The sequence below is a fragment of the Aminobacter carboxidus genome (assembly GCF_014863355.1).
Taxonomy (GTDB): Bacteria; Pseudomonadota; Alphaproteobacteria; order Rhizobiales; family Rhizobiaceae; genus Aminobacter; species Aminobacter carboxidus.
Window position 1 is genome coordinate 108,885 of record NZ_JACZEP010000006.1, and the last position, 57,671, is coordinate 166,555.

General features: G+C 64.7%; 48 protein-coding genes and 1 tRNA gene (2 of these 49 cut by a window edge). 27 read left to right on the forward strand and 22 right to left on the reverse strand.

Going from position 1 to position 57,671, the window contains the following annotated elements; all coding sequences use genetic code 11:
- Positions 1–178, reverse strand: partial view of an iron-containing redox enzyme family protein gene (locus IHE39_RS19145; protein WP_184769878.1) — the beginning only. Its footprint begins 551 nt before the window's first position; only the first 178 of its 729 coding nucleotides appear in the window; it begins with the start codon at positions 176–178; the stop codon falls past the left edge of the window.
- 222 nt (positions 179–400) lie between these two features.
- On the opposite strand from IHE39_RS19145, the gene IHE39_RS19150 reads away from it, so the two are divergent.
- The 3 genes from IHE39_RS19150 to IHE39_RS19160 are packed head-to-tail and all read left to right on the forward strand — an operon-like array spanning position 401 to position 3,140.
- A complete protein-coding gene (locus tag IHE39_RS19150; protein ID WP_184769877.1) occupies positions 401–973 on the forward strand; it encodes a sigma-70 family RNA polymerase sigma factor in 573 nt (190 codons plus the stop codon).
- Entirely contained in the window at positions 970–1,632 is a 663-nt protein-coding gene (locus tag IHE39_RS19155; protein WP_192567604.1) for an anti-sigma factor, read from the forward strand. Before IHE39_RS19150 ends, IHE39_RS19155 begins: the two co-directional genes overlap by 4 nt.
- Complete coding sequence (locus IHE39_RS19160) at positions 1,629–3,140, forward strand: S8 family serine peptidase (RefSeq protein WP_192567605.1); 1,512 nt, start codon at positions 1,629–1,631, stop codon at positions 3,138–3,140. Before IHE39_RS19155 ends, IHE39_RS19160 begins: the two co-directional genes overlap by 4 nt.
- A gap of 54 nt (positions 3,141–3,194) precedes the next feature.
- On the opposite strand, the gene IHE39_RS19165 is transcribed toward IHE39_RS19160, so the two are convergent.
- The 7 genes from IHE39_RS19165 to IHE39_RS19195 form a co-directional block, all read right to left on the reverse strand.
- Entirely contained in the window at positions 3,195–4,109 is a 915-nt protein-coding gene (locus IHE39_RS19165; RefSeq protein ID WP_192567606.1) for an ornithine cyclodeaminase family protein, read from the reverse strand.
- Positions 4,106–4,861: a sulfite exporter TauE/SafE family protein gene (locus IHE39_RS19170; RefSeq protein ID WP_246485566.1), complete on the reverse strand. Its 756-nt coding sequence runs from the start codon at positions 4,859–4,861 to the stop codon at positions 4,106–4,108. The genes IHE39_RS19165 and IHE39_RS19170 overlap by 4 nt, the downstream gene beginning before the upstream one ends.
- 1 nt (position 4,862) lies before the next feature.
- A complete protein-coding gene (locus tag IHE39_RS19175) occupies positions 4,863–6,317 on the reverse strand; it encodes an aldehyde dehydrogenase family protein (RefSeq protein ID WP_192567608.1) in 1,455 nt (484 codons plus the stop codon).
- A 31-nt stretch (positions 6,318–6,348) separates the two neighbouring features.
- On the reverse strand, positions 6,349–6,642 hold the full coding sequence (locus IHE39_RS19180) for a 2Fe-2S iron-sulfur cluster-binding protein (protein WP_184769871.1): 294 nt from the start codon (positions 6,640–6,642) through the stop codon (positions 6,349–6,351).
- Positions 6,643–6,696: 54 nt separating this feature from the next.
- A complete protein-coding gene (locus IHE39_RS19185) occupies positions 6,697–6,996 on the reverse strand; it encodes a ferredoxin (RefSeq protein ID WP_184769870.1) in 300 nt (99 codons plus the stop codon).
- A gap of 110 nt (positions 6,997–7,106) precedes the next feature.
- Positions 7,107–7,415: a 2Fe-2S iron-sulfur cluster-binding protein gene (locus IHE39_RS19190; RefSeq protein ID WP_184769869.1), complete on the reverse strand. Its 309-nt coding sequence runs from the start codon at positions 7,413–7,415 to the stop codon at positions 7,107–7,109.
- A gap of 9 nt (positions 7,416–7,424) precedes the next feature.
- Positions 7,425–8,183: an iron-containing redox enzyme family protein gene (locus tag IHE39_RS19195; RefSeq protein WP_184769868.1), complete on the reverse strand. Its 759-nt coding sequence runs from the start codon at positions 8,181–8,183 to the stop codon at positions 7,425–7,427.
- 168 nt (positions 8,184–8,351) lie between these two features.
- On the opposite strand from IHE39_RS19195, the gene IHE39_RS19200 reads away from it, so the two are divergent.
- Together IHE39_RS19200 and IHE39_RS19205 are read left to right on the forward strand one after the other, a co-directional pair.
- Complete coding sequence (locus IHE39_RS19200; protein WP_192567609.1) at positions 8,352–9,824, forward strand: gamma-glutamyltransferase family protein; 1,473 nt, start codon at positions 8,352–8,354, stop codon at positions 9,822–9,824.
- A gap of 46 nt (positions 9,825–9,870) precedes the next feature.
- Positions 9,871–10,635: an SDR family NAD(P)-dependent oxidoreductase gene (locus tag IHE39_RS19205; RefSeq protein ID WP_192567610.1), complete on the forward strand. Its 765-nt coding sequence runs from the start codon at positions 9,871–9,873 to the stop codon at positions 10,633–10,635.
- A gap of 116 nt (positions 10,636–10,751) precedes the next feature.
- Here IHE39_RS19205 and IHE39_RS19210 read toward each other — a convergent pair whose 3' ends face one another.
- Positions 10,752–12,011, reverse strand: coding sequence for an FAD-dependent oxidoreductase (locus tag IHE39_RS19210; protein WP_192567611.1), 1,260 nt, complete (start codon positions 12,009–12,011; stop codon positions 10,752–10,754).
- Between the two features lie 102 nt (positions 12,012–12,113).
- Here IHE39_RS19210 and IHE39_RS19215 point away from each other — a divergent pair, with 102 nt between their 5' ends.
- From IHE39_RS19215 to IHE39_RS19245, 7 genes are all read left to right on the forward strand, one after another.
- Positions 12,114–12,281, forward strand: a complete 168-nt coding sequence (locus IHE39_RS19215; protein ID WP_192567612.1) for a hypothetical protein — start codon at positions 12,114–12,116, stop codon at positions 12,279–12,281.
- The gene (locus IHE39_RS19220) at positions 12,278–13,648 is read left to right on the forward strand and encodes an amidase family protein (RefSeq protein ID WP_192567613.1); all 1,371 of its coding nucleotides are present in this window, start codon (positions 12,278–12,280) and stop codon (positions 13,646–13,648) included. Before IHE39_RS19215 ends, IHE39_RS19220 begins: the two co-directional genes overlap by 4 nt.
- A 716-nt stretch (positions 13,649–14,364) precedes the next feature.
- Positions 14,365–15,801 (forward strand): ABC transporter substrate-binding protein, encoded by a 1,437-nt coding sequence (locus IHE39_RS19225; RefSeq protein WP_192567759.1) that lies wholly within the window; start codon positions 14,365–14,367, stop codon positions 15,799–15,801.
- Positions 15,802–15,900: 99 nt separating this feature from the next.
- A complete protein-coding gene (locus IHE39_RS19230; RefSeq protein WP_192567614.1) occupies positions 15,901–16,821 on the forward strand; it encodes an ABC transporter permease in 921 nt (306 codons plus the stop codon).
- Between the two features lie 66 nt (positions 16,822–16,887).
- Positions 16,888–17,838 carry an ABC transporter permease gene (locus tag IHE39_RS19235; RefSeq protein WP_343070114.1) on the forward strand — a complete coding sequence of 317 codons (951 nt, stop codon included), beginning with the start codon at positions 16,888–16,890 and terminating at the stop codon, positions 17,836–17,838.
- Positions 17,835–18,866, forward strand: a complete 1,032-nt coding sequence (locus IHE39_RS19240) for an ABC transporter ATP-binding protein (protein ID WP_184769861.1) — start codon at positions 17,835–17,837, stop codon at positions 18,864–18,866. The genes IHE39_RS19235 and IHE39_RS19240 overlap by 4 nt, the downstream gene beginning before the upstream one ends.
- Before the next feature lie 9 nt (positions 18,867–18,875).
- Positions 18,876–19,877, forward strand: coding sequence for an ABC transporter ATP-binding protein (locus IHE39_RS19245; protein ID WP_184769860.1), 1,002 nt, complete (start codon positions 18,876–18,878; stop codon positions 19,875–19,877).
- Positions 19,878–19,926: 49 nt separating this feature from the next.
- Here IHE39_RS19245 and IHE39_RS19250 read toward each other — a convergent pair whose 3' ends face one another.
- Complete coding sequence (locus tag IHE39_RS19250) at positions 19,927–20,487, reverse strand: MarR family transcriptional regulator (RefSeq protein WP_192567615.1); 561 nt, start codon at positions 20,485–20,487, stop codon at positions 19,927–19,929.
- A gap of 224 nt (positions 20,488–20,711) precedes the next feature.
- Here IHE39_RS19250 and IHE39_RS19255 point away from each other — a divergent pair, with 224 nt between their 5' ends.
- Together IHE39_RS19255 and maiA are read left to right on the forward strand one after the other, a co-directional pair.
- Positions 20,712–21,080 (forward strand): hypothetical protein, encoded by a 369-nt coding sequence (locus IHE39_RS19255; RefSeq protein WP_184769858.1) that lies wholly within the window; start codon positions 20,712–20,714, stop codon positions 21,078–21,080.
- A gap of 11 nt (positions 21,081–21,091) precedes the next feature.
- A complete protein-coding gene (gene maiA / locus IHE39_RS19260; protein ID WP_192567616.1) occupies positions 21,092–21,733 on the forward strand; it encodes a maleylacetoacetate isomerase in 642 nt (213 codons plus the stop codon).
- A gap of 22 nt (positions 21,734–21,755) precedes the next feature.
- Here maiA and IHE39_RS19265 read toward each other — a convergent pair whose 3' ends face one another.
- The 5 genes from IHE39_RS19265 to IHE39_RS19285 form a co-directional block, all read right to left on the reverse strand.
- Positions 21,756–22,394 (reverse strand): class I SAM-dependent methyltransferase, encoded by a 639-nt coding sequence (locus tag IHE39_RS19265; RefSeq protein WP_184769856.1) that lies wholly within the window; start codon positions 22,392–22,394, stop codon positions 21,756–21,758.
- A gap of 339 nt (positions 22,395–22,733) precedes the next feature.
- On the reverse strand, positions 22,734–23,504 hold the full coding sequence (locus tag IHE39_RS19270) for an NADPH-dependent F420 reductase (RefSeq protein ID WP_184769855.1): 771 nt from the start codon (positions 23,502–23,504) through the stop codon (positions 22,734–22,736).
- A gap of 295 nt (positions 23,505–23,799) precedes the next feature.
- Positions 23,800–23,985 carry a hypothetical protein gene (locus IHE39_RS19275; RefSeq protein WP_184769854.1) on the reverse strand — a complete coding sequence of 62 codons (186 nt, stop codon included), beginning with the start codon at positions 23,983–23,985 and terminating at the stop codon, positions 23,800–23,802.
- Positions 23,986–24,036: 51 nt separating this feature from the next.
- Positions 24,037–25,284, reverse strand: coding sequence for a flavin-dependent oxidoreductase (locus tag IHE39_RS19280; protein ID WP_192567617.1), 1,248 nt, complete (start codon positions 25,282–25,284; stop codon positions 24,037–24,039).
- A gap of 74 nt (positions 25,285–25,358) precedes the next feature.
- Positions 25,359–26,255 carry a LysR substrate-binding domain-containing protein gene (locus IHE39_RS19285; protein WP_067955049.1) on the reverse strand — a complete coding sequence of 299 codons (897 nt, stop codon included), beginning with the start codon at positions 26,253–26,255 and terminating at the stop codon, positions 25,359–25,361.
- A gap of 151 nt (positions 26,256–26,406) precedes the next feature.
- Here IHE39_RS19285 and IHE39_RS19290 point away from each other — a divergent pair, with 151 nt between their 5' ends.
- Entirely contained in the window at positions 26,407–27,378 is a 972-nt protein-coding gene (locus tag IHE39_RS19290; protein ID WP_246485576.1) for a bile acid:sodium symporter family protein, read from the forward strand.
- 12 nt (positions 27,379–27,390) lie between these two features.
- Here IHE39_RS19290 and IHE39_RS19295 read toward each other — a convergent pair whose 3' ends face one another.
- The 4 genes from IHE39_RS19295 to IHE39_RS19310 all read right to left on the reverse strand — a co-directional run bounded on the left by IHE39_RS19295 (position 27,391) and on the right by IHE39_RS19310 (position 34,292).
- Positions 27,391–28,521: a glycoside hydrolase family 3 protein gene (locus tag IHE39_RS19295; RefSeq protein WP_184769851.1), complete on the reverse strand. Its 1,131-nt coding sequence runs from the start codon at positions 28,519–28,521 to the stop codon at positions 27,391–27,393.
- 169 nt (positions 28,522–28,690) lie between these two features.
- Positions 28,691–31,774 carry an efflux RND transporter permease subunit gene (locus IHE39_RS19300; RefSeq protein ID WP_192567619.1) on the reverse strand — a complete coding sequence of 1,028 codons (3,084 nt, stop codon included), beginning with the start codon at positions 31,772–31,774 and terminating at the stop codon, positions 28,691–28,693.
- Complete coding sequence (locus IHE39_RS19305; protein WP_192567620.1) at positions 31,771–32,937, reverse strand: efflux RND transporter periplasmic adaptor subunit; 1,167 nt, start codon at positions 32,935–32,937, stop codon at positions 31,771–31,773. Before IHE39_RS19305 ends, IHE39_RS19300 begins: the two co-directional genes overlap by 4 nt.
- Before the next feature lie 374 nt (positions 32,938–33,311).
- Complete coding sequence (locus tag IHE39_RS19310) at positions 33,312–34,292, reverse strand: hypothetical protein (RefSeq protein ID WP_192567621.1); 981 nt, start codon at positions 34,290–34,292, stop codon at positions 33,312–33,314.
- A gap of 215 nt (positions 34,293–34,507) precedes the next feature.
- Between IHE39_RS19310 and IHE39_RS19315 the strand changes: the two genes are divergently transcribed.
- From IHE39_RS19315 to urtE, 8 genes are all read left to right on the forward strand, one after another.
- Complete coding sequence (locus IHE39_RS19315; protein ID WP_343070110.1) at positions 34,508–35,359, forward strand: hypothetical protein; 852 nt, start codon at positions 34,508–34,510, stop codon at positions 35,357–35,359.
- 233 nt (positions 35,360–35,592) lie between these two features.
- Positions 35,593–45,330 (forward strand): autotransporter-associated beta strand repeat-containing protein, encoded by a 9,738-nt coding sequence (locus IHE39_RS19320; protein WP_192567623.1) that lies wholly within the window; start codon positions 35,593–35,595, stop codon positions 45,328–45,330.
- A 268-nt stretch (positions 45,331–45,598) separates the two neighbouring features.
- Positions 45,599–46,378: a class I SAM-dependent methyltransferase gene (locus IHE39_RS19325; RefSeq protein WP_192567624.1), complete on the forward strand. Its 780-nt coding sequence runs from the start codon at positions 45,599–45,601 to the stop codon at positions 46,376–46,378.
- A 453-nt stretch (positions 46,379–46,831) separates the two neighbouring features.
- Positions 46,832–48,145 carry an urea ABC transporter substrate-binding protein gene (gene urtA, locus IHE39_RS19330; RefSeq protein WP_192567625.1) on the forward strand — a complete coding sequence of 438 codons (1,314 nt, stop codon included), beginning with the start codon at positions 46,832–46,834 and terminating at the stop codon, positions 48,143–48,145.
- Between the two features lie 79 nt (positions 48,146–48,224).
- Positions 48,225–49,841, forward strand: coding sequence for an urea ABC transporter permease subunit UrtB (urtB, locus tag IHE39_RS19335; protein ID WP_192567626.1), 1,617 nt, complete (start codon positions 48,225–48,227; stop codon positions 49,839–49,841).
- The gene (urtC, locus tag IHE39_RS19340; protein WP_192567627.1) at positions 49,838–51,061 is read left to right on the forward strand and encodes an urea ABC transporter permease subunit UrtC; all 1,224 of its coding nucleotides are present in this window, start codon (positions 49,838–49,840) and stop codon (positions 51,059–51,061) included. The genes urtB and urtC overlap by 4 nt, the downstream gene beginning before the upstream one ends.
- A 4-nt stretch (positions 51,062–51,065) precedes the next feature.
- Positions 51,066–51,812 carry an urea ABC transporter ATP-binding protein UrtD gene (gene urtD / locus IHE39_RS19345; RefSeq protein ID WP_192567628.1) on the forward strand — a complete coding sequence of 249 codons (747 nt, stop codon included), beginning with the start codon at positions 51,066–51,068 and terminating at the stop codon, positions 51,810–51,812.
- Positions 51,813–51,989: 177 nt separating this feature from the next.
- Positions 51,990–52,685 carry an urea ABC transporter ATP-binding subunit UrtE gene (gene urtE, locus IHE39_RS19350; RefSeq protein WP_192567629.1) on the forward strand — a complete coding sequence of 232 codons (696 nt, stop codon included), beginning with the start codon at positions 51,990–51,992 and terminating at the stop codon, positions 52,683–52,685.
- A gap of 180 nt (positions 52,686–52,865) precedes the next feature.
- Here the strand turns inward: urtE and IHE39_RS19355 are convergent.
- Positions 52,866–52,942: transfer RNA gene (locus tag IHE39_RS19355), tRNA-Arg, on the reverse strand.
- Between the two features lie 153 nt (positions 52,943–53,095).
- Here IHE39_RS19355 and IHE39_RS19360 point away from each other — a divergent pair.
- Both IHE39_RS19360 and IHE39_RS19365 read left to right on the forward strand, forming a co-directional pair.
- The gene (locus IHE39_RS19360) at positions 53,096–53,683 is read left to right on the forward strand and encodes an IMPACT family protein (RefSeq protein WP_192567630.1); all 588 of its coding nucleotides are present in this window, start codon (positions 53,096–53,098) and stop codon (positions 53,681–53,683) included.
- A 210-nt stretch (positions 53,684–53,893) separates the two neighbouring features.
- Positions 53,894–54,295: a (R)-mandelonitrile lyase gene (locus IHE39_RS19365; RefSeq protein WP_192567631.1), complete on the forward strand. Its 402-nt coding sequence runs from the start codon at positions 53,894–53,896 to the stop codon at positions 54,293–54,295.
- A gap of 18 nt (positions 54,296–54,313) precedes the next feature.
- On the opposite strand, the gene IHE39_RS19370 is transcribed toward IHE39_RS19365, so the two are convergent.
- Positions 54,314–55,282, reverse strand: a complete 969-nt coding sequence (locus IHE39_RS19370) for a D-alanyl-D-alanine carboxypeptidase family protein (RefSeq protein WP_343070111.1) — start codon at positions 55,280–55,282, stop codon at positions 54,314–54,316.
- 294 nt (positions 55,283–55,576) lie between these two features.
- Between IHE39_RS19370 and IHE39_RS19375 the strand changes: the two genes are divergently transcribed.
- A complete protein-coding gene (locus tag IHE39_RS19375; protein WP_192567632.1) occupies positions 55,577–56,668 on the forward strand; it encodes a hypothetical protein in 1,092 nt (363 codons plus the stop codon).
- 66 nt (positions 56,669–56,734) lie between these two features.
- Complete coding sequence (locus tag IHE39_RS19380; protein ID WP_192567633.1) at positions 56,735–57,361, forward strand: nucleoside triphosphate hydrolase; 627 nt, start codon at positions 56,735–56,737, stop codon at positions 57,359–57,361.
- 173 nt (positions 57,362–57,534) lie between these two features.
- Here IHE39_RS19380 and IHE39_RS19385 read toward each other — a convergent pair whose 3' ends face one another.
- Positions 57,535–57,671, reverse strand: the final stretch of a protein-coding gene (locus tag IHE39_RS19385) for a glutathione S-transferase N-terminal domain-containing protein (RefSeq protein ID WP_184770312.1). Its footprint extends 568 nt past the window's final position; only the last 137 of its 705 coding nucleotides appear in the window; the start codon falls outside the window, past its right edge — the gene reads right to left on this strand; it ends in the stop codon at positions 57,535–57,537.

Genomic DNA, 57,671 nt, shown 5'->3' on the forward strand with positions numbered 1-57,671 from the left:
GGTAATCCGCGAACGGCCCGACATAGTGGTAGTGGTTCTCGGCCCAGCGGGCGAGATGGTCGCGGCTCAGCTTGCCGCTCGCCCAGCCAACGCTGAACGGCGACTTGTTGGCGCTCTTGCCCTTGATGGCGTTTTCCAGCGCCGTGCGGAACTCGTCCGGATTCATTGCAACGGTCATTCACTGCTCCCTTGAGAAATCGTCTGAAAGTCATTTTGGAATACTGTATACCAAAATGACTTGAGCGCAAGGGCCGGTAAAGGATACCTCCCGATAGCGAGCGCTGCCGGACTGGCCATGCCGCGGAAGTTCGGCTAGCTTTCTTTCATCCGAAACATTCCGGTGAACCTTTTTGCGGCCAACAACGACCAAGCAGACAGGAGCCCGGCGGTAGCACCGGCCATGAACATCGCATCAGACCCCATGTCCGATCGTGATCTCGTGAGCCGCGTCGCGAACGGCGACCGCGCCGCTTTGCGGCTCCTGTTCACGCGGCACCACGCACGGGTCTACCGTTTCGTGGCGCGCCAGACGGGGTCGGAAGCGATGGCGGATGACGTAGCCAATGAGGTGTTTCTCGAATTGTGGCGCCAGGCGCCGAAATTCGAAGGCCGCTCGGAAGTCTCGACCTGGCTGCTTGGCATAGCGCGCTTCAAGGCGCTGTCGTCGCTGCGCAAGCGCAAGGAAGAGTGGCTCGACGACGACGATGCGGCAGCCGTGCCCGACGACAACGACACGCCCGAAGTGGCGACGATGAAGACCGACAAGGGTGCTGCCCTGCGTCGCTTCGTCGATGCGCTCGCCGAGGAGCATCGCACGGTCATCGACCTCGCCTACTACCATGGCAAGTCGGTCACCGAGATCGGCGAGGTGCTCGACATTCCGGTCGCCACCGTGAAGACGCGGATGTTTTATGCCCGCAAGAAACTCGGCGAAGCCTTGAAGGCCGCCGGATACGACAGGGGCTGGCCATGAGCGCTGCCGAAAAGATGTCGCGCCGCGACGAGATCGAGACGCTGCTGCCGTTCTATCTGAACGGCACGCTCGAAGGGTCCGAGCTGGCAACCGTCGAAGACTGGCTCGCCAGCGATCCGGCAGCACCTGCTGCCCTTGAAGCCGCCGAGGCCGAGTTCTCCGGCACGATGGCCTCCAACGAGGCAATCCGTCCGCCCGCCGATGCGCTGAGCCGCTTTTCCAAGCTGCTCGACGCCGAAGCCGGGCCAGTGCGCGAACCGCAGGCTCAATCGCTGCTGTCGCGGGTCTGGGAACGGTTCATGGGCCTGCCGGTGGGCGTCGCCTGGGGAGCGGCGGCGGCATTGCTGGCACTGGTGATGGTGCAGTCGGTGCTCGAGCCCGGCGGCCGTGGCAACGACGTCCAGGTCGCTGGAACCGGCGAGGATCAGAGCAAGCTGCCTTTCGCGCTGGTCACCTTCAAGCCGGATGCCAGGATGGCCGACATTGCCAGCCTGCTCGGCGACAATGGCGCTTCGATCATCGACGGCCCGACGGCGAGCGGCGTCTTCCGCATCGCCATCCCGGCCGAAACCGTCGCCGATTACGACCGCATCGTCGGCGCCATCGCGGCAGCGTCCTTTGCCGACACTGTGACGGCAGGAAGGAAACCCCAGGGATGACGACCTCAGGGCGATTTGCACAGCTTGTGCTGGCGGCGACATTGTTTGCCGCCACACCTGTTTTCGCCCAGACCAACGATCCCAGCCTGACGCCGCAGCAGCTTGACTGCCTCAACCAGACGACTACGGCCGGCAACGCCAATTGCCTGCAGCCGGGCGGCCCGGCACCTGGCGCCGCTCCGGGAGGCGCGTCGGGCGGCAGCGGCCTGCCCGCGCCCGTCAGCCTGCCCGAACTGCTCGTCGACCTGTTCCCTAATCCCGGCGACTTTCCCGGCGTCGCTTCGGGTGGCCAGCCGGCAACGCCGGTGCCGACGCCAAACCCACTGCGCGATCCCGCCGGCGGCAATGCCGCCCCCTCCGGCACGGGCGCACAGGCCGGGGCACCGCCACCACAACCGCCTGCAGCCGATATCGCACCGCCAGGCAGCGCCATCACCGCGCCGCCGCGTGCCATCTCGGGCGCCTTCGTTCCCGACGAGGTACTGGTGACAGTCGATGGTGGTGCTGCCGACGCGCAGGCCCTTGCCGCCGCCTATGGCCTCGAAATCCGCTCCCAGCGGCAGTCGGTACTGCTCGGCACCAGCCTCGTACGCTTCGGCATTCCCGACGGCCGTCCGGTCGGCGTGGTGCTGGCGCAACTGGCCGGCGACGGCCGCACCAGCGAGCGCGAGCCCAACCACATCTACGAGCTGCAGCAGGCTGCGGCAGCATCCAGCTTCGCCTTCCAGCGCATCTCGCTCGACGAGGCGGCAGCGAATGGCGAAAACGTCAATGTCGCGGTCATCGATACGGCCATCGACGAAACCCATCCGGCGCTCAAGGGCGTGATCGTTGAGAGCTTCGACGCCATGCCAGGCGTTGCCGTCACCGCCCGCGACCACGCCACCTCGGTCGCCGGGCTGATATCAGGCACCGGCGCGTTCAAGGGCATGGCGCCGGGTTCGAAGATCTTCCACGCCCGCGCCTTCGAAGGCGGCAAGTCGAACATGGAGATCATCCTCAACGCGCTCGACTGGGCCGCCGAGCAGAACGTCCAGATCGTCAATATGAGTTTCGTCGGGCCAAAGAATGCGCTGCTGGAGCAGGCCAGCCGCGGAGCCCGTGCGCGCGGCATGATCCTCGTCGCTGCCGCCGGCAACAACGGCCCCGGCGCGCCCTATGGCTATCCGGCCGCCTACAAGGGCGTTATCGCGGTCACCGCCACCGACGCCAAGGACGCGATCATGAAGCAGGCCAATCGCGGCCCCTATGTCTACATCTCGGCGCCCGGCGTCGACCTGATGGCCCCTGTTGGTGGCGGCACCGACCTCGTCACCGGCACGTCGTTTGCCGCGGCCGTCGTCAGCGGTGCGATCGCCAACCTGCTGCACGCCGAACCGGAGCGCAGTGCCGATTCGATCGAAAAGGCGCTTGCCGCCACCGCCACCGACCTCGGCGACAAGGGTCGCGACACCGACTTCGGCTTCGGGCTGATCAACACCAAGGCGGCGGAAGCAGCCAAGGAGTAGGCGCAGCGCCAGAACCTGCTGCCCCCTTTCAGTCACCAGCGGCTTGCCCGGCGGTCAAACACCTGCAATTCGCCGATAGGCCAATCCCGCCAGCGCAATATCCTGCAAGCCGACGCCAACCGACTTGTAGATGGTGATCTCGTCATCGGCGCTGCGGCCGCTCGCCTTGCCGGCGAGGATTTCGCCGAGCTCGACGATCTTTTCCGCCGGCAGTGCTTCAGGGTCGGCGAGCACGAGGTCGCCGGCTTCGCGCAGGCTCTGGTCGCGCCACTCGACGGCGACGAGCGAAGCACGCGCCATGGCACGGTCATCGAGTTCGCGGGTGTTGGGCAGGCTTGAGCCGACCGCAGCAATGAAGCAGCCCGGCTTGAGCAACTCGCCCGAAAACAGCGCGGACGGCGAGCGCGAAGCGGTGACGACGATATCGGCTTCTGTAGCGGCTTCCGTCGCCGTGGCCATGCGCGTGGGGATGCCGCAGGTGGCTTCAAGCTCGGCGGCCAGCGCCGGATCTGGCGAACGGCTGACCAGCAGCACGCGTTTGAGCGGAAAGGCTTCGGCCAGTTGCATCGCATGCGCCCGCCCGAGCGGGCCGGAGCCGAAGACGGCGAGCGTCGAGGAACTCGGCCGGGCAAGGTGCTTGGCCGCGATGACCGAGCAGCCGGCGGTCCTGAGACTTGTAATCGCTCCCGCATCAAAGGTGGCGAGCGCGCGGCCGTCGACCGAAGAAAACAGCAGGATGACGAACGAGAACTGGCCCTTGATCGTGCTGTAGACCTTGGCGCCCAAAACCTGCTGGCCGGGGATGACCGCGCCCAGCGTCGACAGCTTGACCCCGCCGGCCTCGCTGCGAATGCGCGCCTGCATCGCTGCCTCTTGCCTGCCGAAAGACAGGAAGGCATCAGCCAGCACGGCACGAGCGTCGGCGACGCTGACGGCGGCTTCGACCATGGCATCGGTGATATGGATCATGGCACCAGCGTCCGGGCGAGAATGCCGAGCGCGCCGAGGCCCGACATGGTGAGCAGAAGGACGCGCACGCCGTGTGGCGAGAAGTGCCTGACAAATCGTCCGGAGACAAAGAAGCCGCCCAGCATCAGCGGGAAGAGCAGGATGCCGAGCCACAGCTGCGGCAAGGAGAAGCGGTCGACATAAGCGAGCATCAGCAGTGACAGGATGGCGCCGGCAAAGAAGACGCAGCTGACCGTCGCGCGCATCTGGCGTGGCGGCACATATTGCATGACGATAGCGAAGGGCGGCGCGCCCGATGAGGTGATGGTGCCCATCAGCCCGGAGGCCAGGCCGGCCAGCGCCATGTTGGGATGCGATGCCTCGACCTTCCAGCCGGCGAAGCTGAGGCCGACACCGACGAGGATCAACAGCGCAAAGACGATGGCAAAGGCATTGGTCGGCAAGGCCGCGAGCGTCGCCCCGGCCAGCAGCGTGCCGCCGGCGCGGCCGGCCATCAACGTGGTGACCGAGGCCCAGTCGACGGCGTCGAAATCGCGCTGCAAGCCCAGAAGGGCGAGCCCGGCGCCAAGCACCAGCAGCGGCCCCGGCGCCATCTCGGGAAAGAACAACACCGCCAGCGGCGCCGAAACCATGGCGAAGCCGAGCCCGCCTATGCCCTGGAGCAGTGCAGCGACAAACACCATCGCGCCCATGCCGACCAGATGACCCGGCACGAAGGTGCCGGGCATCGACGACAACAGCGTCTCAAGCATGTCATGCCCCAAGATAGATGCTCTTGATGCGGCTGTAGAAATCCATGACGTTGGCGCCGCCCTGCTCCTTCGCCGCCTGGTTGCTCGAATGCTTGAAGCCGCCAAAGGGCGCGTTGAGCGACACACCCGTGGTCGGGCTGTTGACCTTGACGATGCCGTGCTGGGTTTCTCGGGCGAAGCGCAAAACCGACGCCAGGTCACCGGTGACGAGCGAAACGGCAAGGCCGTATTCGGTGTCGTCGGCGAGCCTTATCGCCTCGTCGAGGCTGTCGATCGGGCGGATGGCGACCACCGGCCCGAAGATTTCCTCGCGCCACAGGCGGCTGTTTTCGGGCAGGTCGGAAACAACCGCCGGGCGGACGAAACAGCCATGCGCCAGCGCCGGATCGGTCTCAGGCAGCGCATCGCCGCCGACGACCCGGCCGCCTTCGTCGCGGGCGATGCCGACATAGGAGCGCACCTTGTCATATTGCGCGCGCGTGGCAAGCGGCCCCATCTGCACGCCCTCGGCAGTGCCGGGGCCGACCTTGATGGCGGCGGCGGATTTCTCCAGCCGCGCCACCAATTCGGCATAAAGCGGGCGAGCCACCAGCACGCGGCTGGTGCCGGTGCAGGCTTGGCCGGTGAGGCCGAAGGCGCCGCGCTCGATGGTGGCAACCGCCTTGTCGATGCTGGCATCGGCGAGCACGACGGTGGCGTTCTTGCCGCCCATTTCGAGCTGGACGCGGGTGTCGGTGGAAAGCGACGCCGCGATCTGCTTGCCGACGGCATAGGAGCCGGTGAAGGTCAGCGCGTCGACGCCGGCCTGGGCAGTGATCGCCTGGCCGACCTTGGCGCCCTTGCCCTGGACGAGCGCGACAAGCTTCGGCGGCAGGCCGGCATCAAGCAGCACCTCGACCAGGCGTTGGCCCATCAAGGGCGTGATTTCGGAGGGCTTGAAGACGACGCCGTTGCCGGCGGCAAGCGCGGGCCCGAGCTTTCGCGCGGCCATCGACAGCGGGAAATTCCACGGCGTGATGACGGCGACAACGCCGACCGGCTGGCGCAGCGACAGCACCAGCTGGGCGGCCTCGCTCGGATACGTCTCGCCGTTGAGGCGTAGTGCTTCGCCGGCATAAAGGCGGAAGTTGGCAGCGATGCGTCTGGCTTCGTTGCGCGCTTCGTTGAGCGTCTTGCCTTCCTCGCGGGTCAGCTCCGCCGCGATCGCGTCGGCGCGCTGCGACATCAGGTCGGCGGCACGAAACAGCACGTCGGCGCGCACCTCGGGCGACTGCGCCGCCCAGGCCGGCCAGGCGGACGCAACCGACGCCACTGCCGCGGCGACATCGGCGGCATCGGAGTCGGGGAACAGCCCGATCAGGTCGCGCTCGTCGGCGGGATTGCGGTCCTCGAAGGTGGCGCCGCCGCGCGCCGGCTGCCATTCGCCGGCGATGTAGTTGAGATGTCGCTCTGTCATCGGTCCGTTCTGCTTGTTGGAGGCCCCCGCCTCAGCGTGCCTTGGGAACCCACGAGACGCTGATGTCACCGAGCACGAAGGTCTGGCAGGCCATGCGGAAGCCGGCGGCAAGATCGTCAGGCGTCAGGTGGTTGCGTTCCTTGGGCTTGACCGCATCGGTGTTTTCGATCCCGGTCTCTATCCGGCACTTGCAGGTGCCGCACAGCCCACCGCCACATTTGAACGGGATGCCGCCCTTCTCCCGCAGCGACACGCGCAGCAGATTGCTGTTGTCGGGCGCGGTCGCCTGCTTGCCATCATTGGTGATGAAGGTGATCGTGATCATCGGCGCATTCGGGGCGTGGGAGCTGCTGGAAGGATTGGCGGCCAGACGAGGCCGTCAGACGCGCTTGAGCTGGATGTCCATGCTGCCGTAGGTGGTCAGCGTCTTGAGCTCGTGACGGGCGTCCTCGACCGAATCGAACTTCTCAAACAGCTTGCAAGGCACGTTGTTTTCGATCTGCGGCGGCTCGTCCTCGACGATGCGGATGCGGGTCTGCGTCTGGTCGGTGAGCTTCGCGATGGTGAAGCTCGCGCGCTTGCGGCCGTAGAAGATGTAGTCGTAGGTCTCGACCGGCTGCACGCCGGGGCTCATCTCGGTCCGGAACTCGCCCGGCTTGGTCGTCAGAACCACATACATTTGTCCACCTCATGCTGATTGCTGTTCGCAGCGCCGGGCCGCGCATGAGCGCCGCCGGCCGCCATGTTCCGATTTGCCGCGCCGGAGCGGCGCGGCGGGACGCCTGGCCGCTAGGCCTGCTCCGTCACCTTTTCCTGGCGAAGCTCGATGTCGTTCTTGATCCACAGCTGGCAGACGAGGCGGAAGCCCTCATCGATCTTGTCACCGAGCTGCTTCTTTTCTTTCCAGTTGGGCGGCGGCAGATGCTCCGCGCCGGCCAGGATGCGGCTGGCGCAGGTGCCGCATTTTCCCATGCCGCATTTGTAGGCCAGGTGCGGATAGGGAAACTGCTTGATGCCGGCCCGGACGACGAGGTTGGTGTCCTCCTTGACCTCGCCGCTATAGGCTTCGCCCTTGCTGTGGATCACGACTGTCGGCATGCGCGTAACTCAGACGCCGCCGATGCCGGCGAGCTCCGGCTCCATCGGCGCCACCCGCCCAAGCTTCACGTCGCCGGCGACATAGTCGTTGTAGAGTGCCGTGGTGTAGAGCAGGCGCATCTGCGCTCCGACCTCGCAGATCTTGAGGCAGCGCTGCTGCATCTCGACGGTGCGCGCATGTTCCAGCACGATCTGGTAGCCGCGCTCGCCATGGATTTCGTCGGAAACGATATGCAGGTCGAAGAACTCGACCTCCTCGTCGGTGAAGCCGTAGCTGTCGCGCAATGTCGGCGTCTGCTTGCGGTAGATCGACGGCACCTGGGATTCGAGCCCGACGACGAGGCCGGCGACGGCGACGATCGGGTCCTCGCGCATCGCCACCGCATAGCACCAGCTCTGCAGGCCGCGCGTTGTCGGCGACATGTTCTCCTGATCGGTCATGCGCGCTCTGGACGTGCCGCATGCCTCGCCGAAGCGGATCAGCAGGTCGGTGTGGCGGTCGCCGCCAATCTCTTCCTCATACATGTTGGCGAGCAGGAAATCCTTGGCCTCGACATACTGCTCGGGCATGCGGGCGTAGATGTAGCCGAGGTAATCGGCGAACGGCCCGACATAATGATAGTGGTTCTCGGCCCAGCGCGAGAGATGGTCGCGGCTGAGCTTGCCGCTCGCCCAGGCCAGGCTGAAGGGCGACTTGTTGGCGCTCTTGCCCTTGATGGCATCTTCCAGCGCGGTGCGAAATTCGTCCGGGTTCATCGCAACAGTCATTCGGTATCCCCTGTCGATTCTCAAACTTAATTTAGAATACTGTATACCAAATTGACATCAGCGCAAGCCGCATTCTAGTGTTGCGACTGAAGCCGACAGCTCCGCTGCGCATACAGTATGTTGCGTCGGCGATGATCAGGCGCCAAAGTCAGGGCTCGGGAGACAGCAATGGACAGCTCCAAAACAGATGCCGGCATCGGCGTCCGCAGCACGACCGCAATGGTGGCGACCGGCCATCCGCTGGCGGCACGCGCGGCCCGCGACATGCTGGCGGCGGGCGGTTCCGCCATCGACGCGGCGATTACGGCCGACGCCATTCTCGGCGTCGTCGAGCCAATGGCGACGGGGATCGGCGGCGACCTGCTGGCGATGCTGGTCGAGCCGGATGGCCACGCCATCAGCTACAACGGCACCGGGCGCTCGCCGGCCGCACTCTCTACCGAGGTGATCGGGAAGCTGCCGCACCAGCGCATCCCCGAACGGCACGCCTTGTCGGTCACCGTGCCCGGCGCTGTGCGCGGCTGGTTCGACCTGCACGCCCGCTACGGCCGCCTGCCGTTTCAGCAATTGCTGGCTCCGGCCATCGCCCTCGCCACTGACGGCTTTGCCGTCCTGCCTATAACCGCCCGTGAATGGGCGGTGTTCGAGCCGGTGATCAAGCGCGACCCGGCCTGCGCCAAGCTCTACCGCGCCGGCAAAACGCCATTGCAGGGCGAGCGCTTTGCCAATCCCGAGCTTGCGGCGATGCTGCGGGCCATCGCAGCCGACGGGCCCGACGCCTTCTATCACGGCGCCCCGGCCCAGCAGGCGGCAGCGGCGAACCAGGCCCAGGGTGGCGTGCTTTCGGCGCAGGACTTTGCGGCCCATCGCGGCGATTTCGTGCTGCCGATCGAACGAAAATTCCGCGACTTGACCGTGCTCGAATGCCCGCCCAACACGCATGGTGTCGCCGTGCTCGATGCACTGGAGGAACTCGATGCGCTGGCGCTCGATCGCGACGATCCGGCGACCACGCTGGTCATGGTCGAAGCCGTCGGCCGCGCCATGGCGCAAGCCAAAAGGACCGTCGCCGATCCCGCCGGCAACACGGTCTGCACCGTGGTCGTCGACAGTGACGGCCTCGCCGTGACGCTGATGAGCAGCATCTTCAAGCGCTTCGGCTCCGGTATCGCCGTGCCCGGCTGCGGCTTCGTGCTGCAGAACCGTGGCAGCGGATTTTCCGAGCCCGGCCACGTCAATGGACCGGCACCAGCCAAGCGGCCCTATCACACTGTCGTGCCGGCTGCGGCGCTGAAGGACGGCCGCTTCCATGCCGGATTCGGTGTCGTCGGCGGCGCGATGCAGCCGCAAGGCCATGTCCAGCTTCTGGTCCGCCTCGCCGCCTGGGGCGAAAGACTGCAGGCGGCCATCGACGCGCCACGCTGGCGCCTGGAGGGCGACAACGCGCTGGCGATCGAGCCCGGCACGCCGGATGCAATCGTCAGGACGTTGCGTGATGCCGGCTACACCGATCCGGAAGGTGCTGGCGAACTGGCCGGCCGCAGCGACTTCGGCGGCGCGCAATTCGTTGTGCGCGACGACGACGGCAGCCTGCTCGGCGGCTCGGACAGGCGCAAGGACGGCCTGGCCCTAGGCGCCTGAACCCGTCACCTGCAAACATCGATCTCAATCACTCGGGGACAAGAACTTGACCAACTCATTCGATCGCATCGTGCTCATCACCGGCGCTGGCAGCGGCATCGGCGCCGAAACGGCGCGCCGGCTGGCCACACCTGGAACGGCGCTCGTGCTGCACACGCGCAAGAACGCCGACGGGTTGAAGGCCGTCGCCGAGACCTGCCAGGCATCGGGGGCAGCGATCGAGATCGTGCTCGGCGACCTCGCTGATCCTGCCGTGCCCGCCGCAATGGTCGCCGCCGCGCGCGCCCGGTTCGGCCGGGTCGACCAGATCGTCTCCAACGCCGCCCAGGCGACACGCTCGACGCTCGGCGAGGTCAGGCCGGAAGATCTCGCCCAGGCGTTCGAGACGATGCCGACGGCGCTGCTGCGCCTTGTCGATGCAGCACTTGCCGACCTTGTCGCATCGAGTTGCGGACGCGTGGTGGTGGTGAGTTCCTTCGTCGCTCACATCTTCGGCACCGCCGACATCCACTTTCCGGCAACGTCGGCGGCCAAGGGGGCGCTCGAGGCACTGGCAAAGTCGATGGCGGTTCAGCTCGCGCCAAAGGGGGTAACGGTCAATTGCGTCGTTCCGGGTTTCACCCGCAAGGACCCGACCGGTCATTTCGCCGCGACGACCTCGGCGCTGGAAAAGGCCGTCGCCGTCACGCCCACGGGGCGGCTGACCGAGCCGGCTGACGTGGCAGCGGCGATCCTGTTTTTGCTGTCGCGCGACGCCAGGCAGATCACCGGCCAGTCGCTGCATGTCGACGGCGGCCTGACGCTGCCGTGACGGGCATGTGCCGCCTCGAGCCTGCTCCATTCCGATTGCATCGAAATGGAGCTTTAGCTTTCTTGCTGGAGCATGATCTTGTCCGAAAAGCGGTTCCCACTTTTCGGGATCATGCTCTAGCCGCCGAACCGTGCCGGAGCGAAGGCGGCAATCGGCACCGGCGGCCGCTCGCCCTGGATCAGGCCGGCGACGACGGCACCTGTCATCGGGCCGTTGGCGAAACCGATATGGCCATGGCCAAAGGCAAAGATCAGGCGCGGATGGCGGGCGGCACGGCCGATCACCGGCAGGCCATCGGGCGTCGACGGCCGGCTGCCGAACCAGGGTTTTTCCTCTACCGGCGTGGTGAAGCGCAGCGTCTGGCGCGCATCGGGCTCGACCGCCTCGATCTGCGCGGTGTTGGCCGGATCGTCCGGCCGTGCCAGCTCGACACCGGAGAGCAGGCGCACCTTGCCGTTCATTGGCGACAGCACGTAGCCACCGGCGGCGTCATAAACCGGGCGGCGCAGTTCGACGCCGTCGGCAAGGGTGAAATGACGATGGTAGCCACGCTCGGCGGCAAGCGGAAAGCGATAGCCGAGCGGCCTCGCCAGTGCTGCCGAATGGGCGCCGGCGGCGAGCACGACATGGCGGCCTTCGATCCTGCGGCCAGCCACCATGAACGCCATGGTCTCGCCGGCATCAAGGATGACGTCGGCCTTGCCGGTGATGAAGTCCGCGCCCCGACCTTTGGCGGCAAGACGATAGAGCTCGACCAGTTCGCCCGGGCTTTCGACCGAACCGGTGTCGGGAAAGAAGATGCCGTTGGTGAAGCGGTGGGCGAGGTGCGGCTCGAGCTGGCGGACCTCGTCTTCGCCGAGGCAATCGATGCGGACGCCGTTTTCCGCCAGTACCTCGCGTTCCAGCGCACTGCCGGCGAAGGTTTGCTGGCTACGGTAGAGCCTAAGCCAGCCATTGCGCTTGATCAGTTGCCGGCCGCCGACAAGATCGGCCATGGCGACATGACGATCGAAAGCCTCGGCGACCATCGGGTTGAGTGCCGCCGCCGCGCGGCGCCAGGCGCCCTCCTCGGCAGCGATCACGAAACGTGTCAGCCAGGGCAGCATGAAGGGCAGCGAACTCAGACACGCTCGCACCGCAATGTCGCGGCCGAGCGCATAACGCGGCAGGCGCGAACGGACGCCGGGTGCCGCCATCGGAAAGATCGAACCGCGGCTGAGCACACCGGCATTGCCGTAGGAGGCTCGGGCCTCGGCGACATCAGGGTCGATGACAGCGACGGAAAGGCCACGCGACTGTGCTTCGAGCGCGACCGACAATCCGACGATGCCGCCGCCGACAACGACCACGTCGAACGGCCTTTCATTCTGCTTCACGCTGCCCACCCGATGCCCCGGTCGGTTCCAGTTCCAACTGGTGCCAACAATGCATAACAGACGTATACTGATCAATTCCATTCTCTCAATCCCGGACAAAACATGCGCGACATAACCCCGCCTGCTCCCGACCTTCGCGAGATAGCGCTGCCGCCCGAGGCAAGCGCTGCCGAAGCCGCCGATTTCGCGCGCGGCATTTCGGTGCTCGAACGGCTGGCCAGACGCGTCGCTGAATTGGCCCGCACGCAGGACCGGGAGGACAAGCTGTGAGCAGGCTGGAACAGCTTCCCATCGCTGCACTCGCCAGCGCCGTGACCAAACGCGAGATCGCAGCCGTCGAGGTGACTGGCTATTTCCTCGACCGAATCGCACGTTTCGATCGCGAGCTTTCGGGCTACATCCATGTCGCCGACGAGGCGGCGCTGGCGCAGGCGCGGCGCCTCGACGCGCGCCTCGCGGCCGGCGAGACCGTCGGCCCGCTGGCCGGCGTGCCGCTCTCGGTCAAGGACATCGTCGCGGTTGCCGGCATGCCCAACACCGGCGCCTCGCATTCGCGGCTCGACCGCAGGCCGGCACAGGATGCGCCGGTGGTGCGCCGGCTCAGCGATGCCGGCGCGATCATCATCGGCAAGGCCAACTGCCACGAACTGGCCTTCGGCGGACCATCCTTCGACCTGCCGTTTCCGCCGGCGCGCAATCCCTGGAACCCTGAGATGTTCCCCGGCGGCTCGTCGAGCGGGTCGGGTGTCACTGTCGCCGGCGGGCTGTGCCTGGGCTCGGTGGCAACCGACACCGCCGGCTCGATCCGCCTGCCGGCGACAATGTGCGGCATGGTCGGATTAAAGCCGGGCTTCGGAATGGTTCCTGTAGAAGGGATCGATGCGCTTGCGCAGTCGATGGACCATTGCGGGCCGATCGCGGCGCGGGTTGACGACTGCCACAGGCTCTATGCCGCGATGTCGGTGAGCGAAAGCCGGCCGATGCCTGTCGGCGACAGGCCGTCATTTGCCGGCATGCGCCTCGGCATCTCCGCCTGCCAATGGGGGCTGGGCGCCAGCCTGCGGCCCGAAATGGCAATGGCGATGCAGAACGCCCTCGACCTTTTCGACCACAATGGCGGCGAGATCGTCAAACTCGAACTGCCGCCGCTCGAAACCTTCCACGCCCCCGGGGCAGTGGTGATGATGGCAGAGATCGCGGCGCATTACGGCGCCGAGGTGCGTGGCAACTTCTCCGCTTTCGGCGAAATGTTTCGCGGCCGCGCGCTGGTCGGCGAAAGTCTTGCCGCCGCCGACATCGTCGCGGCGCGGACGCTGCGCGACGTGCTGCGCAGACTGGTCGACGCCAGCCTCGCCACTGTCGACGCGATCCTTTTGCCCGGCGCGCTGGCGCCGGCTGGGCCGCTCAAGACAGTCGACAAATTTTATTTCCTCGAAGAGCCGATCCCCAACATCCTGGCCAACCTGACCGGCCACCCGGCTCTGGCCTTTCCCTTCGGCAAGGCCGGCAATGGCATGCCGCTGGGGTTGCAGATTCTGGGCGCAAGGGGGGGCGAAAATCGTCTCTTCGACATCGCTGCCAGGTTCGAGCGGCTCGACGGCAATCCCGTTGGGCTGCCGCCGCGCTATTTCAGCTGATGCAAGCGCCGCCGGCGTGGCGGCGTACCCCTAGAACGGCCACCGCCCTTTCAGCCGAACCCACCGCACGCGCAACACAGCACGAGCGGGGTGGTAGTTGAACCTCGCTGCCAGCGAGAAACGCGATAACAGAACGCACAAGCATATCCCGGCCTTTAGCGACGACTTTCCAGCAATTGCATGCGGCTTCGGAGCTCGACCAAACAGGATAACGTCGCTGGCTGCACCAACGGGCTGGCGCAATTTGCACTCTTGTCGTTGAACTCCGGCACGGCCGTAGCTGTTGCAACGATGTATTTTCCGCAGATGCGATCACCGGTAAAGGCCAGGGATTGCCGGCATCCAACTTGCAACGGTCATTTTTGGTATACTATATGCAAGAAATTGCCGAAATAGATGGTCGAGCCAACTGCCCGTGTGATATTCGTGAACGAAATTTCAGCAATCACGTTCTAAATTTTGTGCATTTTCAATAATTTATGTGGCTGTTCGGCGAATTTCCGAAGCGCGGCCCGGCATCGCCAGCAAAGTTGATCAACAATCGCTTGACAGTCGATTGCATACAATCCACTCTTCTGGCCGAGGGATGTGGCGGCCCGCATTATCAACGCAGCACAAGACTGCGCGCATCAGGTCGATTTTGTTGTCTTTGGCGAATGGGTGGACCAATGAACTTACTGACGAAACTGGCAAGCAGCGCCGCTGTTGCGGCGATCATGGCACTTTCCCCGCTGTCGGCGCAGGCCGCCGACATCACCATCGCGATCGGATCGGAGCCTTCGACGCTCGATCCGCAAATACGCGATGACGGCGGTGAGCGCGCGATCAACGACAATGTCTATGAGACGCTGATGGCGCGCACGCCGGACGGCGAGCTGGTCGCCGGCCTGGCGGCGGCAGCGCCGACCCAGGTCGACGCCAGGACCTGGGAGTTCAAGCTCAGGCCCGACATCAAGTTCCACAATGGCGAGGCGTTCAATGCCGATGCCGTCGTCAACAGCGTCAAGCGTGTCATCGATCCGGCGCTGAAGTCGGAGCAGGCCGCCTATTTCGGCACCATCACCGGCGCCGAAAAGGTTGACGACCTCACCGTGCGCATCCTCACCTCAGGTCCGGATCCAATCCTGCCGTCGCGCATGTACTGGATGAAGATGATCCCCGCGACCTATGCGGCCGACGCCAAGTTCGCCGAGGCACCTGTCGGCACCGGTCCCTACAAGTTCACCAGTTGGAGCCGCGGCCAGGACATCGTGCTGGAAAAGAACGCCGATTATTGGGGCGATGCCGCGTCGATCGACAAGGTGACCTACCGCTTCGTCGGTGAATCCGGTACGCGCCTTTCCGGCCTGATGGCGGGCGAACTCGATGTCATCACCAACCTGTTGCCGGAGTTTGCCCAGCAGGCGCCGAAATTCGCCGCCGTCAGCGGCCTCGAAACGACGCTGATGATCGTTTCGACTGACAACGAGGTGACCAAGGATCCGCGTGTCCGCGAGGCGATGAACATTTCGGTCGACCGCAAGGCGCTGGCCGAGAGCCTGTTCGGTGGCTATGCGACGCCGGCCAAGGGCCAGGTCGTCAACCCCAAGGCCTTCGGCTACAACAAGGCGCTGCCCGACTACGCGTTCGACGTCGACAAGGCCAGGGCGCTGATCAAGGAAGCCGGTGCCGAGGGCAAGACCATCAAGCTCGTCGGCGAGGCCGGCCGCTGGCTCAAGGACCGCGAGCTGATCGAGGCCGTCGGTGCTTACTGGAAGGACGCAGGCCTCAACGTCGACATCAAGATCGAGGACTTCGGCGAGTACCTGAACCAGCTGTTCGACAAGAACACGCGGCCGGATGCAATCTTCCTGTCGAACTCCAATGAACTGCTCGACGTCGACCGTGAAATGACGGCCGTGCTGCAGAGCAAGGCAAGTTCCGCGTCCAACAGCGACCAGGAAATGTCGGACCAGATCAGCGCCGCCAGGACCGAGACCGACATCGAGAAGCGCCAGGCCATGTACGATGCCATCACCAAAAAGTCGTACGACCTGTCCTATCTTGTGCCGCTGCTCAACCAGCAGGATATTTACGGCTTCTCCAAGCGCCTCGAATGGCAGCCGCGCGTCGACTCCAAGCTCCTGGTCAAGGAGATGAAGGTCACGGAGTAACCGAGACAATTGCGGGTTCGAACAAAAACATAAGCGAACCCCAACAGTTCTGGAGCCGGCTCGACAAGGGGTGGCCGGCTCCAGCCAATGGAGAGGTATATGGGTGGTTTTCTGCTCCGCCGGATCGCACAAGGTCTCCTTGTCGTCATCGGCGTGACCGTGATCGTTTTCATCGCCACACGCATGGTCGGCGATCCAGTCAAGGTCATGCTGCCGCTTTCGGCCACCGACGAGCAGCGCGCGGCTTTTGCCCAGCAGATCGGCCTCGACCGCCCCATCGGCACGCAGTTCGTCGATTTTGTCGGCGACATGGCCCGGCTCGATTTCGGCGAAAGCCTGTGGCAGCGCCGGCCGGCTCTCGACGTCGTGCTCGAACGCCTGCCCAACACGCTGAAGCTGATCGGCGCCGGCCTCGGCATGGCAATCCTGCTGTCGTTGCCGCTCGGCGCCATTGCGGCCCTGCGACCGGGAGGATGGGTCGATCGAACGACTGTCTTTGTCGGCCTGTTCGGGCTGTCGTTACCGCAGTTCTGGTTCGGCCTCCTGATGATCGTGTTCTTCGCCGTGACGCTCGGCTGGTTGCCGACATCGGGCATGGGCGGCGCGCGCTACTACATCTTGCCGGCGATCACGCTTGCCCTGCCGTCGCTGGCACGGCTGGTGATGCTGGTGCGCTCGTCGATGATCGACGAGCTCAACCAGCAATATGTCCGCACCGCCCGCGCCAAGGGCCTGCACTTCAAGCGCGTCGTGATGGTGCATGCCATGCGCAACACGCTGGTGCCGTTCGTGACGCTGGCCGGCTGGGAGCTGATCAGTGCGCTCGCCGGCTACACGGTGGTGGTCGAGACGGTGTTCGCCTGGCCCGGCCTTGGCCTGACGGCGATGCAGGCGATCCAGAAGAGCGACCTGTTTCTGCTGCAGGCGATCGTCTTCACCGTGGCCGTGCTGATCGTGGTCATCAATGTCGGCCTCGATGTCATCTACAAATTCATCGACCCACGGATAAGGTTGGCTTGAATGGCTATCCCCATGCCTGTGACGACGCCGGTGGCGACCACCCGCAAGGCCACGCAACGCCCTTCTATGATGGCCAAGCTAGACGAGCTCGGCCGCGAACTGTGGCAGGACAAGCTTGGCACGCTCGGCTTCACCGTCATCGTGGCGCTGGTTCTGATGGCGATCTTCGCGCCACTGATCGCGCCTTACGATCCCGCCGCACAGTCGGTCATGTCGCGGCTCAAGCCGCCGGCCTGGCTGCCCAAGGGCTCGTGGGAACACCTGTTTGGCACCGACCATCTCGGCCGCGACGTGCTTTCGCGCGTCATCTATGGCGCCCGCGCCTCGCTGATCGTCGGTGTCCTGGTGGTGTTCTTCGCCGGCACGTTCGGCGTCGTGCTTGGCCTGTGGTCGGGTTTCAAGGGTGGCCGCACCGACGCCATCATCATGCGCATCGTCGACGTGCAGGTCGCCTTCCCCGGCCTGCTGCTGATCCTGCTTGTCATCTCGGTGATCGGCCCGAGCATGACGACGATGGTCATCGTGCTCGCCGTCACCAACTGGATGGTCTATGCCCGTGTCGTGCGCGGCATCGTGCTCTCGGTCAGGCAGACGCCTTATGTCGAGGCGGCCGAAATGATCGGCTGCAAGACCTCGCGCGTCATCTTCCGCCACATCCTGCCCAACCTGACGTCGCCGCTTCTGACGCTCGGTATCCTCGAATTCACTAACATCGTGCTCGCCGAAGCGGCGCTTTCCTTCCTCGGGCTCGGTGTGCAGCCGCCGGCAACCAGTTGGGGCCTCGATGTCGCCAATGGCCGCGACTACATCTTCGTCGCCTGGTGGCTGATCACCTTCCCCGGCCTGTCGATCGCCACAACCGTGCTCGCGGTCAACCTGTTCGCCTCCTGGGTGCGCGTCACTACCGACCCGCAGGAACGCGAGAAACGCTTCGCCTACCAGCGCGCCAAGGCCGCTGCGCGCAGCAAGCGTCGCCAGCCCACCTCAGCAGCCCGCAGCCATGGAGGACGGACATGAACATCAGCGCCATGAGCAACAATGAACCGCTGCTCGAGATCGACAGGCTGAAGGTCGAGTTCGACACTCGGCGCGGCCTGGTCCAGGGCCTGCGCGGCGTGTCGCTGTCGATCGGCCGCGGCGAAACCCTCGGCGTCGTCGGCGAATCCGGTTCGGGCAAGAGCGTCACCGCGCAAGCGGTGATGGGGCTGATCGACATGCCCGGCCGCATCGCCTCCGGCGACATCCGCTGGAAGGGTCGCTCGCTGCTGGGCGCGGAGGGCGAGCGCTACGCCCGCGACATCAGGGGCAAGGAAGTGGCGATGGTCTTCCAGGACCCGATGACCTCGCTCAACCCGGTGCTCAGGATCGGCACCCAGATCGGCGAGGTGCTCGAACGCCATCTCGGCATGACGCGCAAGCAAGCGCGCACGCGGTCCGAGGAACTGCTCGCCGCCGTCGGCATCAGTGCGCCCGGCCGTCGGCTCGACCAGCATCCGCACGAGTTTTCGGGCGGCATGCGCCAACGCGTCATGATCGCCATGGCGATCGCCTGCGAACCGCAACTGCTGATCGCCGACGAACCGACGACCGCGCTCGACGTCACCATCCAGGCACAGATCCTCGAACTGCTTGCCGAATTGCAGCAATCGCTCGGCCTGTCGATCGTGCTGATCACGCACGACCTTGGCGTCGTCGCCGGTCTCTGCCACCGGGTGGCGGTGATGTATGCCGGGCAGATCATCGAAACTGGCCTCGCCGAGGACGTGTTCGAGCGCCCGGCGCATCCCTACACCCAAGGCCTGTTGCGCTCGACGCCGCGGCTCGACGAGGTTTCCGACCGCCTGATCTCAATCGACGGCACGCCGCCCAACCTGGTGACCCCGCCGGACGGCTGTTCGTTCCAGCAGCGCTGCCCGCTGTCGGGCGAGGCCTGCAAGAAGGCACCGCAACTCGCCCATATCCGGCCTGATGCCGAAGCCGCCTGCTGGCAGCCTTCGACGCCGGCATGGGCGACACCGCTGATGTCGCCTTCGATTTCGCACTAGGAACCACCGATGCTCAATCCCGTATCAGCCCCGGCGCCGCATGCCCCGCTGCTCAGCGTTCAGGGCTTAGGTGTCACCTACGAGACCGGCGCCCAGGGCTTCTGGGGGCGGCCGAAATCCTTCGACGCGCTGCAGGACATTTCCTTCGACCTGAAGGCGGGCGAGACGCTCGGGCTTGTCGGCGAATCCGGTTCCGGCAAGACCACCACCGGCCGCGCCGTGCTTCGCCGCATCAAGACCTCGGCCGGCAAGATCGTCTTCAAGGGCAACGACATCACCCGGACCGATGGCGAAGCCCTGCGCAAGCTGCGCCGCAACATGCAGCTGGTGTTTCAGGATCCCTATTCCAGCCTCAACCCGCGTATGCGGGTGATCGACATCGTCGCCGAGCCGCTGTTAGTGCATGGCCTGATCCGCCATGTCGACGAGGCGCGCGACCGCATCACCGAACTGCTGCGCGTCGTTGGCCTGCCAGCCGACGCGCATGACCGTTTCCCGCACGCCTTTTCCGGGGGGCAGCGTCAGCGCATCGGCATCGCCCGGGCGCTGGCGTTGCAGCCCGAATTCATTGTCGCCGACGAGCCGGTGTCGGCGCTCGACGTGTCGGTGCGGGCGCAGGTGGTCAACCTGATGCAGGACCTGCAGAAGGAGCTCGGCCTCGGCTACCTGTTTATCGCCCATGACCTGTCGGTTGTGCGCCACATCTCGCACCGGGTGGCGATCCTCTATGCCGGGCGCATGGTCGAGATCGCCGACCGCGACGATCTCTACGACCATCCGATCCACCCCTACACCGAGGCGCTGTTGTCGGCCGTGCCGGTGCCCGACCCACGCACGCAGCGCCAGCGCAAGCGCATCGTCTATGGCGGTGAGGTGCCCGATCTCGTCAATCCACCGCCCGGCTGCCGCTTCTCGACGCGCTGCCCGCTGGTGACCGACCAGTGCCGCAAGGACGCCCCGAAGCTCAGCGAGCGTTCGCCGCGCCACCTCGTCGCCTGCTGGAACAGGTAGCCAGCGCAGCCAACGCCTCGCTGCCGCAAGGTCGGTTCTCCGATGGCGGTCAGTCGCCGAACTTGGACGTGGCAAGCGCCGCGCGGCCATATTTGTTGTTGGCCTCGAGCAGCTTGATCAGCGTCGCCAGGAAGGCCGCGCGCTCTCGCTCGCCGAGCGTATCGAGCAATCGCTCCTGCGCCCGGCTCATCGCCGGATGCATGGCTGCCACCAGCTTTTCGCCTTCCGGTGACAGCCGCGCCAGCACCATGCGCTTGTCCTCGATGCTGCGGGTGCGCTCGACCAGCCCGCGCTGGGCGAGGCGCGTCAGCACGTCGGCGACATTGGTGCGGTCGATGCCGAGCGCCTGGGCAAGCGATATCTGGTCGGAATCGGGATTGCCCGACAAGATGGTCAGCAACCCGTACTGCACCGGGGTGATGCCGAAGCCTTCGCATTCCTCGAAGAACAAGGCGTAGTGGACCTGGTGCAGCCGGCGGATAAGATAGCCTGGCCGCTTCCACAGCGGCAGCCGCTCGATGAGTTGCTGCAGCTCGGGATTAGGCTCACGCAGTGCAGCAGCTGCAGCCCTCTTGTTCTGCGTTCCTTCAGTCTTTGCCGACTTGGCCACGCTCACATCCCCGCTTCTACCTAGCCCTTGTCTAGCCCTTGTCTAGTCCTTGCAGGACACTTGGGAAAGAGCGGTACCGCCTCATATTTTCGTTTGCTCAAACCGGCCGATCGAAAGGCAGACGACCACCGCCAAGCCCTTGCCTGGCAAGGTGTCACGCCTTGCGAATGCAATAAAAGGCGGTATACTGATGATTATTGGGAACACGGGAAAAGGAGAGCTCCATGGCCCAGGAACCGCTGGCGACGAAAGGCAACTTCCTCCACATCTACGACTTCCGCGTCGAAGCCGGGCGCGAGGAGGAATTCGTGCGCCTGTTCGAGGAATTCGACTATTCCGACGGCAACCCGATGCACAAATCCTGGGCCCAGGTGAAGGACGGCGTGCTGTGCCGCGACACCGAGGATCCGCAGCGCTTCTTCCTCATTGCCGAATGGTCCGACATCGTCGAGCACGCCAAGATCCGCAAGGTGCTGGCCGAAGAACTCAAGCCGGCTTTCGTCGGCCTGATCGAGGGCCGCAAGTTCGTGCCCAAATATGTCGAGGTCGTCTCGTCGACACCCGACGAGATCCTCAACGCCGCGGCACACTGACTGCTACAGCGATGCGCACGCTCTACACCTTCTTCAGGTCGTCGACCTCGTACCGGCTGCGCATCGCGCTGGCGCTCAAGGGGCTCGACTGGCAGCCCCGCTTCATCAGCCTGCCCAGGATGGATCATCGGACTGCCGACTACATGGCGCTCAACCCGCAAGGGCTGGTGCCGGCGCTGGTCGAGGACGGCAAGATCTTCGCCCAGAGCCTCGCCGTGCTCGAATATCTCGACGAGACCCATCCCGAGCCGCCGCTGCTGCCCGGCGATGCCGCCGGTCGCGCCTATATCAGGGGTCTCGCCCAGATCATCGGCTGCGACATCCACCCGCTCAACAATGTGCGTGTGCTGAAATACCTGAAATCGCGCTGGCGGCTTTCCGACGACGACAGCAACGAATGGTACCGCCACTGGATCGAGGAAGGGTTCCGCTCGTTCGAGGCGACACTTATGGCTGCCGGCAGACATGGCCGCTATTGCCTCGGCGACACCATCACCATCGCCGACATCTGCCTGGTGCCGCAGATGGCCAATGCCCGCCGCTTCGACTGCGATCTTTCCGCCTATCCGCTCTCGGTCGAGATTTCAGGCGCCGCTGCCGCCCTGCCCGCCTTTGAGGCAGCACATCCGAGCCTGCAGGCGGACGCGTTCTGAGTTTCCGGCGCGGCTGCCTTGGTCAGCGCTTGCGCGCGACGATGTATGGCCTGTTGTCGTTGCCCTTCGTCGCATGATTTTCCCTCGCGACGACCTCGAAGCCGGCGGACGAGATGAGCTTGACCAACTCCGCCGTGCTGAAGGCGCCGGCGTGGGGCGCAAGGCCGGTGGCACGCATCACCGGCAGCAACGCGAGCCGGATCAGCGGGTTCATGTCGCCGAGACACGGCGTCTTGGAGACGAACAGGCCGTCACTGGCGAGCAACGTGTGGATGCGCCGCAAAGTGCCGGGCAGGTCGCGCACCAGATGCAAATAGTTGAAGCCGAGAACGACCTCGAACTGTCCTGTGCCGAGTTCGGGCGTGTCCGCCGTCGCGGTCAGGAAATCGAGCCCCTTTATCGGGCACACCAGGCGCTTTTCCTCGGCGATCGCGATCATCGCCGGCGAGAAATCGGTCGCCAGATAGGTTTTCACGTCGCCGGCAAGCAGCATCGCCGTCGATCCGGTGCCACATCCAAGCTCCAACACCTGGTCGCCGGCCCGCAGAAGCGAACGGGTCCGATCCAGCGTGCGCGCATATCCATCCCGGTCGGCGACCGCCGATTTCGCATATCGGCGTGAGGACCGGTCCCAAAAACGGGTGTCGCTGGCAACGCTCATGCAGAATGCTCCTCCACCGCGACGGTAATGCTCTGACTAAACCGACAGCCTTGCGGCAACATTGCAGAAATGACTCGAACAACCTTTCGGCGTCTGGGCGCGAGCCGGTCGCTCCTGCGATTGGCGCAGATCATCGGTTGACGACATCGAAGCGACCACTGTCCGGCTCCGCGACTTCCTCGAGGCGGTAAGCGGTAAAATGCCGGCCACATTTCTGCGCGCGACTTTGCGCACTGTGCCAAATAGCGTGCAACATCTCGCTGAAGAGATCCGCCATGCGAGCCCGGTGTCGGCTATCTCGAGTTGCGCCAATCAAACAAAGACCCGACGTCGAGAGGGCTAGATGTCGCCTAGTGGGTTGAGGGCGCGGTTCACGGCGATCTGCTCCGCGTGGACTTCGCGATAGGTCGGATTGTCAGCAAAGAGCCTGCGGTGATTGTCCCACCATTCGTTGTCACGGATTCTCGGAGCCTTTCCCTTGACCGCCGCCGCGAGGGCGTGGCGGGTCTTGTCGGCATCGAAATCGCAGCAATATGCAGGCGTCAGCGGCTGCTGGCGCCAGGACTCCGCCAACGACCCGCCATCGACGGGATCAAAGCCGATTTCATTTATCAGTCTCATGACGATCTGCTTGCCACGCCCATCATCGCCAGCGACTGGAATTGCGAGACGTCCGCGTTCCCCTTCCGGCCTGCCGAGTTCGGCGAGGGAGTAAAACAAGATGCTGTTGAACGCCTTGAAGATCGGGCGCCCAAGCTGCAGCGAGACCCACACACTTTCCGGCATCCCGGCATCGATCTCAGCGATGTTTGGGTCGCGTATTCCGGGAAAATAATTGCTGACATCAATAATGACCACGTCGCCCGCAGCCCGCTCGAGCAAATCTTTCGGAAGCGTCGCCGCAGCCGGGAAAGGCATGGCAAGCAGCACGACGTCCGCGCCTTCGACCGCGCCATGGGTATCGGTCGACTGAACGCCGATTTCGGTCGCAAACGCCAGCGCCGCCTCTGCGCCACGCGAATTGGCCACGCTAACGTCATGGCCTTTCTCGCTCCATTTGCGCGCCAAGGTGCCACCCATCTCGCCAATGCCAATAACACCGATCTTCATTATCCTGCCTTTCGTGGGCGTCCGAATATGGGCCTTGTCCGGCTTTGGTTGGGATGGGATCTCGGTCGGATGAGCGTTTCGAGACCGGCAACGCCAGGTCTCAGCCGCGGAAGGCTTCTTGCCGCAGAACCAGGCCTATATGGACCCAGCGTTTCTTGCGGATCGGGTAGCCAAGCGATTTGAACAGCTTGTGGGTTTCATCGTCCTCACCATCTGGAAGGACAAGATATGCAGGCAAATACCTGCATGTCAATGTGCTTTTTTTGTGAGATCCGTTCCGCCCGTCAACTTCCGCTCACAGCGCAAGGCGGACTTTGGAGGATGCTAACGGGTTGCCGCTTAGCGCGCGCGTGGTGGTGACGTAGAGCGAAGCCAGGAACTCCCTCAAGGGAGCCTCACAAGGTAGCGATCGCGGGCAGACGAGCAGCGATTCAGGAGTTTGCTCGATCCTGTCGGCAAATTTCCAGTCGAGCTTCGCCATGTCCGAACCAGGTTAGTCGGCTACCGGGGTTTGAGCGTTGACCCAGCCCGCTCACGCCCGCCGTCGCTCGGTCACGGTTGCCTTGTCGTAGCCGGCGACCTTCTTGTAGCTGTTCGACAGCGCCGCCAGTTCGTCCTGGGTGATGACGTCGTCGAGTCGCGTGAAGGGCAAGTCGCCGGTGCGCTCATAGACTTCCTTGAGGATGACGTCGGGCGGGGTGGTGCGGTTGGTGCGTACCACGGTCGCCGTCGCCTCCAGCCGCTTGTCCTCATAGGCCTTGAGCACAGCCGCGACATCGCCCCCCGATGCAAAGCAGTCGGCAAGCGCACGTGCATCAAGGATCGCCTGGCCGGCGCCATTGGAGCCGCGCGGATACATCGGATGGGCGGCATCGCCGAGCAGCGTCAGCCGCCCAAAGCTCCAGCGGCCGAGCGGATCCTTGTCGACCATCGGATATTCGAGGATCGCCTCGGCACCACGGATCAGGCCGGGCACGTCGAGAAAATCGAAGCGCCAGTCGGCGAAGGCGCCGATGAAATCGTCGAGTTGGCCGCGGCGGTTCCAGTCCTGCTGGTGATAGTCGGGCGTCTCGATCTCGGCGACCCAGTTGATCAGCTGGCGGCCATCGGCATCGAGCTTGTTGCGAATCGGGTAGATGACCATCTTGCCATGCGTCAGCCAGCCGGCGCGGACATAGCTCGCGCCGCCGAGAAATGGCTGCCACCAGCTCGTGCCGCGCCACATGTTGACGCCGGAATAGATCGGGCCGCCATCGTCGGGCACGAGCTTGCGACGCACGACGGAGTGGATGCCGTCGCAGCCGACGATGGCCGCGCCATGCTGGACGGGCCGGTCCTCGCCGGTGCGGCCATCGACGAAGCGGGCGGTGGCTGCGGTATCGGACTGCTCGACATCAATGCATTTCCAGCCGGTGACGACGCATTTGGGGCCGGCGCGGTCGACCAGTGCGCGATACAGGATCTGCTGCAGGTCGCCGCGATGTATCTGGAACTGCGGGTAATCATAGCCGGCAAAGGTGCCGACCGGCTCCTTGTAGATCAACTGGCCGAAGCGGTTGAAGAAGCAGGATTCGCGCGCCGTGACCGCGACATCGGCAAGGGCCGCCTGCAGGCCAAGCTCGGTCAGCTCGCGGCTGGCATGTGGCAGGATCGAGATGCCGACGCCGATCGGTCTGATCTCCTGCGCGCTTTCATAGACGCGGAAGGGAACGCCCGCCTTGTGCAGCATCAGCGCCAGTGTCAGCCCGCCAATGCCTGCGCCGATGATCATCACGTCCATGTGGCTCTCCGATCAATTTAAGCAGTATACTGACTATATTAACCCGAAAGGCGTGTCCGTCGCCAATGCGGCGACTAGACGGCCTCGCGAAACGGCAGTTCGAATTCCTGGCGCGCGTTGCGGTCGAGGATTTCCTTGGCAAGTGCCGCCGCAACGCCCGTCGGCTCGTTGGCGGCACTGGTCAGGATGAACTCGACCTCCTCGAGCTGCGGCAGTTGCGGGCTTGTCGGCAGCACCATCAGCCCTGATGAGACCATGCTGCGTGGCTGGACCATGATGCCGAGCCCGGCGCGCGCCGCTGCCTGCAGTCCGCTCAGGCTGCCGCTGGTGCAGACGATGCGCCAGGGAATGCCCTTGCGGTCGAGCGCCTCGATCGCCGCGACGCGGGTGATGCCGGGGCGCGAGAACAGGATCAGTGGCAGCGGCTTGCCGGCTTCGACGACTGAGGGGTCGCGCGCCGCCCAGACCAGCCGCTCGGTACGCACGGCAACACCGCTGCGCGCCTCGCGCTGCTGGTTGAGCCCGACGCGGCGCTTGGCGATGACGAGGTCGAGCGCGCCTTCGTCGAGCAGATCGAACAAGGTGCTCGACAGCGCCACCGTCAATTCGAGCTCGACCGAAGGGTGGCGCTCGGTGAACTTGTGCAACACGTCGGCCAGCCGCGTGGTGACGAAATCCTCCGAGGCGCCGAAGCGGATGCGGCCACTCAGCCGCGCGCCCTGCAGGTAGCTGCGGGCGCGTTCATTGGCGTCGAGGATCGAGCGGGCGAAACCGAGCATCGCCTCGCCGTCGGGCGTCAGCATCACCGAATGGGTGTCGCGAACCAGAAGGCGCCGGCCGACGCTGACCTCGAGCCGGCGGATGTGCTGGCTCACCGTCGACTGGCCGAGCCGGAGATGCACTGCGGCTCCGGTGAAGCTGCGCGAGCCGGCGACGGCTACGAAGGTCTGGAGGAGTATCGGATCGAACATGATCCCTCCCTGTGTTCACGAAACGCAATGAGCATCATTTTTGTATGCGCCATTCACAATGCAACCGGCATTTGGCATACTGTATACAAATTTAGCTCGCTGCCAAGGGATCACGCGTTTGTTCGCACGTTTTCGTCCAGACACCTTCATCATGCTGATGATCGCCTGCATCGCGCTGGCTTCGCTGCTGCCGGCGCGCGGCAGTTTCGCCGGTCATTTCGGTACGGCGACCAACATTGCGATCGCGCTGTTGTTCTTCCTCCACGGCGCGCGGCTGTCGCGGGCGACCGTGCTGGCCGGCATGACCCACTGGCGCCTGCACCTGCTGGTGTTTTCGACCACCTTCGCGCTGTTTCCGGTAGTCGGGCTGCTGCTCGGCTTCCTGGTGCCGACGGTGCTGCCGGCAGCACTTTATGCCGGCGTGCTGTTCTTGTGTGTGCTGCCGTCGACGGTTCAGTCGTCCATCGCCTTCACCGCGCTAGCCGGCGGCAACGTGCCGGCCGCCGTGTGCTCGGCATCGGCCTCCAACATCATCGGCATGTTCCTGACCCCGCTGCTGGTCGGGCTGCTGTTTGCCAAGACCGGCGGCGGTGGAGTGTCGCTGTCGGCGATCGAAGGCATCATGCTGCAGCTTTTGGCCCCCTTCATCGCCGGCCAGATCGTCCAGCCCTGGCTGGGATCATGGCTTGGTCGGCACAAATGGCTGGTCACCATTGTCGACCGCGGCTCGATCCTGATGGTGATCTATCTCGCCTTCTCCAAGGCGATGGTCGCCGGCCTGTGGCAGCAATTGCCGCTGCAGTCGCTGGTGGTGTTGCTGCTGATCGCCGCCGTCCTTTTGTCGACAGTTCTGGCGATCACCATCTTCGCCAGCCGTTTTTTCGGCTTTTCCAGACAAGACGAGATCACCGTCGCCTTCTGCGGCTCGCACAAGAGCCTGGCCTCGGGCGTGCCGATGGCCAATGTCATCTTCGCCGGCCAGGAGATCGGCGCCATAGTGCTGCCGCTGATGCTCTATCACCAACTGCAGCTGATGGTCTGCGCCTGGATGGCACGGCGCTACGCCGAACGCACCGCCGTTGAACGCGCAACCGTCGCCGAGGCCCAAAGCGCGGCACAGTAGCCGCGCCGAAACCTAGATCTTGGTGGCGCCGCCGTGATTGGCGGGCAGCGAACGCGCCCTGAGCGGGGCGACCGAGGCGTGGCGCTGGAAGGTTTCCTCTTGTAGCACTTCGACCTTGTAGTTGGGCAGGTCCGAAAGCAGGCCGGCGACGCGGGTGAACGACCGTTCGAGTTCGCGCTCCTTGATCTGCCCGGCCTTCAGGCCGGCCGACATGAAGTCGATCATGCGCAAGATGACCTCGGTATCGGCCCAGTAGGCGCACATGCACAGCAGGTCGCAGCCGGCGTTGATGATGCGGATCGTCGTTTCCGGCTTGTCGAGGCGGTCGGAGATCGCCTTCATGCCGAGATCATCACTGACGACGATGCCCTCATAGCCCAACTCTTTGCGCAGGATGTCCTGCAGGATCACCTTCGACATTGTCGCCGGGATGCCCGGGTCGATCTGCGAGATGACGATGTGCGCCGTCATGATCATGCGCGTCTGCGCATCATTGAAATGGCGGAACGCCTCGAGTTCGCGGTTGCGAAAGGTTTTGGGGTCGACGTCGATGACCGGCAGCGAATAGTGCGAATCGACAGCCGTGTCGCCATGGCCGGGGAAATGCTTGGGGCAGCCGAGCACGCCTTCGGCCTGCATCGCGTCGAGGAACTCGCGCGCCGCCGGCACCACGTCCTGCGGCGTCGTGCCGAAGGAGCGCTGGCCGATGACGGGGTTGGCCGGGTTGGAATTGACGTCGACAACGGGCGCGAAATTGACGTTGAAGCCGAGCGAACGCAACTCGATGCCCATCGCCTTGCCGACATCGGCAGCTTGCTTGGGCCATTCGCGCGCATAGGCGAAAGGCGTGATCGGCGCCGGCGGCCGCAACACACCACCGCCCTCATGGTCGATCGAGATGATCACCTCGTCGCGCTCGATGTATTCGCGCACGTCGGCGAGCAGCCTGCTATGGTTGTCGAGCCAGTCTTCATAAGGCGCGTCGGGCAGGAAGTTGGCACGGAACAGCACAACGCCGGCAGGCTTGAGCAGCGACAGCAGTCGCTTGTCCTTGTCACCCAGCACATGGCCCGGCTGCAGGCCAATCAGGAACCGATGTCCAAAGGACGCTGGGCCGCGCCCGAGATCGAATGAGAGATCCATGCTTTGCCAACTCCGCCTGATGTCCAGTGCCAATATGTGGCAGACCGATGCAAACAGTTTCTTAGTGCAAGAGCACGGGATTCGGAATCGCTTTTGGATCCGCCGCCCCGCAAAAGATACGAGGCGGCATGCCAAGGGTGGCCGGAATTTCCGCTGGCCAGGTCGCCCTTCAGCTCCTTGCCCGTTCGGCGATCAGTTCGCCCTCGGCGCGGTCCGCCTCCGTCACCGACGTCATGCGCTTGAGGTGACGGGCGAACCAGGCGTTGAGGTCGTCCATCGAGGTGAACATGACCGGCACAACGACAAGGCTGAGCAATGTCGAGGTGATCAGGCCGCCGATCACAGCGACTGCCATCGGCGCGCGGAAGCTGGCGTCGGCACCGATGCCGACCGCCGCCGGCACCATGCCGGCGACCATGGCGATGGTCGTCATGATGATCGGTCGTGCGCGGGTCATGCCGGCCTGCATCAGCGCCTCGCGCCGCTCCATGCCCTGGGCGCGACAGTCGATGGCGTAGTCGACGAGCAGGATCGAGTTCTTGCAGACGATGCCCATCAGCATCAGGATGCCGATCGTCGATGACAGGTCAAGCGCAGCACCGTAGAGCAGCAGCGCAAGTGCTGCACCACCCAGCGACAGCGGCAGGGCGATCAGGATGGTAATCGGCTGCAGGAAGTTCTTAAACAGCAGCACCAGCACCGCCATCACCATCAGGATGCCCGCCACCAGCGCCAGCGCGAAGCCGCGGAACATCTCGCCCATTTCTTCCGAGGCACCATGTTTGACGTGAGCAACGCTGGCGGGAAGGTTCTTCAGCACCGGTAGCGCCTCGACGACCGCCAATGCGTCACCGATCGTCACCCCGTTCAAATTGGCCTCGACGGCCACCATGCGCTTACGGTCGAGCCGTTCAACCTTGCCTTCCTCGGCGCCGAAGTCGATGTCGGCGACCGACGTCAGTGGCACCACGGCGCCGCTATCAGTACCCACCCTGAGATTGCGCAACGTTTCGAGATCGCCGCGCGCCGACTTGTCGAGCAGCACGCGGATCGGCACCAACCTGTCACCGAGATTGAACTGGGCCGAATTGGCATCGGTGTCGCCGAGCGTCGCAATGCGCGCCACCGTGCCGAGCGACACCACTGAAACCCCAAGCCGGGCGGCCTCGTCCATGCGCGGCTTGACCAGCAGTTCGGGCGCCAGCGGCGCCTGGTCGGACATCACGTTGGCCAGTTGCGGCAGCTTGCGCATTTCTTCTTCGAGTTGGCGCGCGGCCAGGTTCAGCTCTTCGGGATTGTTGCCGGCCAGGAATACCGACAGCTCCTTGCCGCCGGTATCCGAGGCGAAGCCAAACTGAATATCAGGTATGCCGGCCAGGATCGGCAGGGCCGACAGCTCGAACTCCTTGCGGTTGAGTTCGCGTTCGCTGCGCGGCACCAGCCGGATGATGAGTTCCATCTTGCTGGCATCGCCGGTGGTGGCCAACACGCTCGCCACTTCCTTACGCTGCTTCAGCTGCCTGACGATCTCGTCGGCAACACGCGTGGTCTCCTCGATCCTGGTGCCCGGCGGCAGCGTGATGTTGGCACTCGACACATTGCTGTCGGTGCCGGGCACGAAGCCGGTCGAAAGCTGCGTCAGCAAGAAGACGGAGCCGGCAAAGAACGCCCCAACAAGTGCGAAGGTCGTCTTGCGGTGATCGAGCGTCCAGCCGAGCACGGCGAGATAGCGCAGCGACATCCGCGAAGGTTTGGCGGCGTGATGGCCAGCAGGTTTCGGCTGCAGCAGATAGGCCGCCATCAGCGGCGTCAGCAGGCGTGCCACGACCAGCGAGATCATCACGGCAACGGCGACGGTGATGCCGAACTGGCGGAAATACTGGCCGACGGCGCCGCCGATGAAGCTGACCGGCGCAAATACCGCAACGATGGTCAGGGTCGTGGCAACGACCGCCAGGCCGATGGCGTCGGCGGCCTCGATCGAGGCGAGATATGGTCGCCTGCCCATGTCGACATGGCGCTCGATGTTTTCGATCTCAACGATGGCGTCGTCGACGAGGATACCAATGACCAGCGTCAGCGCCAGCAGGCTGACGCCGTTCAGCGTGTAGCCGAGCAGATCCATGACCGCGAAGGTGGGCAGGATCGACAGCGGCATGGCGACTGCGGCGATCAGCGTAGCGCGCCAGTTGCGCAGGAACAGGAACACAACGAGCACCGTCAGGCCCGCACCCTCGAGCAGCGCGGTCACAGCGGCGTTGTAGCTCTCAAGCGTGTATTCGACATTGGAGATCACCTCGTTGAAGGCGACCTCGGGCGTGCGCGTGGTGATTTCGCCAAGCCGCTTGGTCACTGCGTCGGCCACGGCAGTGTCGCTGTAGCCCTTGGCGCGGAAGACGGAGAAGCCGACCACGGCTTCGCCATTGTAGCGGGCGAAGCCGCGGGCCTCTGTCGGTCCGTCGGTGATCGTGGCGATGTCGCTGAGCTGTACCCAGCGTTTGCCTGGCAAGGAGACCGAAAGATTGAGCAGTTGGTCGAACGAGGTGACGCTGCCCAAAGTGCGGATCGACTGCTCCCTGTCGCCGATCTCGCCACGTCCGCCAGGGACGTTGACGTTGATGCCGCGTAGCGCGGTGTTGACCTGGTCGGCGGTAACGCCGAGCGCCAGCAGCCTGTCGGGATCGAGCGAGACCGTAATCTGGCGGTTGACGCCGCCGAACCGCTCGACCTTCTGGACGCCCGGCACGGCAAGGAGCTCGCGGCTGACCATGTCTTCGACGAACCACGACGCGTCAAGCACCGACATGTTGGGCGCCTGCATCGTGAAGTAGAGGATAGCACCGCCTTCGACGTCGACACGCGAGATGATCGGCTCCTGCACCGACTGCGGCAGGTCGGACCTGATCTGGCCGACCGACTCGCGGACGTCGTTGGTGGCGCGGTCCGGATTGACGCCGATCTTGAACTCGACCGTCGTTGTCGACACGCCGTCCTTGATCGTCGAGCGGATGTTCTTGACCCCGGCGAGCCCGGAGATCGACCCTTCGACCTTGCGGGTGATCTGGCTTTCCATCTCGGCGGGGGCAGCGCTTGGCTGCGTCACCGCAACCGTGACGATCGGAAACGACAGGCTCGGATTGGCGTTGACTGGCAGGCGCATGAAGGCGGCGATACCGGCCAGCGTCGCCACGACGAACAGGACGATGGTGGGTACCGGCTTGCGGATCGCCCAGGCGGATATGTTGCTGATCATGGCCTGACGCTTCCGGTCTTGGCACCGATGTCGGTAGTGGCTACCACATCGCCATCACGCAGCGAGGCTCCGGCCTTGGCGACGACGACATCGCCTTCCTTCAAGCCGGCGCGGATTTCCAGCCTGCCATTGTCGCGCATGCCGGTCTGGACCGGCCGCAGGTCGACCTTGCCGTTCTCGACAACGAACACGGCGGTCTTGTCCTTGCCGCCATAGACCAGCGCTGAATCGGCGATGACGATGGCCTCGCGCTTCGCCACCACGACCGCGGCGCGGGCGAAGGCGCCGGGAAATAGCGCCGTATCGGTCTCGAAGGCGATACGTGCCACGCCGAGGCGGGTTTCGCGGTCGATCTTCGGCGAGATCAGCCTGACCTTGCCCGGGATCTTGCCGTCCCTGCCCGGCAGGCTCACCGAAGCGGCCTGGCCGACGGCCAGTCGCGGCAGCTCGCGTTCGGGGATCTCGGCCGCCAGCTCGACCTCGCAGTCGCGGATCAGGCGGATCAGCGGGTCCGCGCCGGTCAGCGCGCCGGCATTGGCATTGCGTTCGGAAACGACACCGGCGACAGGCGCGACGATGACGTTGCGTTCGACCAGCCGGCGGGACTCGGTGAGCTGGGCCACGGCCTGGTCGACTTCGGCCTGTGCCAGGGCGACGCCCTGGCGCTCGACAGCCTCGGTGGATGCTCGGTCGGCGAAGGCTTGCGTCGACAGGGCGCCCGACTGCTTGAGTGGTGTCGCACGCTGCAGCGCGGCCAAGGCTTGCGCCGCCTTTGCCTGCTGCTGGGCGAGTGCTGCATTGGCCCGCGCCAGGCGGCCTTCGCTCTCGCGCAGTTGGTTGTCGCGCATCGCTGTGTCGAGCCGCACGAGAATCTGCCCGGCCTCGACGCGGTCGCCGACCTCGACGTCGACGCTTGCTATGCGCTGCTCCTGGAACGGCGCGCCGACGGCGACTTCCTCGCGCGCCGCGAGAACGCCGGTGAACGACAGCGTCCACTCGGTCATGTCGCTGGCAACGACGAAGGTCGACACTAGGCGCTTGGCGGTTTCGGCGGGCACGGCGGCATTGGCAGCACTGTCAGCTGCCACAGGCATGACTGCGCTTGCCAGCAGCGCCACGGCAATTGCCGCGATGCCCGCCCGGCGGTGAAGGGAGTGCGTCATTTGTACAAACTTTCCACAGTCAGATGTCTCCGAAGAACGGCTGCCGCCGGCAACCTCCAAGCCAGCGCAACATTATTCGATTGATCAATCTAATATTTGGGCCAGACCCGTTTTCATGACCTGCCAAATGACAGGGCACCATTGCAGCAATCTGTCGTGACGACTGCAGCCGCGAGTTTTGTGCTGGCGGAAGAGTTTTGGTGCCGAAACATCAAGGGCCGCGAAAAAACGCGAGGCGCCCAAGAGGGCGGCAGGACAGCTGATCAGCCGCCATACAAACAGCTCTGCTGTGCTGGCAGATTAGCAGGCACCGGCCATCGCCAGAGCGCCCACGCGCTCCGGCGAGCCCGTCTAAACTGGGTAGCTAGCTGCCGCTATTTCTTGAAGTAAATCGAGCTGGCGATTTCTTCGACTGCTGGCCAGGCCTGCTCGACCTGCGCTTCATCCATCCGCGAGACCATTCGCAGCACGCGCCCGTCTTCCTCGATCGCCACATGCTGCGAGAATTGCTTGGTCTTACCGTTCTCGATGACTGTTCCCTTAATCAGAGATCCTTCGATGTTGGCGAAATCGACAAGCTCGTGCGTCTCGATTTTTGCCGTTTCGAAGCCATCCGTCTCTTTCAGCGCGGCTTCCGCCGTACCCTTCAGCTCTACACCGGCCTGCGTGGTTGAATAGGCAACAATCACCGACGGCTGGATACCCTCAGGATCGGCATCCAAGTCGCCGGCCATCATCAAAACGCTCGAGCCGGCGAGCGTCTGGATGACGCGAAATGGCGCGACAACGTCGATGTCAAACGGAAGCGCTGAAAGCTGGTTAGTTTCCGTGGCCGGTTCGCCGGAACTGATCGACGCAAAGGCCTGCTTGACGTCTGCTGCAGCAAGCGCATTGGCCTGCAGGATCTGGAAGGTGACCATGACGGTCTTTTCGCCGCCATAAAGCGCCATCCATTTATCCAGTGTGATGCCGTTCGCCTCTTGGGTGCCATGCAGCAGCGGTACGGTGTTGCCGTCGTCGGTAGCGAGTTCTTCCCACCCAGTGATGACTATACCCTTCTGCGCAAAGCCGGCCGCAGCCGTGTCTTGATTGGCAAAAAGTGTTGCCAACTGTCCCATGGCCTCGGCAGGGAACTCCAAGATCAGAAAACTGCCTTGCTTTTCCTGATGGGCGAAGCCGGCGAAATCCGGGGCGGCAGCAAAGCCTTCGGGCGGCGTCATTGTGACCGTGGTTCCGGGTACGGCATGCCCTTCCTGCGCATGGACAGGCAGTACCGGGCCGAGCAACCCGGCCGCAAGTGAAACCATGCCGAGCCAGCGGCTGCAGCCGGCTTTCTTAAGCATCACGAATGCCATGCATTTCCCCTCTCGCTAACAAGCGCCCGCCAAATGCTGGCAGGTATCCTGCTACAGTTCCGCTGCAATGCAAAGAGTAGCAATGCCAGGCTATTCACCCGATGCTTATGACCAGAATTGCAGCGCTACGCTGAATTTTCGACTACTTCGAGAGGGCTGGACAGATCAGGGTCGATACGTGGATATAGCGAGCAGTCGAGGGCCGATTCTTGTCGATGACTGCGGACGAAATCGCCAGCCACCCCGCGCTGCAGGAATTGATCCGGCGGCAGTCGCAGGCATTGCTGATGGCCTACGAGGCCAATCCCCGGCAGTCATCCGTCTTCGCCACCCAGCAGCGCTGGCTGATGGGTCATATCGGCTTCGCCCTGTACTTCAAGCGCGAGGACGGCGAGCCAGGTCTGCTGACGTCGCGCTTCCTCGATATGACCCAGGCCTATGCGGTGGCGAGCCGCAACACCGCCGACGCCTTCATCAAGGAACTGCTCAACTACGGCTACATCGAGTATTGCCCGGAGACCGACGACCGCCGGGCACGGCCCGTACGTCCCTCTCAGTCGACGATCGATGCCATACACGGCTGGGTCATGGTGCATCTGGCGACGCTCGACGGCCTCGACGGCGGCCAGCGTCTGGCCACTTATCTCGCAACATCAGACGGTCTGGACCGCATCGAGCCACTGATCTGCGACGGGCTGTTGTCTTCGCATGCTATCCGCGAGCCGGCCGACACCTTTTCGCTGTTCACCTGGCTCAACAATGGCGGCATCATCATGGACCGGCTGATCGCCGGGCTGGAAGAAGCCACCACCAATGCCGAGCAGCTGTCGACGAGCATCACCTCGATCACCGAAATGGGCTTGTGGCTGCAATTGTCGCGCTCGCATCTCGCCCGCAAGTTGCGCGAGGCCGAGAGCCTGGGCAGCATCGGCTGGCGCGGAAAGCGCGGCAGTTCGGTGATGTGGGTTTCCAGGGGATTCCTCGGCGAAATCGCCGCAGCACAGGCGGCCAAGCTCGCCGTGATCGACGCGGCGTACGAGGCCAGCCTTTCGCCGAAAATCGGCTAAGCACCCGCAATAACGGCCGAAATTCCTCCCAATAATAGTCAGCCTCTAACAATTGACCCCTTTTTTCGGCGGGCATAGGGTCCCGCTCATCCCGGCGCTTGGGGTTTTTGGGCGGGCGCCGGAGCTGAACTTAGCAGCCGATGTGAACTGCGCCGACAGCACCTGTCGCGGCGCCGGCGGAGCCTTGCGCGCCGCCGGTTGCCGGTTTGCGTCCGCGAGACGAGGAAGACCAAGTGAGCAGCAAAAGCCGCAGCCGACATGAAGCCGGGCAGCATGACCGTGCAACCAAGGGTTTCGCAGCACCTTCCCGCTATGGCCTCTACCGCGCCGCGCTTTTGACCTGCACCGCGCTCGTGGCACCACTGGTGATGACCGCCGCGGTGGGTCCGGCTGTTGCCCAGACCACGGGCGCCAATGGCGGCAATGGCGGCAAGGGCTCGGGCACCCGGGCCGGCGGTACCGGCATGGGCGCTGTACTTGCGGCCGGTGGTGGCGGCGGTGCCGGCGGTCAGTCGGGCAACGGACAGCCTTCCGGCAGCAATGGCGGCAACGGCGGCACCAACGGCTTTGGCGGCGGCGGCGGCGGTGCCGCCGACAGCGGCGCTGGTGGTGGCGCCGGTTACAACGGCGCTGGCGGCGGTGGTGGTGGTGGCGGCGGCGGCGCGGGGTTGGTGATCAACTCGGGCAACATTACCGTCAGCCAGGACTCGACTGGCGGCAAAGGCGGCAAGGGTGGTTACGGCGGCGTCCAGATTAGCGACACCTCGATCGCCGGCGGCGGTGGTGGCGGTGGCGGCGGCAGTGGCATTGTAGTCGGCGGCACCAGCGGTTCGACAACCGTAACGGTTGGCGCCGGCGTGTTCGTGCGTGGCGGCCTGGGTGGTGAGGGGGAAGCCGGCAACTCGAATGGCGGTCCAGGTGGAGCACTGTACCCACGCGATCATGGCGGCGGCGGTAGTGGTGGCCATGGCATCTCGGTCGCCGACCCGAATGGCGCAACGATCATCGTCAATGGCGATGTCTCTGGCGTCGAAGGTGCTGCCGGCGGCGGCTGGAATGGCAACAGGGCGGCGAGCGGCGCCAGCGGTGTCGGTATTCGCGGCCAGAACCTGAACATCACCATCGGCACCGCGGGCGCTATCAGGCGCACGCTCAGCGGGCAGGACGCGATCTACATCACCGGCGGCACCAACAGCATCAACAGCCTGGGTTCCGCCCCCAACCAGGGCACGGTGCAGGGTGCGATCCATCTCGGCGCCGGCGTCACGACGATCTCGGGCACCTATTCCTACGGCACCAGGCCGACCTGGGTCCTGATCGACGGCGGCGCCGAAATGAAGGTGCAAGGCGCCAGTTCCGCCAACAACGCCAGGTCCATCTACGACCTGAAGAACTATGGCCTCGTCACCGTCGACACCGGCAGGTCGCTCAGCCTGGACATGGGCACCAACTTCGCGACGATGAACATCGCCTCGGCCGCAACGCTCGAAACGACAAATGGCGGCTTCCTCAACAACGGCACCGTCAATGTCGCCGACACCGGCACCGTCAACGCTGCCGGCGGATGGACGAACGAAACCGGCGCGGCACTGAACTTCAACGGCCGCGGCACGCTGTCGGGCGGCTGGGGCCAGTTCGTCAATCGCGGCAGCGTCAACGTGAAGGCCGGCGACGTCACCGCCAGCAACGTCACCTTCAGCAACAACGGCACGATGTCGCTGACCGGCGGCAACCTGACCGGCATCGGCGAGTTGACCAACGGCGCGGGCGGCACCATCGACATCAGCGCGGGGCGCACGCTTTCGCTCGCCACCCTGACCTCGAGCGGCGGCAGCGCCACCGGCGCCGGCACCATCGATGCGTCGACCGCCTTCAACTTCAACGCCGGGTCCTACGCGACGAAACTCACCGGCACGGCAGTGCTCAACAAGATCGGCGCCGGCACGGTCACCCTGACCGGCACCAACACCTACACCGGCGGCACCAACATCTCGGGCGGCACGCTGTCGGTGGCTTCAGTCGCCAGCCTCGGCAACGGCGCGCTGAGCTTCAGCGGCGGCACGCTGCATGCCACCGCGTCCTTCGCCACCGGCCGCGACGCGACCCTCGGCGCCAGCGGCGGTGGGCTTTCGGCGGATGCCGGCATGACGCTGACCTATAACGGCCTGCTCAGCGGCGCTGGCGCGCTGAGCACATCAGGCGACGGCACGGTGGTGCTCGGCGCCGCCAACACCTATGCCGGCGGTACCGCGGTCAACGCCGGCACGCTCAGGCTCGGCACCGGCGGCAGCCTGCTGTTCGGCAAGGATCTTTCCGTCGCCTGGGGCGCCACCTTCGATCTCAACAGCAAGGCCCAGACCATCGGCAGGCTGACCGGCACCGGCGCGGTCGAGATCGGCGCCGGCGCCCTGACCGTCGGCCAGGGCGAAGTCTCCTCGACCTTCGCCGGCGCTACCTCGGGCTCCGGCTCGCTGACCAAGGTGGGCAGCGGCATGCTCACGCTCACAGGGGTCAATACGCATAGCGGCGGCACCACTTTGAGCGGCGGACAATTGCAGATCGGCGATGGCGGCACATCAGGCTCGCTCGCCGGCAATGTCGAGCTGGCCAGCAGCACCACGCTGTCGTTCAACCGCGCCGGCACGCTGACCTTCGGTGGCGTCATTTCCGGCGGCGGCACGGTGACCATGCTGGGTAGTGGCACCACGATCCTCGCCGCCGACAACACCTATGCCAACGGCACCGAGATCTACTCAGGCACGCTCCAGCTCGGCAATGGTGGGACCACCGGCTCCGTCCTTGGTTCGATCAGCAACTACAACGGCACGCTCGCCGTCAACCGCTCCGACACCTATACACTTGCCAACAGCATCTCCGGCAATGGCGGCTTCAGCCAGAACGGCACCGGCAAGACGATCCTGACCGGCCTCAATTCCTTCCTCGGCGGCATCGCCGTGAATGCCGGTACCCTTGCCATCCGCAACGCTTCTTCGCTCGGTGGCGGTTCGAACGCCATCGATGTCGCGGCCAACGCGACGCTCGAGATCGACGGTGAAATGTCGATCGACACACGCGCGTTGAGGCTCAATGGTATCGGCGCCAACGGCAAGGGCGCCCTGCACACGGTCTCCGGCGAAAGCAGTGCCATGGCCCGGGCTAGCCTGAGCGGCACCGCACTGGTCCTGACTGAAGCGGGCACCGGCTTCGTGTTCTTCGGCGGCGTAGACGGCAACGGCCACCGGCTGACCGTCAACGGCAGCGGCCGAACCGGCATCTGGGGCCTGAGCGGCACCGGCACCGAGCTTGTGAAGACCGGCTCCGGCAGGCTCCTCATGCGCGGGCCCAGCACTTACACAGGCGGCACTTACATCGATGGCGGCACCGTCGAGGTTGACGGAAGCGGAGGACTCGGCACCGGCACCGTCACCTTCGGCGGCGCAGCAACCCTGCACGGCACCAATGCCTGGCTCGAGAATGCTTTCGATCTCGACGCTGCCGCCACGCTCGATACCGACACCTACCTGCTGCTCAACGGCGCGATCAGCGGCTCGGGCAGCCTTGTCAAGACCGGGTCGGGCGAGCTGACCCTCAATGGCATCAACAGCTACTCCGGCGGAACGACCATCTCGGCGGGCAAGCTTATCCTCGGCAACGGCGACCCCGCCACGCTCGGCAGCGGCTCGGTCGTCAACAACGCGATGCTGGTACTCAACCGCGACGGCGACTTCACCCTCGGCAACAGCTTCTCCGGCACAGGCACCCTGGAGAAGTACGGCTACGGCACGTTGACGCTGAGCGGCGCCAACACAATGTCCGGCACCACGTCGCTTTTCGGCGGCACGTTGCAGATCGGCGATGGCACTTCGGGCGGCGGCATCGGCAGCAGTTCGATCGTCGCCCTGAACGACAGCACACTTGCCTTCAACAGGTCGAACCAGGTGACCTTCGATGGCATCCTGTCCGGGACGGGTGGTCTCGCGCAGAAGGGCAGCGGCACCACGGTGCTGTCGGGCGAGAACAGCTACACCGGCCCGACCAGCGTCATCGGCGGCACGCTGCAGGTCGGTGACGGCGCTACGTCAGGCAAGCTGGGTTCGGGCAACGTCCAGAACGCCGGTATCCTTGCCTTCAACCGCTCCGACATCGTCACCGTCGCCAACGCCATCTCGGGCACCGGAACGTTCGAGCAGGCCGGCTCCGGCACCACCATTATCACAGGCACCAGCAGCTACACCGGCGCGACAAAGGTTTCCGCCGGCAAGCTGGTCGTCAACGGCTCGATCGCGTCGTCCTCCAGCGTCACGGTCGATGCCGGCGCGACCATCGGCGGCAGCGGCACCATCGCCGACGCAACGATCTACGGCACGCTCTCGGCCGGCAACAGCCCAGGCACGTTGACCGTCGATGGCGACCTTACCCTCGATGGTGGCTCGACCAGCGTCTTCGAGCTCGGCACGCCGGGCGTTGTCGGCGGCCCGACCAACGACCTCGTCGTCGTCAATGGCAACCTGACGCTGGGCGGCACGCTGGAGACGCCCGACGCGGTGACCGGCTACTACCGACTGTTCAACGTTTCTGGCGTGGTCACCGGATCGTTCCACACGCTTCCCACCGACGCCTTCATCAGCACGGCAGTCGCCAACCAGGTCAACCTGCTCATCCGCAACAACAACCAGCTGCTGCAGTTCTGGGACGGCTCGGATACTTCAGGCAACGGCACGGTCGACGGCGGCACCGGCACCTGGAACGCGTCGAACGGCAACTGGACCGGCGCGCCCGGAGAAGCCACCATCAACGAAGGCTGGCGCGGCGAGGTTGGCGTGTTCGCCGGCACGGCCGGCACGGTCAATGCCTATGGCACGCTGGCCTTCCAGGGCCTGCAGTTCTCGACCGACGGTTACCAGCTCGTCGGCGGCATCCTCGCTCTGTCGGGCAATCCGTTCGGCAATGAAAAGGCGAGCTTCATCAACACCGACAACGGCGTGACGGCCACGATCGCGTCCATCATCGCCGACGGCGACATGACCGAACTCGACAAGCTCGGCCTCGGCACGCTGATCCTGACCGGCGACAACACTTACACCGGCAAGACCACCATTTCCGCAGGCACCTTGCAGCTCGGCGATGGCGGCACGTCGGGCTCCGTTACCGGCGACATCGTCAACAACAGCGTGCTTGCCTTCAACCGCTCCGACGACGCCCTCGTCATCGGCGGCTACATCGGCGGAACCGGGCGCGTCGAGCAGAACGGCGACGGCACCACCACCCTGACTTCCGCCAACTATTACACCGGTGGCACGACGATCAACGCCGGCACCTTGCAGATCGGCAATGGCGGCTCGATCAAGGGCGACGTGCTCAACAACAGCAAGCTGGTCTTCAACAATACGGAGGCCAACGGTGAGTTTGCCGGCGACATCACCGGTACCGGCACGGTGACCCTCACCGGCAACAGCATCGTCATGATGAGCGGCGACATCAACCACTCCGGCGGTACGACGATCGACAGCGGCAGCGTCCTGCAGATCGGCAAATCCGAGACAAGCGGCACGCTGTCGGGCAACGTCAGCAACGCCGGTCAATTGGTGTTCGACAGGTCCGACGACACCTCCTTTGACGGCGACATCTCAGGCTCGGGCGACTTCAAGAAGTACGGTGCCGGCAAACTTACGCTGTCGGGCGACAGCAGTGGCTATGACGGCATCGTCTACTCGCTTGCCGGAACGTTGCGGCTTGAAAACAGCCTCGCCGCCGGCACCGGCTACATCATGATGTTCGGCGGCGCCCTCGACTACGGTGCCGATGTCGACCTCGCCAACATCATGACCCTGCAGCAGGACAACACCGTGCTGTCGGTCGCCTCCGGCACCGCCACGCAGTCGGGCGTCATCCTGGCGGGCGGCGGCGTGCCACGCGCCGTCGAAAAGACCGGCGCCGGCACCCTCATCGTTACGGGCATGCAGAATGGCATCGAGACCACGGTCAGCGCAGGCACGCTCAAGGCAGGCAATGCGGACGCATTCGACCTCACGAGCGCGATGACCGTCAAGGCCGATGCCACGCTTGACCTCGACGGCTATGACCAGCGGATCGGCTCGCTGGCAGGCGCTGGTTCGGTCACGCTGGGCGTGGCCAGGCCGCTCTGGGGCTCACCGCAAGAAGTTACGCTGACGACGGGCGGCAACGACGGCTCGACCATTTTCTCCGGCTCGATTTCCGGCGCCGGCAACCTGTCCAAAGTCGGCACTGGCGTCTTCACCCTGAGCGGCACCAACAGCTACACCGGCAAGACCTGGCTCGATGGCGGCACTCTCAAGGCCGGTGCCACCAACAGCTTCTCCTCGGCCAGCGCGGTTGAAGTCGCCAGCGGCACGGAACTCGATCTCGACGGCTTCGACCAGGTCATCGGATCTCTCGCCGGTGCGGGCACGGTTTCGCTTGGCGCCGGCACCCTGACCACAGGCGGCAACAACGATTGGACCGACTTCTCCGGCGTCATCAATGGCACCGGCGGCCTGACCAAAAAGGGTTCTGGCACTTTCACCCTGTCAGGTTCCAACACATACACCGGCGCAACCAAGATCGATGCCGGTACGCTGAAGGCGGGCGCTGCGAACACGATCGCCTCGGCCAGCGCCGTCGGCGTCGCCTCGGGCGCCACCTTCGACCTCGACGGCCACAACCAGACCATTGCCTCGCTGGCCGGCGCCGGCAACGTCAAGCTCGGCGCCGGCACGCTGACATCGGGCGACGGCAACGACACCGAATTTTCGGGCATCATGTCGGGCACCGGCGGCTTGGCCAAACAAGGCACCGGCAAGCTAACTATCTCAGGCGACAACACCTACACCGGCACGACCTCGGTCAAGGCGGGCGAGCTCCAGGTCAACGGCAAGCTCGCCGACACCGCCGTCACCGTCGACAGCGACGCGACCTTGTCCGGCTCGGGCACCATCGCAGGCAGCGTCACCGTCTCCGACGGCGGCCATATCGCTCCCGGCGCCGGCAAGGGCACGCTATCAGTCGGCTCACTCAGCCTGTCCAATACCGCCAATCTCGATTTCGAACTGGGCGCCCAGAGCGACCGCATCGACGTCGACGGTGACCTTGTCCTCGACGGCATCCTCAATGTCAGCGGCGGCAACGACTTCGGCGCCGGCATCTACCGCCTGATCAACTATGGCGGCACGCTTACCGACAACGGACTGGTCATCGGCGCCGTGCCCGGCGCCTTCCAGGCCAGCGACCTCACCATCCAGACTGAGGTGGCCAAGCAGATCAACCTGATCAACACCGGTGGTACGGCGCTCACCTTCTGGGATGGCGGCGCCAGTGGCAATCTCAACAACGGCACCGTCGACGGCGGCGACGGCACATGGAGCGCCGCAAGCGGCAACTGGACCCGACAGGACGGCGACTTCAACGCGCCAATGGCGCCGCAACCGGGCTATGCCATCTTCCAGGGCACGGCCGGAACCGTCACCGTCGACAGCAGCCAGGGCGCCATTGCGGTTACCGGCATGCAGTTCGCCACCAGCGGTTACACCATCAAGGGCGACGCGATTGGCCTTCATGACGCCGCAACCACCATCCGCGTCGGCGACGGCACGGTTTCAAGCGCGGGCACAACGGCCACGATCGAATCCGAGCTCACCGGTACCGGCGGACTGGTCAAGGACGACTACGGAACGCTCGTGCTCGGCGGCGCCAACAGCTACACCGGCGGCACGACGATCAAGGGCGGCACGCTGTCGATCTCGTCAGACGGCAATCTCGGTGCGGCTTCGGGCGGGCTCACCTTCGTTGGCGGCATCCTCACCAACACCGCCGCCATGACCACCGCCCGCGACATCGAGCTGCGCCTTGCCGGCGGCACGTTCGACACCCAGGCCAACCTCACCGCATCTGGCACGATCTCCGGCCAGGGAAAGCTGACCAAGACCGGTTCGGAGACGCTGACGCTGACCGGTACCAACAGCTATGCCGGCGGCACCAGGATCAGCGCCGGCACGCTGCAGATCGGCAGCGGTGGTACGGCAGGCTCCATTGTCGGCAACGTCGAGAACAATGCCGTGCTTGCCTTCAACAAGTTGGATCTCCTGACCGTCGCCGGCGCGATCTCCGGCAGCGGCGCGGTCAAGCAGATCGGATCCGGCAAGACGGTCCTGATGGGCACCAACAGCTACAGCGGCGGCACGACCATCTACGCCGGCACGCTCTCCGGCTCGGCCACCAGCTTCGGCAGCGGCGCGATCCTCAACGACGCCGCCTTCATCATCGACCAGGCCACCGATGCCAGCTTCGCCAATGCCATCAACGGCGCCGGCAGCTTCACCAAGTCGGGCGCGGGCGCGCTCACCCTGACCGGTACCAGCCTGCTCTCGGGTGACACATCAGTCAGCGCCGGCAAGCTTTCGGTGAACGGTTCGCTCGCCAAGTCGGCGGTGACGGTCGCCTCGGGCGCGACCCTCGGCGGCACCGGCATCATCGGCAAGCTCACGGCGCTGTCCGGCTCGACCGTCAACGCGGGCAGCTCGATCGGCACGCTCAGCGTCACGGGTGACGCCAGCTTCGCCGCTGGCTCGACCTTCCAGGTCGATGTCGACACGACCAAGTCGGACAGGCTCTCCGTCGCCGGCAAGGCGACGCTCTCGGGCGGCACCGTCCAGGTGCTGGCCGGCAGCGGCAACTACGCACCGTCGACGCAATACACCATCCTGACCGCGGCAACCGGCGTGCTCGGCCAGTTCGCCTCTGTCACCAGCAACCTCGCCTTCCTGACGCCCACGCTGACCTACACCAGCAACGCCGTCGGCCTGTCGCTCGACCGCAACGACATCAAGTTCACCGACATCGCCGCGACCCGCAACCAGTTCGCCGCCGGCGGGGCGGCCGACAAGCTGGGCAACAAGCACGCGATCTACAAGGCGATCGTCAATCTCGACAAGGACGCGGCGCGCAAGGCCTTCGACGCGCTGTCGGGCGAGATCCACGCCTCAGTCGGCGGCATGCTCGTCGAGGACAGCCGCTTCCTCGCCGGTGCCGCCAACGACCGTATCCGCGCTGCCTTCGGCGACATCGGCACGGCAGCCCTGCCCGTCATGGCCTATGGCCCCGACGGCGCCGAGATCGCCGAGGCGACGACCGAGCGGATGGCGTTCTGGGGCCAGGCTTATGGCTCGTGGGGCAAGACCGGCAGCGACGGCAACGCAGCAGGCTTCGGCCGCACCACCGGCGGCTTCATCGGCGGTCTCGACGCCGGCATCGGCGACAACCTGCGCCTCGGCGCCTTCGCCGGCAACAGCAACAGCAGCTTCGATGCCGATGACCGCGCATCTTCGGGCAACAGCGGCGCCTACCATGCCGGCGTCTTCGCCGGCGGCCGGTGGCAGGCGTTCAGCCTGCGCGCTGGTGCGGCCTATAGCTGGAGCGACATCGAAACCAGCCGCACCGTGGCCTTTGCCAACTTCAAGGACAAGCTGACCGCCAGCTATGACGCCGGCACCACCCAGGTCTTCGGCGAGGCGAGCTACCGCCTGCAGCAGGGCGACGCCATCGTCGAGCCCTTCGCAGCGCTTGCCTACATCAACGTCAGGACCGATGGCCTCAGCGAAAAGGGCGGCCAGGCGGCGTTGACCGTATCGGCATCGACCACCGAGACAACGTTTACGACGCTCGGCGTGAGGGCCAGCACCGACATCGTCATTCGCGGCATGGATGCCAAGCTGAATGGCATGGTCGGCTGGCGCCACGCCTTCGGCGACGTCACACCGCTGACCGCTGCCGCCTTCAAGGGCGGCGCCGCCTTCACCGTAGCCGGCGCGCCGATCGCCACCAACACGGCGATTGTCGAAGCGGGCCTGGATCTGACGCTGACGCCCGACGCCACGCTCGGCCTCGCCTACACCGGCCAGTTCGGCTCCGGCGCCGTCGACCAGAGCTTCAGGGCCAATCTCGGCGTGAGCTTCTGATCATAGGGGCGGCGGCACACGCCGCTCCTATCTTCCAAGCCATCCATTCAATGAAATGCGCCAACCGCGACACAGCCCCATCTGTTGACAGGGTTGATCATCATGTCGCCGAGGGGTTTCCTCCTCAGGTGCTCGGCTGCCATCATCATTCCATGTAGGTACTACGCGGCCTGGTGGTACATCGTTGGTTCAAACACAGGCTGGCTGTAGCAGAACGACGGCACAGGAACGCGCTTCTTATCAGTAGCCGGGAAAACGGGGCTGTCTCATGGCATTCCACTGTGCTGATTTCTATGATGCAGAGCTAGCACGGCATAACCGGCATCTGCTGGCTGCCGCCTGCGTCGGCATGTTCGACCGGGTGCTCGATATCGGTTGTGGGGCGGGGCAAACCACGCGTGAGGCCGCGCGTGCCGCAGTCCAAGCGAACGTGGTCGGCGTGGATATTTCTGCCGATATGCTTGAGATCGCGCGGCGTCGCAGCGCCGAAGCAGGGCTGCACAACGTCACGTTTGACCTGGCCGACGCGCAACACCACGACTTCCCGGTTGCCGGCTTCGATCTATGCATCAGCCGGTTCGGCGTGATGTTTTTTGCCGATCCCGCGGCGGCATTTGCCAATATCGCTCGGGCAATGCGCCCGGGCGGCCGTCTTGCCTGGATGGTGTGGCAAAGCCAGGAGCAAAACACGTGGTCGGGCGCCATCCGCCAAGCACTGGCCCCGGGAGGCACGATTTCCGCCGACGCCGGCAAGGCGTTTTCGCTTGGCGACCCTGCCATCGGCATCGACATTCTGAGCACGGCCGGCTTCGCCTCGATCGACTTCGCCGAGGTGCAAGAACCGGTCTTCTACGGGCCAGACGTCGATGCCGCGTTCGATGCGCTCAGCGGCCTCTACATGGTGAAGGACGCACTCGCACGCACCGATGAGCCACCTGACTGGCCGCTCCAGCGGCTGCGCAATTTGCTGGACGCACATATGACGACTGACGGCGTACTTTTCGACTCGCGCGCGTGGATCATCAGCGCCGAGCGGGTGGATGACTAGCGTTGTTGCCAGTGCGATCGCCCACCCACTCAGGATAGGCAGGTCGCGATAGACCAACGAATGAATGCCCGAACTGAGATCAGGACGGAAACCGGAGGCGTCGCCGACAGGACGGCGGCGCAGAACCGGCGCATAAATCGTCAAATTAGCGGCGGCACAGCGCGACGGCCACATCGTCCAGTACAGATACCAAGCTCCATGATCAGCTTTGGCGAATGACCTGCCACTTTTATGGTCACATTGGTAAAGTGCGCGCAGATTAGGCGAAATGCGTTGTGCATCGCTCAACGTTCCGGCACTGCCGTTAGCGGCGGCTGCGTGAACTGGAGATCCACTCCCGCTCTATCAGGCTGATAATGCGAACTATTTTGTCTTCCAATCTCAGTGCCACTCAACTGGCACGGTGGTTGCTTTGCATATTGCGGTGCAACGTAACCACGGGAGACTGGAAGAATGAGGGGACATCTAGCGACTTGGGCCAACACTGTCGTGGCCGGCGCCTTCGCCGCAGGAATCAGTATCACCATGCCAGCGGCGGCGGACGACACGATCAAGGTCGGCGTGCTGCATTCGCTGTCGGGCACGATGGCGATCTCGGAGACCACGCTGAAAGACACCATGCTGTTCCTGATCGAGGAGCAGAACAAGAAGGGCGGCCTGCTTGGCAAGAAGCTCGAAGCGGTGGTGGTCGACCCGGCTTCCGACTGGCCGCTGTTTGCCGAAAAGGCGCGCCAGCTGATCGAGCAGGACAAGGTCGCAGCCGTGTTTGGCTGCTGGACGTCATCGTCGCGCAAATCCGTGCTTCCGGTGTTCGAGGAACTGAACGGCCTGCTGTTCTACCCTGTTCAGTACGAGGGCGAGGAAAGCCAGCGCAACGTCTTTTACACCGGGGCCGCTCCCAACCAGCAGGCGATCCCTGCGGTCGACTATCTGATGAGCGAAGATGGCGGCTCGGTGAAGCGCTGGGTGCTGGCGGGCACCGACTACGTCTATCCGCAAACGACCAACAAGATCCTCAAGGCCTATCTGGAATCGAAGGGTGTCGCGGGCGAAGACATCATGGTCAACTACACGCCCTTCGGCCATTCCGACTGGCAGACGATCGTCTCCGACATCAAGAAGTTCGGCTCCGCCGGCAAGAAGACGGCTGTCGTGTCGACCATCAACGGCGATGCCAACGTGCCGTTCTACAAGGAGCTCGGCAACCAGGGCGTCAAGGCCGAGGACATTCCCGTCGTGGCGTTTTCGGTCGGTGAAGAAGAACTCGCCGGGCTCGATACCACGCCGCTGGTCGGGCATCTCGCAGCCTGGAACTATTTCCAGTCGGTCGATGCGCCCGCCAACGCCGAATTCATTGACGCCTGGAAGGCCTACACCAAGAACGACAAGCGGGTGACCAACGATCCGATGGAAGCCCATGTCATCGGCTTCAACATGTGGGTCAAGGCGGTCGAAAAGGCCGCTACCACCGATCCCGACGCCGTCATCGACGCCATCGTCGGCGTTTCGGTTCCCAACCTGACCGGCGGCTTCTCAACGATGATGCCGAACCACCACATCACCAAGCCGGTGCTGATCGGCGAAATCCAGGCCGACGGCCAGTTCGAAACGGTCTGGGAAACGCCGGGCCTGGTGGTCGGCGACGAATGGTCGGACTACCTGCCCGACTCCAAGAGCCTGATCGCCGATTGGCGCGCACCGATGTCCTGCGGCAACTTCAACGTTGCGACAGGCAAATGCGGTGGCAAGGCGGGCACGACGAACTGACCCTTCCAAGTGCTGCATGGTCCCGGGCGGTCCGCCCGTCCGGGACCCGGTCAACGATCCTCCTGAACCGGTGCTCTACATGGGTTTTCTTCGTAACGTGGTCGCGGCGGGCCTGATGCTGGCGGCAACACTTGTCTGCGCTGCCGCGGACGAAGCCGAATTGCGCCAGCTTGTCGCCAAATTCGCGGACGCCAACAATTTCCAGGCGACCGAGGCTGTGGTGCGTGAACTCGGCGCCACCGGGTCCCCCGCCGTCGAAGGACTTCTCACCGCGCTGTCGCAAGGCTCCCTTTATGTCCGCAAGGCCGACGATGCGATCTTCGTCGGCGACGAGGTCGGCCCTGATATCAAGCTACGCGATCCGTTGAACGGCGAAGCTGTGGGCACGGTCGCAAAGGCTGGCCTGACCAAGATCAAGGTCAACAACACGCTGCGTCGTGTCATTCGCGACGCGCTCGGTGGGCTGACACTAGGCTCGAACGACCCGGCCGTGCGGCTCGCGGCGGCAGATACGATGTTCAAGAATCCCGATCCGGCCACCATCGCGGCACTCGACGCCGCGATCGCCGGTGAAGCGGTGGACAGCGTCAAGGCCCGGCTCGAGCAGGCGCGGGCCTCGGCGGTATTGCTGTCCGACCTCGGCGAAGCCGATAAAATGGCGGCCATCGACATATTGTCGAGCCGCGCCGACCAGGATTCGCTGTCGCAGCTCTCCAGATTCCAGGCAAGCGCGGAAGGCCCGCTCCGGGCTTCGGCCGCAGCGGCCGTCGCTACAATCGACCAGAGCCTGGCATTGTGGCAGGTCGGCCAGAACGTCTGGTACGGCATCTCGCTCGGCTCGGTGCTGTTGCTTGCGGCCATCGGCCTCGCCATCACCTTCGGCGTCATGGGCGTCATCAACATGGCGCATGGCGAGATGGTGATGCTCGGCGCCTACACCACCTTCGTCGTTCAGCAGGTGATCCGCGACACAGCTCCCGGCCTGTTCGACTGGTCACTCGCCATCGCGCTGCCGATGGCCTTCCTGGTTTCAGGCGCCGTTGGCCTTGCCATCGAGCGCGGGGTCATCCGCTTCCTCTATGGCCGACCGCTGGAGACGCTGCTGGCCACCTGGGGTGTGTCGCTGATCCTGCAGCAGGCGGTCCGGACGATCTTTGGTCCGACCAACCAGGAAGTCGGCACACCGACATGGATGTCGGGCTCGTTCCAGCTCGGCCAGCTCGCCATCACCTGGAACCGGCTGTGCATCGTCGTCTTTTGCCTCGCGGTGTTTGCGCTGCTGCTCCACGTCATGAAGCGCACGCCCTGGGGACTGCAGATGCGGGCCGTTACCCAAAACCGCCGCATGGCCGCCTCGATGGGCATCCGCACCCCCAGGGTCGACGCACTGACGTTCGCGCTCGGCTCGGGCATCGCCGGTATCGCCGGCGTCGCGCTCAGCCAGATCGACAATGTCTCGCCCAATTTCGGCCAGGGCTACATCATCGACAGCTTCATGGTCGTGGTCTTTGGCGGCGTCGGCAATCTCTGGGGCACCTTTGTCGGTGCCATGTCACTCGGCATCCTGAACAAGTTTCTCGAGCCCTATACCGGGGCGGTCCTCGGCAAGATCATGGTGCTGGTGCTGATCATCCTGTTCATCCAGAAGCGCCCGCGCGGTCTGTTCGCGCTCAAAGGCCGGGCGGTGGAGGCATGATCTCGCAACGCTTCTTCGCCGCTGGGGCAGACCGGCGCATCGCCATCACCATATCGATCCTGATCGGTGTCGCCGTGATCGTGCCCACTCTCAACATCGCCGTGGCGCCGGACAGCGCGTTCCATGTGCCGAGCTACCTGGTGGCGCTGGTCGGCAAGTACCTCTGCTATGCGCTGCTGGCGCTGGCGCTCGATCTGGTCTGGGGCTTTTGCGGCATCCTCTCGCTCGGCCACGGCGCGTTCTTCGCTCTCGGTGGCTATGCGATGGGCATGTATCTGATGCGCCAGATCGGCGATCGCGGCGTCTACGCCAATCCGCTTCTGCCCGATTTCATGGTCTTCCTCAACTGGAAGGAGTTGCCCTGGTTCTGGCACGGCTTCGACCATTTCTGGTTCGCCGCCCTGATGGTGATGGCGGTGCCGGGGCTGCTTGCCTTTGTCTTCGGTTGGTTCGCTTTCCGCAGTCGCGTGACCGGCGTCTACCTGTCGATCATCACCCAGGCGATGACCTATGCGCTGCTGCTTGCCTTCTTCCGCAACGACATGGGCTTTGGCGGCAACAACGGGCTCACCGATTTCAAGGACATCCTCGGCTTCAACGTGCAGGCCAACACCACGCGTTCGGCCCTGTTTGCCGCAAGTGCCGCGACGCTGGCGCTCGGCGTATTCGTCACCTGGCGCATCATTGGCTCCAGGTACGGCAAGCTGTTGATGGCGGTGCGCGACGCCGAAAGCCGCACGCGCTTCCTCGGCTGGCGGGCAGAAAACGTCAAGCTGTTCGCTTTCACCGTTTCCGCCGTCATGGCCGGCATCGCAGGCGCGCTCTACGTGCCACAGGTCGGCATCATCAATCCAGGCGAGTTCGACCCAGCCAACTCGATCGAGGTCGTGGTCTGGGCCGCCGTCGGCGGGCGCGGCACCATCGTCGGGCCCATCATCGGCGCGGTGCTGGTCAACGCCGGCAAGAGCTGGTTCACCGGCGCCCTGCCGGAGTTCTGGCTGTTTGCGCTCGGCGGCCTGTTCATTGCCGTCACCTTGTTCCTGCCAAGCGGCATCGTCGGCATGTGGGACAGTTGGCAGGCCAAGCGGAGCGGTCGTAAGGCGGCAGCCGATGCGGCCGATGCCACCGCCGTACCCGAAATGGCCATCGCGCCTGCGGCGATCGTCAGAGGGGGGCGTCCTGCTGCCGGCGCTGCGCCAGAACCGCAGCCGGCGGAGTGAGGCCATGAGCAAGGCAAACACCATCCTCTATCTCGACGGCGTGTCGGTGTCCTTCGACGGCTTTCGCGCCATCAACAACTTGTCTCTGGTGCTCGACAAGGGCGAGATGCGCGCCATCATCGGCCCCAACGGCGCCGGCAAGACGACCATGATGGACATCGTGACCGGCAAGACCCGGCCCGATGCCGGCGAGGTCTATTTCGACGGCAATGTCGACCTCACCCGCCACGACGAGGCCGACATCGCCATGCTGGGCATCGGCCGCAAGTTCCAGAAGCCGACAGTGTTCGAAAACCATTGCGTCGAAGACAATTTGCTCCTGTCGCTGAAGGGCCCCCGCTCGATCCTGCCAGCGCTGTTCAGCCGCCGCTCGACCGCCGAAAACAAGCGCATCGACGACATCTTCGACATCATCCGGCTGGGCCACCGGCGCGGCGACCTTGCCGCCAGCCTGTCGCATGGCCAGAAGCAATGGCTTGAGATCGGCATGCTGCTTGCCCAGGACCCCAAGCTTTTGCTGGTCGACGAGCCGGTAGCCGGCATGACCGACGCCGAGACCGAAGAGACAGCCCGGCTGCTCAAGCAGATCGCCGAGACCCATTCGGTGATCGTCGTCGAGCACGACATGCACTTCGTCCGCGAGCTCGGCGTCAAGGTGACGTGCCTGCACGAGGGCTCGGTGCTGTCGGAAGGCTCGCTGGATTTCGTCTCCGCCGACGAACGTGTCGTCGAAGTCTATCTGGGGCGTTGACGATGTCGTTGCGGGTGGACCTACAGGTACTTCAGTGGCGACCACAGCGTCCAGCGGCGCCACCAGTGCCGACCGGCATGATCTTGGGTTTCACCTACCTCCCCTGGCGTTCCGGAAGGGCCGCCACCCCCGCCTCGCCGGCGGGGGCGCGGGGGGCCCAGCCCGTGGAGTCTGACCATGCTTGAGGTCACCAACGCCATCCTCCACTACGGCGCGGCCGAGGCGCTGCGCGGCGTCTCGCTGACGGCCGAGGCGGGCAAGATCACCTGCGTGCTGGGCCGCAACGGCGTTGGCAAGACCAGCCTGATGAGATCGATCGTCGGCCACAACAGGCTGACATCGGGATCCGTTGCCTTCGAGGGGAAGGCGCTCGACCGGAGCGCGGCGTATGATCGCGCCCGGTCGGGCATCGCATTCGTGCCGCAAGGCAGGGAGATTTTCCCGTTGCTGACGGTCAAGGAAAACCTCGAAACAGGCTATGCCCCACTAGGGCGCGCCGATCGCAACGTGCCGGGCCATGTTTTCGAGCTGTTTCCGGTGCTGCGGCAGATGCTGTCGCGGCGCGGCGGCGACCTTTCCGGCGGCCAGCAGCAGCAGCTGGCCATTGGCCGGTCGCTGGTGATGCGGCCGAAACTGCTGGTGCTCGACGAGCCGACGGAAGGCATCCAGCCCTCCATCATCAAGGACATTGGCCGCGCCATTCGTTACCTGCGCGACAGCACCGGCATCGGCGTGCTCCTGGTCGAGCAATATCTCGACTTCTGCCGCGACCTCGCCGACGTCGTCTACATCATGGACCGCGGCCAGATCATGCACCGGGGCCAAGCGGAGGATCTCGATAATCCGGAAGTCCGCAAGCTGATCATGGTGTAGCGCCCGAGCAGGACACAAGTGCCCGCTTGGCAAAGTCGTCGTTGTTGCAACCGTTTCGATCAGGCGTTCCACGGCTGCAGCCATGCGTCGAAGCAGACGTCCGGAATGGCGACCGAACGGCGCGCGAGGGCATCCCACCAAAATCACATACAACCAACTATTTGACATCTATTTTGAAATTGGCGCACCCGACAGGATTCGAACCTGTGACCTCTGCCTTCGGAGGGCAGCGCTCTATCCAGCTGAGCTACGGGTGCTCGTCGGCGAATTCGCGCCGAACACGCCCGGCGCACCGGACGACGCGCGTTCATAACCGATGCGGCGGCAAGCTTCAACGGGGGAAGTGGCAAATCGCAATGCCCCAGCCAATTGACGCCCACCTACCCGGCATTGTCTAACGGCCGCCAGACATGTTCACGCTGACGCAACCCGAAACCTTCGCCCAGGACATCAAGAAGAGCCGGTTCCTGGCTGCCGCCGGGCCGGTGGCCGACGAGGCGGCGGCGAAGGCGTTTGTCGTGGCTCATTCGGATGCCGGTGCCAATCACAATTGCTGGGCCTGGCGCGTCGGTCAAAGCTACCGTTTCAGCGACGACGGCGAACCGAGCGGCACGGCGGGCAAGCCGATCCTGCAGGCGCTCGACGGCCAGTCGCTCGACCATGTCGCCGTGGTGGTCAGGCGCTGGTTCGGCGGCATCCTGTTGGGCAGCGGCGGGCTGGTACGGGCTTATGGCGGTACCGCAGCCGCCTGCCTGAGGGCAGCGACCAAGACCGAAATCGTCGTCTCGGTCGAGGCAAAGGTCACCTGCGGCTTTGCTGATCTGGCAATCGTCCAGGCCCGGCTCGCGGCCCAGCAAGGCGTGCACATGACAGCCGAAACCTTCACCGCGACAGGTGCTGAACTTGTGGTGGCGCTGCCGGAGGCTGACATCGCTGTAATCGTGCGGATGATTGCCGACCTGACCAGCGGCCGGGCGACCGTTGACCTGCCGGATTGACCTCGGGCAGGTGCTTAGTCCGATCTAGGCCGGCTCGACTTTTCGGTGGGCCAAAAGGTAGCGCTCCGGCGTATGATGATGGTGGGACACGATCCCCGTTCGGCACAAGAAGGCCCCCGCCGGATCGGGCATCAACAGACCCTCAAGTTCTTTAGACACCAAGCCAACGATAGCCTTCAGGCACCGGCCAACCACCGTCAGGAGACCAACATGGACATCAAACGCAGCGGCTCGCGGCCTTCGGCAACGCCCTCGCCGGACTATTTCACCGGTGCGGTGCGCCAGGATCCTGTAATCGAAGCGCCGGCGCCGGCCCGGCTGCGTGCCGTCACCGTCACCTTCGAGCCCGGCGCGCGCACGGCCTGGCACACCCACCCGCTCGGCCAGACGCTGCTTGTAACCTCGGGCCTCGGCTGGGCCCAGGTCTGGGGAGGAGCCGTCGAAGAGATCCGCACTGGCGACGTGGTCTGGTTCGCACCAGGCGAAAAGCACTGGCACGGTGCTTCAGCGACGACGGCGATGACCCATATTGCCTTGCAGGAAGCGCTCGACGGCCGCGCCGTCGATTGGCTCGAGCATGTCACGGATGAGCAGTACAAGGCGCCGGCATAAGACGGCGCAGACCATAGGCTACTGCAGCTCGCCCATCGGTACCGGCGCATCGCCCTCTTGGACGGTCTCGCCCGTGTCGACCGGCATCGGCATGCCGGGCACGGCGGGCGCCGGCAAGGGTGCGGCCAGCGCGGTGGCCGCCGGTGCCGGGGTGAACAGTTGCGACGCCACGCTGCCGCCGGCCGCCTGCGGCATGTAGCGCACGATCATCTCCTCGACCTGGGCGTTGCGCTTGCGTGCCGTGTCGCCGCCCATGACGACGATCACCAGCTTGCGGCCATCTGTTTGCACCGAGGTGACAATGTTGAAGCCCGAGGCCCTGATATAGCCGGTCTTGATGCCGTCGACGCCATTGACCCGCCCGAGCAGGTCGTTGTGGCCACGGACACGCTTGCCGCGGAAATTGAAGTCGGTCGCCGAGAAATAGGAGTAGTGCTGCGGGAAATGCTTGCGCAGCGCCATGCCGAGCACCGCCATGTCGCGCGCCGTGGTGCGCTGCTGCGGGTCGGGCAGGCCCGAGGCGTTGCGGAAGACGGTGCTGGTCATGCCGAGCTGGCGCGCCTTCGCCGTCATCTGGCGGGCAAAGCCCTCCTCCGAACCGCCGATATATTCGCCGACGGCCACCGCGACGTCATTGGCCGACTTGGTGGCCAGCGCGCGGATCGCCGATTCGAGCTCGATCTTCTCGCCACGCTTGAAACCGAGCTTGGAAGGCGGCTGCGAGCGGGCATTCTCCGACACCGGAATGAACGTGGTCTTGGCCACGCGCCCCTGCTGCATCGCCTCGAAGGTCAGATACAGTGTCATCATCTTGGTCAGCGAGGCGGGATAGCGCGGTGCCGTCGAATAAGCCTGGTAGAGCGTGCGCCCGTTGGACGCGTCGACGACGATGGCGGCAAACTTGTCCGGCGCCGCCTGCGGCGCGACGCTCAACGTCTCCGATGTGGCGCAGCCGGCGAGCAGGGTCGCCACGGCAAACAGCGCCACGACATTGCGCCACAGCCCGGACAGCCGAAACCGCGGAAATCTGAAAGGCAGCAAGGAAGAGTGGGTCTGGGCTTGCAAGGAAAGAACCTGTCGGTGATCGCCAAAATCTGGCTTTGTCACATGCCGGCCGGCAGCGACAGCCGGAAAATTACAGAACGCGCGCCATTCCGTCCATTTGACCTGATGCCACAAACGCATGTTGCACCGGCAGTGTTGAATATTGGTTACACCTGCCAGCTTGCGCGAAGGATGCCAAATCGGCTCTGTTGGGCCATGCAGCGGGGGTGATTTGGCATGAACGAGCATGATTTCGAGGCCGAGGGCATTTCAGCCACGCTCGATCTTACCGTCGGCCACATCGCCAGGCTGGTCATCGAAAGCGGCGGGCGAACGCTCGAGCCGCTGCACCGCGCGCCCTGGATCGATCACGCCGACCTGCCCGAAGGCCTGCCCGAGGGTGTCGTCAGGCTATCAGGCGATTTCTTGTGCGCGCCGTTTTCGCGCAGCGATGTCGAGCCAGCACCTCTGCACGGCTGGCCGGCCAACAGTGCCTGGGATGTCGTTTCCGACGAAGCCATACCGGGCGGTCGCCGCTCGAGCTTCCGGCTGCAGCACAAGGTGATGGGTGCTGTCGTCGAAAAGACGCTCATCCTGCGCGACGGGCACCCCTTCCTCTACCAAGAGCATGCGTTCACTGGCGGGTCGGGTGCGATCTCGGTCGCCCATCACCCGATGACCGAGATGGCCGAAGGCGGACGCCTGGCCTTTTCGCCGAAGCGGCTGGCCGCGACCCCGCCCGATGTCACCGAGCCCGACCCGGCGCGCGGCGCCCATCTGCTAGCCTATCCCGCCCGCAGCAGCGACCTCACCCGCTTCCCGGCCGCCGACGGCGGGCAAACCGACCTCACCGACTACAGTGCTTCGCGCCGGCACGAGGACTTCGTCACCCTCGTTGAGGCCGTCCATGGCGGCATGGGCTGGACGGCGGTGGCGCGCAAGGCTGAGGCCGATGTCGTTCTGGTGCTGAAGAACCCGGCCGAGCTGCCCGTCACCATGCTGTGGATCAGCAATGGCGGCCGCTGTTACGCGCCATGGAACAGCAGGCATGGCGTGCTCGGCATCGAGGATGGACGCGCGGCTGTCGGCCATGCCGCGTCACTCGGCGACAACTGGCTGAAGCAGGAAGGTGTCGAGACAGCGTTTGTGCTCGGCGGCAGCGTCACCTTCCGCCAGATCGTCGGAGCGCTGCCGCTGGACGGCGGCGACCCGCCGTCGCAGGTGGAAGCGAAGCCGGGCAGGCTGCGCCTCACCTTCGCCGATGGCGGCCACCGCGAGGTGCCGTTTGACGAAACCTTCCTGCAGATCGGCCAGCAGGTCTTGAAGTGACGCGGCCGCCGCCTCATTTTTGACGGGTGCGGCGGCAGAATGTCATCGAAACCATCGGGGAGATCCATGTCCGAAATCGCCCACATCGCCGCAACCCTGTTCAAGCGCGCCCATCATGCCGAGCGCTTCGTCATCGGCATCGCCGGACCGCCCGGATCGGGCAAGTCGACGCTTTCGGCGGCCCTGCATGACGTCCTGCCCGAAGGTTCCGCCGCGGTGGTGCCGATGGACGGCTTCCATTTCGACGATGCGGTGCTGGAAAGGCGCGGCCTGAGCACACGCAAGGGTGCGCCCGAGACCTTCGACTTTGCCGGCTTCGAAGTGCTGCTCAAGCGCCTGCGCGCCGCCGAACCAGACATCGCCATTCCGGTCTTCGACCGCAGCATCGAGCTGTCGCGCGCCGCGGCCGACATCGTTTCAGCCGACGTCAAGTTCATCCTCGTTGAAGGCAACTACCTGCTGCTCGACGAGGAGCCGTGGCAGCGGCTGCATCAGCTGTTCGACTTCACCATCTTCGTCGACGTGCCGCGCGAGGAGCTGGAACGGCGCCTCGTCGAGCGCTGGCGCGAGCATGGCCGTTCGGACGCCGACGCGCGCAACTGGATCGACAGCAACGACATGCCCAACATCGACCGCGTGCTCGCCGCCAGGCGCGAAGCCGACCTGGTGATCGGACGCACCGGGCCGCTTTGACGGCCGATCGGAAGTCTGGAGTTCCACAGGCCGTTTGATAACCCTGCCGAGGCATATGGCATGGTTTTCGGGGTCGCCGAAGGCGACGAGCGCAGCGGACATTGGGGCCGTGAGCACCGGACGCGGAGAAAACCGCGTCAGGTGACCAGCAGGGTAGAGTTGACGAATGGCCTCTAGCCGCGTGCGGGAATGTTCAGTCCAGCCTGCACCGCCGGCCGCGCGAGGCCGCGCTCCAGCCATGCCGCGACATTTTCGAAGCTCTTGAAGCCGACCAGGTCGCCGGCATCGTAGAAGCCGATCAGGTTGCGCA

Bases quoted from the DNA above. Each gene is read 5' to 3' on its own strand.
- IHE39_RS19295 (WP_184769851.1), bottom strand. From the start codon at position 28,521: ATGGATCTCTCATTCGATCTCGGGCGCGGCCCAGCGTCCTTTGGACAT.
- IHE39_RS19235 (WP_343070114.1), top strand. From the start codon at position 16,888: ATGATGGCCAAGCTAGACGAGCTCGGCCGCGAACTGTGGCAGGACAAG.
- IHE39_RS19215 (WP_192567612.1), top strand. From the start codon at position 12,114: ATGCGCGACATAACCCCGCCTGCTCCCGACCTTCGCGAGATAGCGCTG.
- IHE39_RS19300 (WP_192567619.1), bottom strand. From the start codon at position 31,774: ATGATCAGCAACATATCCGCCTGGGCGATCCGCAAGCCGGTACCCACC.
- IHE39_RS19175 (WP_192567608.1), bottom strand. From the start codon at position 6,317: ATGACAGAGCGACATCTCAACTACATCGCCGGCGAATGGCAGCCGGCG.
- IHE39_RS19165 (WP_192567606.1), bottom strand. From the start codon at position 4,109: ATGATCCATATCACCGATGCCATGGTCGAAGCCGCCGTCAGCGTCGCC.
- IHE39_RS19270 (WP_184769855.1), bottom strand. From the start codon at position 23,504: ATGAAGATCGGTGTTATTGGCATTGGCGAGATGGGTGGCACCTTGGCG.
- IHE39_RS19245 (WP_184769860.1), top strand. From the start codon at position 18,876: ATGCTCAATCCCGTATCAGCCCCGGCGCCGCATGCCCCGCTGCTCAGC.
- urtE (WP_192567629.1), top strand. From the start codon at position 51,990: ATGCTTGAGGTCACCAACGCCATCCTCCACTACGGCGCGGCCGAGGCG.
- IHE39_RS19185 (WP_184769870.1), bottom strand. From the start codon at position 6,996: ATGTATGTGGTTCTGACGACCAAGCCGGGCGAGTTCCGGACCGAGATG.
- IHE39_RS19155 (WP_192567604.1), top strand. From the start codon at position 970: ATGAGCGCTGCCGAAAAGATGTCGCGCCGCGACGAGATCGAGACGCTG.
- IHE39_RS19360 (WP_192567630.1), top strand. From the start codon at position 53,096: ATGTTCACGCTGACGCAACCCGAAACCTTCGCCCAGGACATCAAGAAG.
- IHE39_RS19180 (WP_184769871.1), bottom strand. From the start codon at position 6,642: ATGATCACGATCACCTTCATCACCAATGATGGCAAGCAGGCGACCGCG.
- IHE39_RS19285 (WP_067955049.1), bottom strand. From the start codon at position 26,255: ATGTTCGATCCGATACTCCTCCAGACCTTCGTAGCCGTCGCCGGCTCG.
- IHE39_RS19170 (WP_246485566.1), bottom strand. From the start codon at position 4,861: ATGCTTGAGACGCTGTTGTCGTCGATGCCCGGCACCTTCGTGCCGGGT.
- IHE39_RS19195 (WP_184769868.1), bottom strand. From the start codon at position 8,183: ATGACTGTTGCGATGAACCCGGACGAATTTCGCACCGCGCTGGAAGAT.
- maiA (WP_192567616.1), top strand. From the start codon at position 21,092: ATGCGCACGCTCTACACCTTCTTCAGGTCGTCGACCTCGTACCGGCTG.
- IHE39_RS19225 (WP_192567759.1), top strand. From the start codon at position 14,365: ATGGCACTTTCCCCGCTGTCGGCGCAGGCCGCCGACATCACCATCGCG.
- IHE39_RS19325 (WP_192567624.1), top strand. From the start codon at position 45,599: ATGGCATTCCACTGTGCTGATTTCTATGATGCAGAGCTAGCACGGCAT.
- urtD (WP_192567628.1), top strand. From the start codon at position 51,066: ATGAGCAAGGCAAACACCATCCTCTATCTCGACGGCGTGTCGGTGTCC.
- IHE39_RS19230 (WP_192567614.1), top strand. From the start codon at position 15,901: ATGGGTGGTTTTCTGCTCCGCCGGATCGCACAAGGTCTCCTTGTCGTC.
- IHE39_RS19380 (WP_192567633.1), top strand. From the start codon at position 56,735: ATGTCCGAAATCGCCCACATCGCCGCAACCCTGTTCAAGCGCGCCCAT.
- IHE39_RS19255 (WP_184769858.1), top strand. From the start codon at position 20,712: ATGGCCCAGGAACCGCTGGCGACGAAAGGCAACTTCCTCCACATCTAC.
- IHE39_RS19275 (WP_184769854.1), bottom strand. From the start codon at position 23,985: ATGGCGAAGCTCGACTGGAAATTTGCCGACAGGATCGAGCAAACTCCT.
- IHE39_RS19265 (WP_184769856.1), bottom strand. From the start codon at position 22,394: ATGAGCGTTGCCAGCGACACCCGTTTTTGGGACCGGTCCTCACGCCGA.
- IHE39_RS19150 (WP_184769877.1), top strand. From the start codon at position 401: ATGAACATCGCATCAGACCCCATGTCCGATCGTGATCTCGTGAGCCGC.
- IHE39_RS19240 (WP_184769861.1), top strand. From the start codon at position 17,835: ATGAACATCAGCGCCATGAGCAACAATGAACCGCTGCTCGAGATCGAC.
- IHE39_RS19375 (WP_192567632.1), top strand. From the start codon at position 55,577: ATGAACGAGCATGATTTCGAGGCCGAGGGCATTTCAGCCACGCTCGAT.
- urtA (WP_192567625.1), top strand. From the start codon at position 46,832: ATGAGGGGACATCTAGCGACTTGGGCCAACACTGTCGTGGCCGGCGCC.
- urtB (WP_192567626.1), top strand. From the start codon at position 48,225: ATGGGTTTTCTTCGTAACGTGGTCGCGGCGGGCCTGATGCTGGCGGCA.
- IHE39_RS19305 (WP_192567620.1), bottom strand. From the start codon at position 32,937: ATGACGCACTCCCTTCACCGCCGGGCGGGCATCGCGGCAATTGCCGTG.
- urtC (WP_192567627.1), top strand. From the start codon at position 49,838: ATGATCTCGCAACGCTTCTTCGCCGCTGGGGCAGACCGGCGCATCGCC.
- IHE39_RS19190 (WP_184769869.1), bottom strand. From the start codon at position 7,415: ATGCCGACAGTCGTGATCCACAGCAAGGGCGAAGCCTATAGCGGCGAG.
- IHE39_RS19290 (WP_246485576.1), top strand. From the start codon at position 26,407: ATGCTGATGATCGCCTGCATCGCGCTGGCTTCGCTGCTGCCGGCGCGC.
- IHE39_RS19200 (WP_192567609.1), top strand. From the start codon at position 8,352: ATGGACAGCTCCAAAACAGATGCCGGCATCGGCGTCCGCAGCACGACC.
- IHE39_RS19365 (WP_192567631.1), top strand. From the start codon at position 53,894: ATGGACATCAAACGCAGCGGCTCGCGGCCTTCGGCAACGCCCTCGCCG.
- IHE39_RS19160 (WP_192567605.1), top strand. From the start codon at position 1,629: ATGACGACCTCAGGGCGATTTGCACAGCTTGTGCTGGCGGCGACATTG.
- IHE39_RS19310 (WP_192567621.1), bottom strand. From the start codon at position 34,292: ATGGCATTCGTGATGCTTAAGAAAGCCGGCTGCAGCCGCTGGCTCGGC.
- IHE39_RS19315 (WP_343070110.1), top strand. From the start codon at position 34,508: ATGACTGCGGACGAAATCGCCAGCCACCCCGCGCTGCAGGAATTGATC.
- IHE39_RS19280 (WP_192567617.1), bottom strand. From the start codon at position 25,284: ATGGACGTGATGATCATCGGCGCAGGCATTGGCGGGCTGACACTGGCG.